Annotated in this window: 55 protein-coding genes (1 of these 55 running past the window's edge); 18 read left to right on the top strand and 37 right to left on the bottom strand. The window is 44.4% G+C overall.

Going from position 1 to position 57345, the window contains the following annotated elements; genetic code table 11:
- On the top strand, window positions 1-38 hold the end of the coding sequence (locus tag AAEO56_RS18045; RefSeq protein ID WP_341698475.1) for an ankyrin repeat domain-containing protein. Its footprint begins 490 nt before the window's first position; 38 of the gene's 528 nt are visible here — the last part of the coding sequence; the start codon falls outside the window, past its left edge; it ends in the stop codon at window positions 36-38.
- A gap of 3 nt (window positions 39-41) precedes the next feature.
- The gene (locus tag AAEO56_RS18050; RefSeq protein WP_341698476.1) at window positions 42-1967 is read left to right on the top strand and encodes an Ig-like domain-containing protein; all 1926 of its coding nucleotides are present in this window, start codon (window positions 42-44) and stop codon (window positions 1965-1967) included.
- A 68-nt stretch (window positions 1968-2035) separates the two neighbouring features.
- Here the strand turns inward: AAEO56_RS18050 and AAEO56_RS18055 are convergent, their stop codons facing one another.
- On the bottom strand, window positions 2036-2620 hold the full coding sequence (locus AAEO56_RS18055) for a tetratricopeptide repeat protein (RefSeq protein ID WP_341698477.1): 585 nt from the start codon (window positions 2618-2620) through the stop codon (window positions 2036-2038).
- 87 nt (window positions 2621-2707) lie between these two features.
- On the opposite strand from AAEO56_RS18055, the gene AAEO56_RS18060 reads away from it, so the two are divergent.
- Window positions 2708-3193 carry a hypothetical protein gene (locus AAEO56_RS18060; RefSeq protein ID WP_341698478.1) on the top strand — a complete coding sequence of 162 codons (486 nt, stop codon included), beginning with the start codon at window positions 2708-2710 and terminating at the stop codon, window positions 3191-3193.
- Between the two features lie 112 nt (window positions 3194-3305).
- Here the strand turns inward: AAEO56_RS18060 and AAEO56_RS18065 are convergent, their stop codons facing one another.
- On the bottom strand, window positions 3306-6722 hold the full coding sequence (locus AAEO56_RS18065; protein ID WP_341698479.1) for a hypothetical protein: 3417 nt from the start codon (window positions 6720-6722) through the stop codon (window positions 3306-3308).
- A gap of 298 nt (window positions 6723-7020) precedes the next feature.
- On the opposite strand from AAEO56_RS18065, the gene AAEO56_RS18070 reads away from it, so the two are divergent.
- Window positions 7021-7413, top strand: coding sequence for a hypothetical protein (locus AAEO56_RS18070; protein WP_341698480.1), 393 nt, complete (start codon window positions 7021-7023; stop codon window positions 7411-7413).
- A 108-nt stretch (window positions 7414-7521) separates the two neighbouring features.
- Here the strand turns inward: AAEO56_RS18070 and AAEO56_RS18075 are convergent, their stop codons facing one another.
- The 3 genes from AAEO56_RS18075 to AAEO56_RS18085 are packed head-to-tail and all read right to left on the bottom strand — an operon-like array spanning window position 7522 to window position 10188.
- Window positions 7522-9111, bottom strand: coding sequence for a S41 family peptidase (locus AAEO56_RS18075; protein ID WP_341698481.1), 1590 nt, complete (start codon window positions 9109-9111; stop codon window positions 7522-7524).
- Window positions 9108-9545, bottom strand: coding sequence for a deoxycytidylate deaminase (locus AAEO56_RS18080; protein WP_341698482.1), 438 nt, complete (start codon window positions 9543-9545; stop codon window positions 9108-9110). The genes AAEO56_RS18075 and AAEO56_RS18080 overlap by 4 nt, the downstream gene beginning before the upstream one ends.
- 49 nt (window positions 9546-9594) lie before the next feature.
- On the bottom strand, window positions 9595-10188 hold the full coding sequence (locus AAEO56_RS18085; RefSeq protein WP_341698483.1) for a HupE/UreJ family protein: 594 nt from the start codon (window positions 10186-10188) through the stop codon (window positions 9595-9597).
- A gap of 159 nt (window positions 10189-10347) precedes the next feature.
- On the opposite strand from AAEO56_RS18085, the gene AAEO56_RS18090 reads away from it, so the two are divergent.
- A complete protein-coding gene (locus AAEO56_RS18090; protein WP_341698484.1) occupies window positions 10348-10779 on the top strand; it encodes a tellurite resistance TerB family protein in 432 nt (143 codons plus the stop codon).
- 136 nt (window positions 10780-10915) lie between these two features.
- Here AAEO56_RS18090 and fbp read toward each other — a convergent pair whose 3' ends face one another.
- A complete protein-coding gene (gene fbp, locus AAEO56_RS18095) occupies window positions 10916-11923 on the bottom strand; it encodes a class 1 fructose-bisphosphatase (protein ID WP_341698485.1) in 1008 nt (335 codons plus the stop codon).
- Window positions 11924-12043: 120 nt separating this feature from the next.
- Here fbp and AAEO56_RS18100 point away from each other — a divergent pair, with 120 nt between their 5' ends.
- Both AAEO56_RS18100 and AAEO56_RS18105 read left to right on the top strand, forming a co-directional pair.
- Window positions 12044-12517 carry a GNAT family N-acetyltransferase gene (locus AAEO56_RS18100; protein ID WP_341698486.1) on the top strand — a complete coding sequence of 158 codons (474 nt, stop codon included), beginning with the start codon at window positions 12044-12046 and terminating at the stop codon, window positions 12515-12517.
- A gap of 19 nt (window positions 12518-12536) precedes the next feature.
- On the top strand, window positions 12537-13811 hold the full coding sequence (locus tag AAEO56_RS18105; RefSeq protein WP_341698487.1) for an aspartate kinase: 1275 nt from the start codon (window positions 12537-12539) through the stop codon (window positions 13809-13811).
- Between the two features lie 109 nt (window positions 13812-13920).
- Here the strand turns inward: AAEO56_RS18105 and AAEO56_RS18110 are convergent, their stop codons facing one another.
- From AAEO56_RS18110 to aspS, 21 genes are all read right to left on the bottom strand, one after another.
- A complete protein-coding gene (locus tag AAEO56_RS18110) occupies window positions 13921-14358 on the bottom strand; it encodes a LexA family protein (protein WP_341698488.1) in 438 nt (145 codons plus the stop codon).
- Window positions 14355-15629 (bottom strand): Y-family DNA polymerase, encoded by a 1275-nt coding sequence (locus tag AAEO56_RS18115; RefSeq protein WP_341698489.1) that lies wholly within the window; start codon window positions 15627-15629, stop codon window positions 14355-14357. Before AAEO56_RS18115 ends, AAEO56_RS18110 begins: the two co-directional genes overlap by 4 nt.
- A 138-nt stretch (window positions 15630-15767) precedes the next feature.
- Window positions 15768-17165, bottom strand: a complete 1398-nt coding sequence (locus tag AAEO56_RS18120) for an NADH-quinone oxidoreductase subunit N (RefSeq protein WP_341698490.1) — start codon at window positions 17163-17165, stop codon at window positions 15768-15770.
- A 12-nt stretch (window positions 17166-17177) separates the two neighbouring features.
- Window positions 17178-18620 (bottom strand): complex I subunit 4 family protein, encoded by a 1443-nt coding sequence (locus AAEO56_RS18125; protein WP_341698491.1) that lies wholly within the window; start codon window positions 18618-18620, stop codon window positions 17178-17180.
- Between the two features lie 9 nt (window positions 18621-18629).
- Window positions 18630-20513 (bottom strand): NADH-quinone oxidoreductase subunit L, encoded by a 1884-nt coding sequence (gene nuoL / locus AAEO56_RS18130; protein WP_341698492.1) that lies wholly within the window; start codon window positions 20511-20513, stop codon window positions 18630-18632.
- A 6-nt stretch (window positions 20514-20519) separates the two neighbouring features.
- Window positions 20520-20840, bottom strand: coding sequence for an NADH-quinone oxidoreductase subunit NuoK (nuoK, locus tag AAEO56_RS18135; protein ID WP_341698493.1), 321 nt, complete (start codon window positions 20838-20840; stop codon window positions 20520-20522).
- A gap of 1 nt (window position 20841) precedes the next feature.
- Window positions 20842-21345: an NADH-quinone oxidoreductase subunit J family protein gene (locus AAEO56_RS18140; protein WP_341698494.1), complete on the bottom strand. Its 504-nt coding sequence runs from the start codon at window positions 21343-21345 to the stop codon at window positions 20842-20844.
- The gene (gene nuoI, locus AAEO56_RS18145; RefSeq protein WP_341698495.1) at window positions 21346-21894 is read right to left on the bottom strand and encodes an NADH-quinone oxidoreductase subunit NuoI; all 549 of its coding nucleotides are present in this window, start codon (window positions 21892-21894) and stop codon (window positions 21346-21348) included.
- A gap of 24 nt (window positions 21895-21918) precedes the next feature.
- Entirely contained in the window at window positions 21919-22965 is a 1047-nt protein-coding gene (nuoH, locus tag AAEO56_RS18150) for an NADH-quinone oxidoreductase subunit NuoH (protein WP_341698496.1), read from the bottom strand.
- Window positions 22965-24008, bottom strand: a complete 1044-nt coding sequence (locus AAEO56_RS18155; protein WP_341698497.1) for a 2Fe-2S iron-sulfur cluster-binding protein — start codon at window positions 24006-24008, stop codon at window positions 22965-22967. The genes nuoH and AAEO56_RS18155 overlap by 1 nt, the downstream gene beginning before the upstream one ends.
- Window positions 24009-24050: 42 nt before the next feature.
- A complete protein-coding gene (locus AAEO56_RS18160; protein ID WP_341698498.1) occupies window positions 24051-24581 on the bottom strand; it encodes a hypothetical protein in 531 nt (176 codons plus the stop codon).
- 6 nt (window positions 24582-24587) lie between these two features.
- Complete coding sequence (locus AAEO56_RS18165; RefSeq protein WP_341698499.1) at window positions 24588-25598, bottom strand: ATP-dependent nuclease; 1011 nt, start codon at window positions 25596-25598, stop codon at window positions 24588-24590.
- Window positions 25599-25613: 15 nt separating this feature from the next.
- Window positions 25614-26981, bottom strand: a complete 1368-nt coding sequence (gene nuoF, locus AAEO56_RS18170) for an NADH-quinone oxidoreductase subunit NuoF (RefSeq protein WP_341698500.1) — start codon at window positions 26979-26981, stop codon at window positions 25614-25616.
- Window position 26982: 1 nt separating this feature from the next.
- Complete coding sequence (locus AAEO56_RS18175; protein WP_341698501.1) at window positions 26983-27525, bottom strand: NADH-quinone oxidoreductase subunit NuoE family protein; 543 nt, start codon at window positions 27523-27525, stop codon at window positions 26983-26985.
- Between the two features lie 92 nt (window positions 27526-27617).
- Window positions 27618-28853, bottom strand: a complete 1236-nt coding sequence (locus AAEO56_RS18180) for an NADH-quinone oxidoreductase subunit D (protein ID WP_341698502.1) — start codon at window positions 28851-28853, stop codon at window positions 27618-27620.
- Window positions 28854-28875: 22 nt separating this feature from the next.
- On the bottom strand, window positions 28876-29403 hold the full coding sequence (locus tag AAEO56_RS18185; protein ID WP_341698503.1) for an NADH-quinone oxidoreductase subunit C: 528 nt from the start codon (window positions 29401-29403) through the stop codon (window positions 28876-28878).
- A 7-nt stretch (window positions 29404-29410) separates the two neighbouring features.
- Window positions 29411-29962 carry an NADH-quinone oxidoreductase subunit B gene (locus tag AAEO56_RS18190; RefSeq protein WP_341698504.1) on the bottom strand — a complete coding sequence of 184 codons (552 nt, stop codon included), beginning with the start codon at window positions 29960-29962 and terminating at the stop codon, window positions 29411-29413.
- Window positions 29963-30016: 54 nt separating this feature from the next.
- Window positions 30017-30382, bottom strand: coding sequence for an NADH-quinone oxidoreductase subunit A (locus AAEO56_RS18195; protein WP_341698505.1), 366 nt, complete (start codon window positions 30380-30382; stop codon window positions 30017-30019).
- A gap of 286 nt (window positions 30383-30668) precedes the next feature.
- Window positions 30669-30869 carry a cold-shock protein gene (locus AAEO56_RS18200; protein ID WP_341698506.1) on the bottom strand — a complete coding sequence of 67 codons (201 nt, stop codon included), beginning with the start codon at window positions 30867-30869 and terminating at the stop codon, window positions 30669-30671.
- 143 nt (window positions 30870-31012) lie between these two features.
- A complete protein-coding gene (locus AAEO56_RS18205; protein ID WP_341698507.1) occupies window positions 31013-31687 on the bottom strand; it encodes a porin family protein in 675 nt (224 codons plus the stop codon).
- Between the two features lie 78 nt (window positions 31688-31765).
- Complete coding sequence (gene aspS, locus AAEO56_RS18210) at window positions 31766-33511, bottom strand: aspartate--tRNA ligase (protein WP_341698508.1); 1746 nt, start codon at window positions 33509-33511, stop codon at window positions 31766-31768.
- 300 nt (window positions 33512-33811) lie between these two features.
- Here aspS and AAEO56_RS18215 point away from each other — a divergent pair, with 300 nt between their 5' ends.
- Window positions 33812-34609, top strand: a complete 798-nt coding sequence (locus tag AAEO56_RS18215) for a hypothetical protein (protein WP_341698509.1) — start codon at window positions 33812-33814, stop codon at window positions 34607-34609.
- Window positions 34610-34687: 78 nt separating this feature from the next.
- Here AAEO56_RS18215 and AAEO56_RS18220 read toward each other — a convergent pair whose 3' ends face one another.
- Both AAEO56_RS18220 and AAEO56_RS18225 read right to left on the bottom strand, forming a co-directional pair.
- Window positions 34688-35230 (bottom strand): hypothetical protein, encoded by a 543-nt coding sequence (locus AAEO56_RS18220; RefSeq protein WP_341698510.1) that lies wholly within the window; start codon window positions 35228-35230, stop codon window positions 34688-34690.
- 83 nt (window positions 35231-35313) lie between these two features.
- Window positions 35314-35874, bottom strand: coding sequence for a hypothetical protein (locus AAEO56_RS18225; protein ID WP_341698511.1), 561 nt, complete (start codon window positions 35872-35874; stop codon window positions 35314-35316).
- A 166-nt stretch (window positions 35875-36040) separates the two neighbouring features.
- Here AAEO56_RS18225 and AAEO56_RS18230 point away from each other — a divergent pair, with 166 nt between their 5' ends.
- The 4 genes from AAEO56_RS18230 (at window position 36041) to AAEO56_RS18245 (ending at window position 39838) form a co-directional block, all read left to right on the top strand.
- On the top strand, window positions 36041-37051 hold the full coding sequence (locus AAEO56_RS18230; RefSeq protein ID WP_341698512.1) for a TlpA family protein disulfide reductase: 1011 nt from the start codon (window positions 36041-36043) through the stop codon (window positions 37049-37051).
- Between the two features lie 56 nt (window positions 37052-37107).
- The gene (locus AAEO56_RS18235) at window positions 37108-38091 is read left to right on the top strand and encodes a TlpA family protein disulfide reductase (protein ID WP_341698513.1); all 984 of its coding nucleotides are present in this window, start codon (window positions 37108-37110) and stop codon (window positions 38089-38091) included.
- Window positions 38092-38326: 235 nt separating this feature from the next.
- Window positions 38327-39325 carry a TlpA family protein disulfide reductase gene (locus tag AAEO56_RS18240; protein WP_341698514.1) on the top strand — a complete coding sequence of 333 codons (999 nt, stop codon included), beginning with the start codon at window positions 38327-38329 and terminating at the stop codon, window positions 39323-39325.
- A gap of 165 nt (window positions 39326-39490) precedes the next feature.
- Window positions 39491-39838 (top strand): toxin-antitoxin system YwqK family antitoxin, encoded by a 348-nt coding sequence (locus tag AAEO56_RS18245; protein WP_341698515.1) that lies wholly within the window; start codon window positions 39491-39493, stop codon window positions 39836-39838.
- A gap of 33 nt (window positions 39839-39871) precedes the next feature.
- Here AAEO56_RS18245 and AAEO56_RS18250 read toward each other — a convergent pair whose 3' ends face one another.
- Window positions 39872-40996, bottom strand: coding sequence for a PepSY-associated TM helix domain-containing protein (locus tag AAEO56_RS18250; protein ID WP_341698516.1), 1125 nt, complete (start codon window positions 40994-40996; stop codon window positions 39872-39874).
- Window positions 40996-43443, bottom strand: a complete 2448-nt coding sequence (locus AAEO56_RS18255) for a TonB-dependent receptor (protein ID WP_341698517.1) — start codon at window positions 43441-43443, stop codon at window positions 40996-40998. Before AAEO56_RS18255 ends, AAEO56_RS18250 begins: the two co-directional genes overlap by 1 nt.
- A 206-nt stretch (window positions 43444-43649) precedes the next feature.
- Between AAEO56_RS18255 and glgA the strand changes: the two genes are divergently transcribed.
- From glgA to AAEO56_RS18270, 3 genes are all read left to right on the top strand, one after another.
- The gene (gene glgA / locus AAEO56_RS18260; RefSeq protein ID WP_341698518.1) at window positions 43650-44876 is read left to right on the top strand and encodes a glycogen synthase; all 1227 of its coding nucleotides are present in this window, start codon (window positions 43650-43652) and stop codon (window positions 44874-44876) included.
- Window positions 44877-45080: 204 nt separating this feature from the next.
- The gene (locus AAEO56_RS18265; protein ID WP_341698519.1) at window positions 45081-46352 is read left to right on the top strand and encodes a glucose-1-phosphate adenylyltransferase; all 1272 of its coding nucleotides are present in this window, start codon (window positions 45081-45083) and stop codon (window positions 46350-46352) included.
- Between the two features lie 98 nt (window positions 46353-46450).
- Window positions 46451-47008 carry a YdcF family protein gene (locus tag AAEO56_RS18270; protein ID WP_341698520.1) on the top strand — a complete coding sequence of 186 codons (558 nt, stop codon included), beginning with the start codon at window positions 46451-46453 and terminating at the stop codon, window positions 47006-47008.
- A 158-nt stretch (window positions 47009-47166) separates the two neighbouring features.
- Here the strand turns inward: AAEO56_RS18270 and AAEO56_RS18275 are convergent, their stop codons facing one another.
- The 5 genes from AAEO56_RS18275 to AAEO56_RS18295 form a co-directional block, all read right to left on the bottom strand.
- Window positions 47167-50349: an efflux RND transporter permease subunit gene (locus AAEO56_RS18275; protein WP_341698521.1), complete on the bottom strand. Its 3183-nt coding sequence runs from the start codon at window positions 50347-50349 to the stop codon at window positions 47167-47169.
- 67 nt (window positions 50350-50416) lie between these two features.
- A complete protein-coding gene (locus AAEO56_RS18280; protein ID WP_341698522.1) occupies window positions 50417-51475 on the bottom strand; it encodes an efflux RND transporter periplasmic adaptor subunit in 1059 nt (352 codons plus the stop codon).
- A 5-nt stretch (window positions 51476-51480) separates the two neighbouring features.
- Window positions 51481-52854, bottom strand: coding sequence for a TolC family protein (locus AAEO56_RS18285; protein WP_407934969.1), 1374 nt, complete (start codon window positions 52852-52854; stop codon window positions 51481-51483).
- A gap of 36 nt (window positions 52855-52890) precedes the next feature.
- Complete coding sequence (locus tag AAEO56_RS18290; RefSeq protein WP_341698523.1) at window positions 52891-53487, bottom strand: TetR/AcrR family transcriptional regulator; 597 nt, start codon at window positions 53485-53487, stop codon at window positions 52891-52893.
- Window positions 53488-53573: 86 nt separating this feature from the next.
- Window positions 53574-54167, bottom strand: a complete 594-nt coding sequence (locus AAEO56_RS18295) for a TetR/AcrR family transcriptional regulator (RefSeq protein ID WP_341698524.1) — start codon at window positions 54165-54167, stop codon at window positions 53574-53576.
- Window positions 54168-54413: 246 nt separating this feature from the next.
- Between AAEO56_RS18295 and AAEO56_RS18300 the strand changes: the two genes are divergently transcribed.
- The 3 genes from AAEO56_RS18300 to AAEO56_RS18310 are packed head-to-tail and all read left to right on the top strand — an operon-like array spanning window position 54414 to window position 56486.
- Entirely contained in the window at window positions 54414-55388 is a 975-nt protein-coding gene (locus AAEO56_RS18300; RefSeq protein WP_341698525.1) for a polyprenyl synthetase family protein, read from the top strand.
- Window positions 55381-56130 (top strand): hypothetical protein, encoded by a 750-nt coding sequence (locus AAEO56_RS18305; protein WP_341698526.1) that lies wholly within the window; start codon window positions 55381-55383, stop codon window positions 56128-56130. Before AAEO56_RS18300 ends, AAEO56_RS18305 begins: the two co-directional genes overlap by 8 nt.
- 2 nt (window positions 56131-56132) lie before the next feature.
- Window positions 56133-56486, top strand: coding sequence for a hypothetical protein (locus tag AAEO56_RS18310; protein WP_341698527.1), 354 nt, complete (start codon window positions 56133-56135; stop codon window positions 56484-56486).
- A gap of 14 nt (window positions 56487-56500) precedes the next feature.
- Here the strand turns inward: AAEO56_RS18310 and AAEO56_RS18315 are convergent, their stop codons facing one another.
- Window positions 56501-57151, bottom strand: coding sequence for a hypothetical protein (locus tag AAEO56_RS18315; protein WP_341698528.1), 651 nt, complete (start codon window positions 57149-57151; stop codon window positions 56501-56503).
- Window positions 57152-57345: the final 194 nt, after the last annotated feature.

Below are 57345 nucleotides of genomic sequence, written 5' to 3' on the forward strand. Positions count from 1 at the left end.
CCAAAAACCAGGAAGTCATTAACCTATTAAAAAACTAAAACATGAAAAAACTATTACTTATTGCGCTGGTGGTGTTGTCGGCAGCCGGCCTGCATGCGCAGAGCAAGACCACGGGTGTGGTCAACCTGCTGGCGGGTATGACAGCCAAACTCGACCTGAACAACACGACATCAACAGCTACACTTACGTTCACCGGCCCGTCGGATAGGTGGTATGCGCTCCAGTTTGGCTCTTTCGTACAGGGAGACGGTATGGAGGCAGGCAAGGACGTTGTATATTACAACGGTACCACATTGGTCGATGCCGTGCATAACGGTGTGGGCGTAACGCCGTCTACAGATGCGGTAAACAACTGGACCGTTACATCCAATACGGTAGCGGCAGGAACAAGGACAATTGTTGCCACAAGGGCTTTCAATACAGGCGATACCAATGACTATACGTTTGTGTATAGCGATGCCAATATTGACTTTGCCTATGCACGTTCAGCATCGGTGTCCTTCAGCCTGGCCTATCACCAGAATAACAGGGGCTACGCGATTAACAAGACGTTCAGCTGTATCCCTCCGGATGCTGCTACTGCTTCGGCACAATCATTTTGTGGTGCAGCAACCGTATCAAACCTCATAGCGACAGGCGCAACCGGCGCTACATTCAACTGGTATGCTGCTGCCACAGGCGGAACGGCACTTGCGGGCACTACAGCACTTACAAGCGCAACCTACTATGTTTCCCAAACCGTTGATGCCTGCGAAAGCGCGAGGATCCCTGTAGGGGTAACCGTAACTACCGTGGCACAGCCTACCGCGGCGGCTACACAGCAATTTTGTTCAGAATCGACAGTTGCCAACCTCAGCGCAACCGGTACAGGAACTATCAACTGGTATGCAGCACCTACAGGAGGTTCCCCTCTTGCAGGCATTACGGTACTTACAGCAGGGAATTATTATGTATCCCAAACCGTTGGCACCTGCGAAAGCACAAGGGCAACGGTGGCGGTAAGCTATGTTCCATTGGCAACACCTACAACAGCTGACAACACACAGGAATTCTGCTCGGGTGCAACAGTTTCCGATCTTTCTGCTACGGCATTATCCGGCGCGCAGCTGCACTGGTATGTAGTGCCGACAGGAGGTGCCGACCTTCCCGCAGATATGGGGTTGGCAACAACTACTTATTATGTGAGCCAGACACTGGGCAACTGCGTGAGCGAAAGGCTTCCGATCGAAGTTACAGTTACTGCTGTCCCGGGCCCGTCAACAGCCAACGAAACACAGGCCTTTTGTGAGGGCGCTACACTGGCTGACCTGGATATAAACACCACCACAGGCACTACCCTCAAATGGCATCTTGCAACAGGAGGTGCTGAATTGCCTGCAACTACCGTAATGTTAAACGGCACGGCCTATAACGCCACACAACACATAGGCGAATGTGAAAGCCCTGCCCAAACAATAAATGTGATAATCAACCCAATACCTGCTGCACCGGGAGGAGTGGAAACACAGCAATTTACAGCAGGAGAGACTATTGCCGACTTCCAAATATCGGTGTTCATTGGCGCGGAAATTACATGGTACATGCTTAATGATGCAGGAGACCTTGTTGAAGTAGGAACCGATACGGTGTTGGCAGATGGAGAAATGTACCATGTAACACAAACCATAAACGGATGCGAGAGCGAAATGCTCATGATAACCGCAGATGAGGTTTTAAGCACTTCAGATTTCGAGTTGAAAAACCTTGTTGCTTTCCCTAACCCGGCGAATGATTTTGTAACCATTAGCAATAATACAGCGCTATCTGAAGCAGCCGTATTCAACATGTTGGGGCAGAAAGTCATTTCGCAGAAAGCGCAGGGAGAAAAAATAGAAATAAATGTATCGCAGCTTCCTGCAGGAAGTTATAGTATAAAAGTAATTACCGCTAAAGGAACGTCAGCCTCACTGAAAATAATGAAGCAGTAATTTATTTAAGATAACTAGTTGGTTTTTTTTGAAAGGGGTGTCTTCGTCGTGAAGCGCCCCTTTCTGTTTTATATACGTTCGCAATATTTTTTTATACCGTTCATACTGTTTTTAAGGCCAAGATCATAGGCTCTATGTAAATCCTCACAGCCTTCATTTATTAATCCCATTTCAAACCTGCTTGATGCACGATTATTATAGGCTTCTGCAAATTTCGGGTTAACCTGTATAGCCATGGTATAATCTTCTATTGCGGCCGGATAATTTTCCTGCATATATTTACAAATGCCCCTGTTATTATAAGCAAAATCGTTCATAGGGTCAATCTCGATAGCCTTTGTAAAATCAAGTATCGCTTCCTTAAGTAGTTCAAGATCCATTTTGGCAAGGCCGCGATTATAATATGCTTTAGCATTTTCCGGCTCCAATTTCAGGGTTTTATTATAATCGGTTATCGCTCCCTGTAGATCAAGGTAATCCTGCCTTATACCGCCACGCTTGTAGTAAAATTCCGCCTTCGAAGAATCGTTGGCATTATTGAATTTGTCTATAGCCTTTGCATATTTTTTTAAAAGCTTTTCATCACGTTGCGCCTGGCTTTGAGCATTGGAAGCAAACAACATTATAAGCAAAAATAAGAAGTGTTTTTTCATGAAATCATTCGGTTGATTTGCTAAATATAAAATATTATGTGCAGATTTCCGTTCGATATGTTTAATTTGCGCAATATTTGTTTGCCTATGAAATTATTGTCCATTTGCCTTTTACTGTTCTTTACAGGAAATTCCGAACTGGTATCGGTAAGGCAGAAGTATATTGATGCGGCAACCTCCGAAAGCAGCGCCAATGCTTTCCACGCCGACCTTGCGAACCTTGAGTCCAATGGCAGCAACCATACCCTTATGGCCTATAAAGCGGCCTCCATTGTGCTGTTGGCAAAATATGAAAGCGGGCTTATCTCCAAAACAAGGCTCTTTAACCGTGGCACCGATTTGCTGGATACTACTATAGAAAAAGCCCCTGACAATTATGAGGCCCGACTGATCCGCCTGAACATCCAGGATAATGTGCCCTGGATAACCGGCTACACTTCTGAACTGAAAGAAGATAAAGCTTTCCTGATAAAGAACTACGCAAAGCAGGAGGCATCCCTTAAAGACTTTACCAAAAAATACGCTATGCAGTCGGATGCTTTTTCAAAGAAGGAAAGAGCAATGTTTAATTGATGATAATAGTATTTAATACGGATGTCACTTCGAGCGCAGTCGAGAAGCTAGCAGAAGAAAATGCCGCATTTCGACTGCACTCAATATGACATTTTCTTCTGCTGGCTTCCAATTAAAAATAAGCCCGTAACTGTATATTCCCTGTATGTATTGCCTTGCTGGTCTCGCTTTTCCGACCCTGGTAGTTGATGTTGATATCGAGGAACTGCGTAAGGTTCTTTTGCAGCAGCAGGCGCCATGTGAGGTTCTGCCCAGGCAATAATCCTTCGAGCATACTGTAGGCGGCAGGGGAGAGCTGGTTGCCGGTAAAATCGTTTTTGTATAATGAAAACTCGCCGCTTGCGGTAAACTGTTTTTCCGAAGCATAATTAAATGACGTTCCAAGTCGTTGCTGGTACAGTGTCTCCATATCACCGATGCGGTTTTCTTTGTTACGGTATTCATAAAAAAGGTCCCAGCTGGCATTGCGCGAAAAGATATAGGACACTTTCGGGCCTAAAAGATATCCCTCGATTTTAAAGTTCTTGCTGCCGTAATTCTCGGATTTGGTTTCCGATTCGATGGTCTGACCCGAAAAATTGAACAGCCATATTTTTTGGACAAGGTGCGCATACTGCAGCTGGTGCGAACTGTTGCTGTTTTCCTGTGAGCCAACTGTCAGCAGCGTCTTTGCACGGTTATTGATGTAGGTGTACGTAACCGAATGGTCCTGCTTCCCGCGGTTGTAAAAAAGGCTGTTACGGAAACCGGAAGTGAGCCCAAGCAAGTCGGCTTCACTGCCGGAAAACGGGTTGAGGTCAAAATTATCGGTACTGCGCTCGATCTTACGGTCTATCAGGTACGATGCCTGGTCATAGAAATAGGAAAGGAACTTCTTAAATCCTTTCTCATTCTGCCATTGATTCGGGTTTAGGGTAACCGACTGCGAGAATTTATTCTGGTGCGTACGGACAAATACCTGGTTGGGCAGGAACACCCTTACAAATGTTGCCTGGTCCGGAAAAGGCGCTATCTCAAACTCCTGAAGTTCCTGTATTCCATTACCGTTATAATCGTTCCATGTATAAACCCCCTGCCCGGCCTCGACGGCGAGGTAGGTAAATTCCTGTTGCGCTATGGTGCCCGATGTGGTTTCGTAGGCCGTGGTTACCTGTACCAGTTGGTTCCAATACCGGTCGTTATACAAAAGCCTTGAGTTGAGCGATGGCTCATCCTTAAACGCCGGGTCTTCAAATTTCAGGCGGCGGTAATTGGCGAACAAGGTAAGGTCGCTCTTATCGGTTTGTAATAGCCTTGATTTTAAATAATAGGAGTTGGAGGTATTTACTTTTTTCAGCTGCCCGTTCACAAGGCTGTCGTTGGCGCGTTGCAGGTAGCCAAGCTCAACAAACACCTTAGTGCTGTCTCCTCGTCCCACAAAAGCGCCAAACTCGCTGAAACGCTGGCTAAGTGCGGTATATTGGCCGGTAGCCTTTATCTTTTCACGATTGTCTTCAAGCCTTACGGTACCGCCCACCCAGTTTTTCGAGAAATGGTATTTGGCCAACGCCTCATTGCGAAGAAATGTTGAAGTGGAATAATCACCGTCACTGTTGAGGAGGCTTCCGCGGTTTTGTATTAATAGTTTTTTGAAGTTAAACCTGCCGTCCACCACATGGCGCGTTCCCGTAAAAGCGCCTGAAAAATCCAGTTTTTCCAGCTGGTAATTTACCTGTCCTTTTTGCGGCAGGCGAAAGGTAGTCCCGGTTATCAGGTAGCTTTGGTTCGAATTGGTCGTCAATATATTCGTTAAGTTCCAGTCGCGGCCGAATTCGATGTTGAACAACCGCTCTATCGTCCTGAAATCTTTTTGTATGACCTGGTAATTGGCAAAAGCATCCAGTTCCCATGTACCTGTGTAAAGCCGTTGTTTCGCATCAAGCTTACCCGCAAGGCCTTTATTGTTTCCATCGTCGATGGGGGAGTAGAGGTTGAGGTCGTTGTTGCTCAGGCCGGCCTCAAAATCAATAAATGTTTTTTCACTCGGGTTGTATTTGCCTAGTACCGTGGCTATCTGTATTTTGCTCGGGGCTGTTAGGCGGATTATGGGTTCGTAATTTCCCTGCGGAACACCGTTCAGCGGAGCGACATATTCATAAATACGCCCGACGGCTGCGGCATTCGCCAAAATATAATTACCCAGGTTATTACCCAACAGGGTGAAGCGCACATTATAAAGCGTTTCCTCAGGGTCGTTGGAATATTCGAATACATCCACGCCGTTTACCGTGGTTTTGCGGTACAGTATCTTGTTTTCGGAATACGTGTCCACATACGCAGAAGGCGCTGTCATCAGGTTGGCATTATCACCGGCCTGTTGGAGTGTTGCCACCTGTTCTGCGCTGAGGTTTTGCTGCAACGGCTGGTTCTTTACATCATTTTCCGAATAGACATACCCGCCGATGCTCCAGTCGTCACGCTCGTGGCTAACGCCGCCATAGGTCACAAAACGCGTATAGCTGCGCTCGGAATACTGGTATTCCACATTGATACGCATCTCTGAAGTAATAGGGAAGAGCGAGGTAAAAATGATCTCCCCGGCATTATAGTCGATAATATAATCGTTATTCTCCCCGCGTTCCAAAAGAATACCGTTTACGAATACGCGCTCCGACCCGGATATCACCAAAATGTACAGTTCGTCATTTGGGCCGCGCAGCTTATACGGTCCCTGGTTGCCTTCCTGCCCGGTAAAAGTACTGCGTGAATATTGCCCGCGTACCAATGCCGCCGCTGTGAATATAGAGGTTTTAGAACCCTCTTTACCAAAAGTAAAAGCAGTCGAAAGCCCCTGTACTTTTTTACTGAAATTCAGGAAACGCGACTGACGGTTTTCGAGGAAGAGGTCGCCCGCCCGAATGTTCCAGGTATCGCTGAACATTTCGATAAAGATCTGGTCGAACTCATCCAGCTTTTGCGAATAGCCACCCTGCTGTAACGGGATATTGGTGTCCTGGATCGAGGCGCGCAGGCTGACTTTATCCGACAGCTTACCGGTAATTTGCAGGTCGAGGTTGGAGTTGACTACGGCGCTTTGGTTATTTCCTACAGTAATTCCGCGCGTAATACTTCCGGAGGTGGTAAGCCCGTCAAAAGGCTTAAAGGTATTAAGCGGGTCGCGCGTTACTTTGTACAGGTTTTCCTTGCCTGCATCATTGCTCACCACCCGGCTATCGTCGTAAATGCTGTATTTTTTCGTAAGGTAGTCCGGGTAGCTGAGGTAACGGAGTGTCAGGGTGTCCTGCGAAGTGAAGCCGTTACGGAATACCAGCGTGCTGTTGCGGAAATCAACTTTGTAATTAGTGGTGTCAATATCCTTTCCGGCAGCATCCTGCAATTTAAAAAAAGCGGTGTTGATGCTCACGCTGTCGATCTTTATCGTGTCGCGTTCGGCAGTAATTTTTCGGTTTTTATAGGGCGTAGTAATTTCCTGCCCGTAAAGCGCAGAAACACAACATAAAAGCACCAGTAATAACCTGTTTTTCAGCATCACAACACTATAAACTCCAAAATGGCAAAAGTAGTGTATTCCTTTTTAAAAGTTTTGGGTTTAGAGTTTTGGGTTTCGGGTTGCCTTCTGATCGTGTTATCCGTACAGTCTTTGCGAGGAGGAAAGACGAAGCAATCTTTCAGACAAGAAAATTATATGACTTTACTTTATGTGTCAAACAAGTATCACGTTCTCTCGGCACCTCCCGCCCCTCTCTACTTGGGAGAGGGGCCTTGGAAGAGGACTTAACATCAGGAGATGAAAAAGAATTTTGTACGTTTGTTTAAAATTGTTTAAGATGTTAAAGCGATTTGCACTATTCTTCACTTTGAGTTTATCCATTTCCTGCAGTAATGAGTCAGTAATAGATTATTACAAAAAAAATCTTTCTTTGGAAGTGAAAGGAAAAGTCATAAAAGTTGATTTTTACAAAGGCGGAAGCTCTACATTAAAAGTTAGAAATTCTGATGGAAATTTAATTGACGTATCGGGAGGTTCGAACTTTCAGCATTATATTCGGCCTGGCGACGACTTTACAAAAATCGGTAATAGCAACAAATGTATTGTTGAAAGAAATGACAGTATAATTTATCTTGATTGTTCCAATATTGAAAAGATATACAGAGACTCTCTAGGAGAAATAGCGGAGTGGCCGAAATCAATTAAAGGGAAATGGAAAATTAAAAACTAATTATGCACCACTTCACCTCCAAAACATACAAAACCGGCATCAACGCAGCCGAGGATGTACCAAACGATCTTACCGATGCCACAACATTTAAAAGTTTTATAATTCATCCTACTTTACAGAAGGCTGGGGTGAGGCTAAAACCGCCTTCACCATATTATCCTCCCGCAACAGCAGCGTATAATACTCTTTATCATTCAATAGTTGGCGAACGAACTCGGCTGCCAGGTAGCGTTTTACTCTGTCTTTGTGCTTTGCAAGATTGAATACAAGGCCGTTCTTTTTCAGATAAGTGTCGAATGCGGTAAAATACTTATCGGTCGAATTTACTTTTTCCGAAACAAGGCTGGAAGGTAATCCTTTGAACTGCGTCCTTTCCTTATCCAGTTGCTCGAATACAAAATAACTTACGACCCCGCTTTGCATGATCATGGCCAACTGCTCGTCGCCGTGCTTGCCTTCCTGCGGTACAAAAAGGTCGGGGATGATACCGCCGCCGCCATAAACGATACGGCCTTTTACTGTTTTGAATTTCAGGGTATCGGCAACTTTTATACTGTCGGCAGAATACAGTTCGCCGCTTTCATATCGTTTTTCAAAATCGCTAAAATATTTCTCCCCACCATCGGCATAGCTTCGTTGTATTGAACGTCCCGAAGGCGTATAATAACGCGCCACGGTAAGCCTTACGGCACTGCCATCGCCCAAAGGCATTTCGCGTTGTACAAGCCCCTTGCCAAATGAGCGTCTGCCTACAATAGTCCCACGATCATTATCCTGTATCGCACCTGCCAATATCTCACTTGCCGAAGCGCTGTTCTCGTTGATGAGCACATATAGCGGGCCCTCTTCAAAAATGCCGCCTTTAGTGGCTTTGGTTATATCTTCGCGGTTTTTTTTGTTCTTTGTTTTTACGATAATACGGTTGTCCGGCAACAGGTCATCGGCAATTTCGACAGCCATTTCAAGGTAGCCGCCGCCGTTATCACGCAGGTCGATAATGAGCGACTTTGCCCCCTGCTTTTTAAGGTTTACCAAAGCAGCGTGAAACTCGTCATACGTAGTCTCAGCAAAGCGGTTGATCTTGATATATCCGGTAGATTTGCCCACCAGTATCGAGGCATCAACGCTTTTTATCGGCACCACGTCACGTGTGAGGTTGATGTTGAATTTCTTATTCTCGCTTTTCCTGAAAACAGTAAGCGCTACCTGAGAGCCTTCTTTGCCTTTCAGTTTGGAGAACAACGAATCATTTGGCAGCTTACGCCCAAAGAGCTTGTCCTTTCCGGCAAAGAGTATGCGGTCGCCGGCTTTTATTCCAGCCTTTTCAGATGGGCCGCCCGGTATTGGCTTGATTACCGCAACCGAATCTTTGTACATATAAAAATTGACGCCTATGCCTACAAAGTCGCCCTTCATGCTCTGGGCCACCTGTTCCATTTCGTTTTTTGCGATGTATACCGAGTGCGGATCCAGCTTTTCGAGGATACTGTTTACGGTAAGGTCAACAATAGAATCGGTATTTACATCGTCAATGTATTCACTGTCGATGAAGTCGATAAGCTTATTGAGCTTACTTTTATTGGAACTCCCTATCATCCCGCGCTTTTCGGCAGGAAAATTAAGGAAACTGCCCAGTAGCAGCCCTATGGCAAGGGTAACGGACAGTAGTATTGGTAAATATAGCTTCTTTATATTCATTGTATCTGGTCAAGGTCAGGAAGGCACGCTACTTCTACACCCGCTTTTTCTAGGAATTCGATCCCCGAATTGTCTTTATAAGTTTCCTGGTATACCACCCGTTTTATACCCGACTGGTGAATCAGCTTGCTGCAGTCTTTGCAGGGCGACATGGTAATGTATAGCGTTGCGCCTTCGCAGGATTGTGTTGAACGGGCCACTTTCAGTATCGCATTGGCTTCGGCGTGGAGCACATACCACTTAGTAAGGCCTCCATCATCCTCACAGCAATTCTCAAACCCCGATGGCGTGCCGTTATAACCATCGGAAATGATCATCCTGTCTTTAACAATAATTGCGCCAACTTTTCTGCGTTGGCAGTAGGAGAGCTGACCCCATTCGCGGGCAATCCTCAGGTAGGCCCTGTCGTATTTATTTTGTTTCTTTTCTTTCATCTGTAACTTCCGTCGACTTCAGGTAACGGATCACTCTAACATTAAATTTTTACCAGATTTCACTATTGATTATCATTGGGACTGTCACGCCAGCCACAAATGCCGACAGCACCAGTATCCAGTCGCGCTTAGCAAACCGGAGGAACTCCTGCACGACGAATGACAGCAGTAATACCGACAGCACCACGATAACCTGCGCAGCCTCTATACCCAGTGCAAATTCAAGTAAGGGGAATAGTTTTTCGTCAGCTTCGGGGGAGAGTATCACCTTGATATAATTAGAAAAGCCCAGGCCATGGATAATGCCGAACAGCAATGTGGTTACGGCGATAAAGATAAGGCTGTCATTTTTTGAGGAGGATTTTTTGGCCCATTTAAAAATATTGTAAACGGCTGTTATAAATATGGTTACCGGAATCAGGAATTCGACAATCGCACTGTTTATGGTAACCATTCCGAACACGGATAATAGTAGCGATAAGGTATGCCCGATGGTAAAGAGCGTCACCAAAAGCAATATTTTCCTCCAGTCTTTAAAAGCGTAAGGAAGGGCAAGCGCAATGAGGAACAGTACGTGGTCGTAGCCCCGGATATCAAGTACATGTTTGAGGCCAATATTGAAGTATAGCCAAAAATCGGACATGGGTAGTATTTTTCGTTTAAAATGTAAACTTACATCATTTTTATGAACTATCTTTAAGCTAATCTTCCTATAACGGGGGATTGGGCAAAAATCTTATAAAAAAATTATATCAGGCTGAAATATAGAAGTATATTTGCACAAATTTTTAACAGATACAATATGTCAATTTCAGATCTATTTGATAGCGGCTTTAAGGACAGGAATAAAGGCCACTTTTCTGCTATCGTAAGGGTTGCAATGGAAAACGGCCACCTTAGTACTGAAGAAAGGCTTTTCCTTGATAAACTGGCTAAGCAGCTCGAAATTTCGCAGGAGGAATATGCTGAAATACTAGCAAACCCTATGAGGTACCCTATTAACCCGCCACACCTGCACGTGCAGCGACTGGAGCGTTTGTACGACCTTTCAAGGATGGTATATGCCGACCATATACTTGGGCCTAAGCAAAAAGAGATACTTACGCGCTTTGCGCTTGCACTTGGTTTCACGCCGGGTAACGTAAATTATATTGTTGATAAAGCATTATCACTGCTTGTAATGAATGTTGATGCTGATACATTCGTGTACGAGATGCAGCACATGAATAAATAACTAAGGTTCTTAGATGCTGAGTTACTTAGGTACTTAGCTTTTGAGGATTGTTTTGCGTAAAAAAAAATCCCCGACCCGATAACGAGTTGGGGATTTTTTATGTACTCTTGGTTCACCTTCTAAGCACTTCAGCCGCTTATTTATATTTCGCCATGAATTCCTCTGCTTTCTCTACCATATTATAGCTTCCGCAAAAGAACGGTACGCGCTGGTGGAGTTCTGTAGGCTGTATCTCCATGATAGGCCCAAAACCGTCCGAAGCCTTGCCGCCTGCCTGTTCGGCCAGGAAAGCCATTGGGTTGCATTCGTACAGTAGCCTTAATTTACCCTTAGGCGCTTTCGAACTTGTTGGATAGATATAGATGCCGCCTTTTATCATGTTACGGTGAATGTCGCTCACCAGGCTGCCAATGTAGCGCGAAGTGTACGGCCTGTCGGCTTCTTCAAGCTGGCAGTATTTAATATAGTCTTTCACACCCTGCGGGAAATGCACGTAGTTTCCTTCGTTTATCGAATAGATCGTACCGTCTTTTGGGAACGTCAGGTTCGGGTGTGAAAGGTAGAACGTACCAATCGCCGGGTTCAGCGTAAAGCCGTTCACGCCGTTGCCTGTAGTATATACAAGCATGGTTGACGTACCGTAGATCACATACCCCGCTGCTACCTGGTTCACGCCCGGCTGCAGGAAATCTTCAAGGGTTACAGGAGTCCCCACAGGAGTTACCCTTCTGTACACAGAGAAAATTGTGCCCACGGAAACATTCACGTCTATGTTTGATGAGCCGTCAAGCGGGTCTATCAATACTACATACTTGTTGTTGTGTGCCCCATCGTGGCCCTGGATGGTAATGAAATCGTCGTTCTCCTCAGAGGCGATACCGCACACGATCTCACGGTTGATGAGCGTCTGCATGAAAGTATCGTTGGCAAATACGTCCAGTTTCTGTTGATCCTCGCCCTGGATGTTCTGCTCCCCGAATTTGCCTACAATGTCTACCAGACCGGCCTTGTTCACCTTGTAGTTCACTACTTTAGCGGCAAGCCTTATGGAGTTGATGAGCCTTGACAATTCGCCCGAAGAATATTTAAAGTCTTCCTGCTTTTCGATGATAAATTCGCCTAATGTTTTATTTCTTTCTTCCATTACGAAAACGTTATAGTTGTGTTGAGGGCACAAATATCGAAATTTTTGTGATATGAAAAGGAAACTAATCATTAAACATTTTTAAACCGTATTTTTGAGCTTATTTTTACAGAAGATACTATGGTGATCCGCGAAGGAAAAAAGGAGGACATGCCTGCCGTACTGGGGCTTATTAAAGAACTTGCCGCTTTTGAAAAAGAACCCGATGCCGTTGTGGTAACGGTGGATGAATTGGTACGCGACGGTTTTGGCGACAGCCCGTTATTCCATACATTTGTGGCAGAGGCTGATGGGGAAGTGATAGCCATGGCGCTGTTTTATTACCGCTACTCTACATGGAAAGGCAGGACCATACACCTGGAAGACCTGATCGTGAAGGAAGACAAACGCGGTACGGGTGCCGGCAGCGCGCTGTATAAAGAGGTAATTAAGTTTGCCAAAGCAGATGGTGTCCGCCGGGTAGAATGGGTAGTGCTCAACTGGAATACACATGCGATTGAATTCTATGAGCGCTCGGGTGCGGCTATATTACAGGACTGGCTGACGGTGCAGATGAACGAGGAGGGCATTACAAAGTTTACATTAGATTTATAAGTCATATATTTATTTCACGATGAAAGTATTCAAATTCGGGGGTGCATCGGTAAAAGATGCCGACGGTATCAAAAATGTGTATGAGGTATTGCAAAAAGTAGGGTATGAGGATGTGCTGCTTGTCATTTCGGCCATGGGTAAAACAACCAATGCGCTGGAGGTGGTGATAAAGGACTATGTTGCCAAATCTCCCGAACTTCAGTCGTCCGTCCAGGAAGTGAAGAAATATCACAACCAAATACTCATGGACCTTTTCGACGATGAGAACAATCCTGTATTTGCAGCAGTGAACAGGATCTTTGCGGACCTCGAGAGCTTCCTTAAGAATAACAAGTCGCCCAACTATAATTTTGTGTACGACCAGATCGTGAGCCAGGGCGAAATCATTTCAACTACGATTGTAAGCCATTACTTTAATTATCGCGGACTGAAGAACCAATGGATCGATGTGCGCGAGTTTATCAAGACCGACAATACCTATCGTGATGCGATTGTAGATTGGGACCAGACGCAGAAACTTATTTCGAAGAATGTAAAGAAAAAGACACTTAATATCACGCAGGGTTTTCTAGGGTCTGACGAAAATAATTTTACGACAACCCTTGGCCGTGAAGGCTCCGATTATACAGCAGCGATCTTCGCCTACTGCCTTAATGCCGAAAGCGTCACCATTTGGAAAGATGTTCCCGGTGTACTGAATGCCGACCCGCGTTACTTTGAGAATGCGATATTGCTTAACCAGATATCCTATCGTGAAGCCATAGAGCTGGCGTTTTACGGTGCGACGGTTATCCACCCTAAGACATTGCAACCGTTGCAGAAAAAGGAGATACCGTTGTATGTAAAATCATTCGTCAACCCATTGCTACCGGGTACCAGTGTAAGTAAGGGTGCCGACCTTGAACCGCAGGCGCCGTGCTTTATCGTAAAGAAAGACCAGTTGCTGATATCGCTGTCATCCCTTGATTTTTCCTTCATTATGGAGGAAAACATCAGCGAAATATTCCTTCTGCTGCACAAATACAAGATGAAAGTTCACCTGATACAGAATTCAGCAATCAGTTTCTCGGTGTGCGTGGATGATAAGTTCGGGAATTTCCCGGAGCTAAAGAGTATTCTTTCCAAGAAATTTAAGGTGACGTATAACGATAATGTTTCGCTTTATACCATCAGGCATTTCAACGAAAAATCTGCCGATGCCGTGGCCAAAAACAAAGAAGTGGTATTACGCCAAATAAGCCGCGAAACCATGCAGATCGTGACGAAGGCCCCCCAACCCCCGAAGGGGGAGTAGCAGCCCGGTACATTTAAAAGCAATCCAAATCCAAAGGTTTTTAAAACCTATGGATTTGCCGGTACTCTCTTAACTTTTTAACTTTTAGACTTTTAAACTTTGCAACTCTCTACAAACTCTTAATCACATACGTCACAATCCCCCACACCGTAAAGTTGTTTTCCTCGCTCACTTTTACGGGTTGGTAGGCAGGATTTTCGGGCATAAGGTACAGGCACCCAATTCCCATCTTCAATCGCTTAACCGTAAATTCCCCATCGATGAGGCAAATAGCTATTTTCCCGTCAGAAGGCTCAAGGCTGCGGTCGGCTACCAAAAGGTCGCCATCTGCTATACCTGCATTCATCATTGAATTGCCCGATACCCGGATGTAGAATGTCGTAAGCCAGTTTTTGGCAAGTTCAGTGTTCAGGTCAATGCGATCCTGTAGAAAGTCCTGAGCAGGCGAGGCAAACCCTGCCGAGATGCCATGCGTAATAAAGGGCAGGGCGGTGTCCTGTTGTTTATCAGGACGAAAAAAGGTAAGTGCCTGTTCCCCGCTTTTCATTCTTCGCACTTTATGGTTAGCAGTTTCCCGAAATTAGTGGTATATCCGTTGGACAGCATATTTTGCTTCATGTCCCATGTCTTTTTGGCCTGAGTCCCGAGGCGGATCATGCGTTCACCCATTTTCCGGTTTACATGGTCCATCGCCTTCATCAGGGCCAGGTGTTTGGGATCTTCATCCAGGAACAGGTTAAATTGCTTGCTGTCTTCAGGAATAAGTTCAGTCACGATTACTCCGGCTTTTTTAAATAGAATGGTATCGGTACTGTCGATAAGGCTTTTGAGCAGCTGTATGGCCGCGTTGCTTATCGTGAGTGCCGAATTTGTAGGGAAGGGGAGTGTCATAGCCCGGCTGTAATGGTATTTAGCGTTGTCTATACTATGCTTGTCGGCTACCAGCATTACTATGACCGTGTGGCAGCACGAACCCTGCTTGCGAAGCTTTTCTGCCGTTACGGTAGCAAAAGTGGATACGCGTTCACGGATGAGGTCGTAGTCTGTAAGCTGTTTCGGAAAGCTGCGTGTTGTAGCAATACTTTTCTTATCCACATCAATGGGCTCCGGCCCTAAAACAGAGCGCCCTTCCAGCTCGCTTTTAAGGCGAAGGCCTACCACACCCATTTCTCTTTTGATCCATGGTTCCATCCACGGCTGGATAAAATCGTGCGCCGTCACTACATTCATTGTCTTCAGCTTCCGGGCTGTACGGTAACCAATCCCCCATACATCGCCAATCTTGAGCCATTTCAGTGCTTTGATGCGTTTATCTTCGGTATCTATCACATAGACACCTTCTGTCTTTTCCTGGAATTTCTTGGCAATGCGGTTGGCGGCTTTCGAAAGTACACGTGTAGGGGCGATCCCAACGCATATCGGCAGGCTGAGCCATTTCCAGGCGCGGCTGCGCATTTCGAGTCCGAGATTGTGGTAATTGTCCACCGCAACTCCTGTAAAGTCTAAAAAAGCCTCATCAATACTGTACACTTCTACATTCGGAGTAAACATCCTCATGGTTTCCATCATCCGTGCGCTGAGATCGCCATAAAGCGGATAGTTCGACGAGAATACACCTACATTGTGTTCCTTAAGTAAAGGTCTTATCTTGAATTCCGGTACCGCCATCCCTATGCCCAGCGCTTTAGCCTCTTCACTGCGCGATATAACGCATCCGTCATTATTAGACAATACAACAACAGGCTTACCCTGCCACTTCGGCTGGAAGACTCTCTCGCAGGATACATAGAAATTGTTACAGTCGATTAGCGCATACATAAAGCAAATTTACAAAACAATAAGAAAATATTCTTATAATGCTTGAAAATAATTACACTTTAATTATGTCTATATTTTTTAAAAATAAAAAAAGCGCATTACCCGAAAGCAATGCGCTGTATATTTTACAAAGAAATTTTATCGTATAAGGCCTGTGATCATTGAAGGCCAAAGTCCTATAGCGATGCTCACCAATAGCGAAACAACAGCTACAGCGCCATACATAAATGGCAGCGGCTCCCGTTTTTCGGTATCGTCTTTGGTGTACATTGCCAGTATCAGCTTGAAGTAGTAGCCCACGCTAATGATGGAGTTGATTACGGCAATTATAACAATAATCACGTGCCCTGTTGCAAGTACCTGGTTGAATAGGAACAGCTTGGCAAAGAAGCCTGAAAATATCGGGATCCCCGCCATTGATAATAGCGAGCAGGTTAAAATCCCTGCCATCACCGGGTGCGTTTTGCCCAACCCATTGAAGTTGTAAATATCTTCATTGCCTTTTGTCCTGCACACAAACAGCACTACTGCAAATGCAGCGATACCCGTAAGCGAATAGGCCGCAGTATAGTACAGCAGGGTTCCCTGTGTAGCTATCGGGTTATAAAGCGTCATCAGCATAAAGCCTGCGTGCGATATACCCGAAAATGCAAGCATCCTTTTTACGTTGTCCTGTTTCAATGCCATGAGGTTACCTACTGTCATCGACAATACGGCAACGATCCCGATCACGGTAACATACGATCCGGGAACTTCATTGTTCATTCCTACCAATAGCTTGAAGAATGCAGCGATAGCAGCAATCTTGGCCAGTGTGCTCATGGTAGCCGTGGTAAGAGCGGGAGAACCTTCATATACATCGGGTGCCCAAAAGTGGAACGGTACTATAGCCATTTTAAATAACAGCCCTATTGTCAGCATTACCATACCGATAAAGAACCATTTTGGCAGGGCAGGATCAAGGGTTGCATTATGTATAGTCGCAATGTCAAACGATCCGGTTGCGCCGTATATAAGCGTGATACCGAATAATATGATACCCGATGCAAATGCTCCCATAAGGAAGTATTTCATACCGGCTTCGTTGCTTTTAAGATTCTTAGGTTCGCTGGCCGCCAAAACATATAATGCTATCGACAGTACTTCGATACCAAGGAAGAACATCGAAAGGTTTCCGAAAGATACCATAGCTACAGCGCCCGTAAGCAGGAACAGTTTTATGGCAACAAAATCGGATATTTTAGCTTTGTGCTCTTTATGGAAATCAGGTGTTAATCCGATAAGGAAAATGGCAAGGATAATAAACAGCCCCGAAAAGCTCAATCCAAATTTATCGGGAACGATCATGTTGTTATAAAAACCGCCCATTACGTGTGCAGAAGCATTTGGGTCAAGCGCCATATAATCAGCCACGGTAAGCCCAAGCGCTCCAAGCAAACCAACGATGGTAACCGGTACAATGGCTTTCCTCAAATTGAAAATTTCAGCTATAAGGCATAAAATCCCTAATCCTGCAATAGCTATTAATGTATTCATTCTCTATCGGGCTTAATTAAATCTGTTTATGAATTCTAAAGTTCTCTCCAGTTCGGGTGTAACGAAGTCCACAATAGGCTGCGGGTACAGTCCGAAAAACAGCAGTACGCCTATTATTAGCACCATTACAAATCCTTCGCTAAAAGTGACATCGGCAAAAAACTTTGTATTCTTTTCGCCAAGCATTACCTGCTGGAACATGCGGAGCATATAGAACGCTCCAAGTATAATAGTAGTACCACCAATTACCGAAAACCATATATTGGTCTGGGCGAGGCTGTACAGCAATTCAAATTCACCCACGAAGTTAAACGTGGCAGGGAGCGCTACTGAAGCCAGTACCAGAATCATGAACATAGAGGTGAACCTCGGCGTTTGTATCCTGATCCCACCCATTTCGCTGATCTCATCGGTATTGAATCGGCGTGAAATGATCTCTGCTGCAAAGAACAATCCTACTACAACAAAGCCGTGCGCTATCATTTGAAGGAACGCACCGCGCAATCCGTCAATAGTTAATGTATATGCTCCGGCGGCGATAAGGCCAACGTGTGCCAGTGAAGAATATGCCAGTAATTTTTTAAGGCTTTTTTGCTTAAGCGCCAATATCGATCCGTAGATCACACCTGCAATGCATAGGCCTATGATGATGTATTGATATTCGAACGCCGGTCCCGGTGCAATTGGAAGTTGCCACCTGATGATACTAAATAGCGCCATTTTAAGCATGATACCCGAAAGGAGCATAGTACCTGCAGCCGGTGCTTTTTGGTACACATTTGCCTGCCAGGTATGAAAAGGTATGATTGGGATCTTGATTGCATACGCCAAAAAGAATCCTAAGAATATAAATAATTGCTCGTTTGATGTAAGCGTAGCGTTATACAGGTGCCTGAAATAGAATGATCCGGTTTTGTGGTACAGGTAAAGGAACGACACCAACATGAAAAGCGATCCCGCAAACGTATAAATGAAGAATTTCACTACGGCTTTTTTTCTTTCTTCGGCATTGCCGCTGCCCCAAACGAGGGCTATGAAATAAATCGGGATAAGCGAAAGTTCCCAAAAAATATAATAAACCAAACCATCACCACTAAGGAATGTACCTGTCATGGCAAACGCCATGAACATGATTAGGGCATAGAACCCCCTCGTTTTCGGGAACAGGTTCCCAAAGGAAGTGAACACGATTATAGGTGTCAGCGCCGTGGTAAGCAATACCATTGATAAGGATAGCCCGTCGCCAACGAAAGCCAGCGTAACGCGAGGCATTCTTATCCACGCATGGGCATAGTTTACGTTTCCGCCACCGGTAAAACGGTAGGTAACATAAATGGCTGCCGCAAAAGCTGCCGTGCTGAAGATAAGCGCTGCTTTAGAGGCCCATTTATCACCTACGAAGTAAGTGGCTATCGCCCCGAATAATAAGATAACAAGTATGAAAGATACGTCCATCAGTATGAATTATTTTACCAGAAAAATATAACCTATAATTGAGCATACGCCCGCAACAAATACAAAAAGGTAAAAACCTATGCTGCCGTTCTGTATTGTTTTGCCTTCGGAGCCCAGCATGTTTGCCGCCCTGCCCAACCCGAAAATGAATCCGGATATAGCCACTTCGGTAACATTCTTAAAGAAGCTCCCTATGGCATAAACAGGTTTTACGATTATTGCCATGTATAGCTCGTCAACATAGAATTTATTGTAAAGCACTTTAGTAAGGCCTGTAATTTTGCTGTCCGGTTCCGGTACCTCCGATTTTTTGATATACTTAGTATATGCTATCCCGATTCCGATAAGCGCGCCCACAACAGCTATGCCCATCAGCATGTAAGCCGTGTTGTCCAAATGGTGATGAGCGGCAGGTTTTGCCATTACCGGTGCAAGGTATTCGTTAAGCCAGCTGCTTCCCGGAAGGCTTATAGCGCCACCTACAAGGGCAAGGATAGCCAAAACGATAAGCGGGAATGTTATAAGCGCAGGCGATTCGTGCAGGTGGTGTTTCTGCTCTTCGGTACCCCTGAAGTCTTTGTAGAATGTCAGGTACAAAAGGCGGAACATATAGAATGCCGTCATTATAGAAGCGATCGACCCGATAACCCACAATACGGGGTTCTCATGGTAGGCAGCCATTAATATTTCATCTTTAGAGAAGAATCCTGAGAAGGGTGGCAAGCCTGAAATCGCCAATGTAGAGATAAGGAACGTAGCGAAGGTAATCTTCATCACTTTGCGAAGGCCACCCATGTTGCGCATGTCCTGCTCGCCGTGCAATGCGTGGATAACCGATCCCGAACCAAGGAACAAACATGCCTTGAAGAAAGCGTGCGTGATTACGTGGAATACAGCAATCTCATAAGCGCCAAGCCCAAGGGCAAGGAACATAAGGCCCAACTGCGAAACGGTAGAGTAGGCCAGTACTTTTTTAATATCATTCTGCACAAGGCCGATGGATGCGGCAACCAGTGCGGTTACAGCGCCTACTACAGCGATGATGCTTTGTACGTCCGGTGCCAGGTTGAAAAGGAAGTTCATCCTTGTGATCATAAAGATACCTGCCGTTACCATCGTTGCAGCGTGTATTAACGCCGAAACAGGTGTAGGGCCTGCCATCGCATCAGGAAGCCATGTGTATAATGGTATCTGTGCACTCTTACCACATGCGCCAATGAAAAGGCAAAGTGCGGCAATGCTCAGCCACTGTGCATCAATAGTGAATTTGCCTTCGGTAATTATGGTCTGGATAACCGTATAGTCCAGCGTGTGGAACAAATACCCGATGATGAATATCCCGATAAGGAAACCAAGGTCACCGATACGGTTCATGATGAAGGCTTTCTTGGCAGCATCATTATAATCCTGGTTTTTGTACCAGAACCCGATAAGCAGGTACGAGCAAAGCCCAACGCCTTCCCACCCAATGAACATGATAAGCAGGTTGCTCCCCATTACCAGCGTGATCATAAAGAAAACGAACAGGTTCAGATAGGCAAAGAATTTGTGTATGTTCTCATCATCATGCATGTAGCTGATGGAGTACATGTGGATAAGCGTACCAATCCCGGTAACGAACATCAGCCACAGCAATGACAGCTGGTCCAACTGGAAGCCGAAGTCAACCGAGAAGTTGGCAAGCTGCATCCATTTAAAGAGGTCCACCATCACAGGCACTTTGGTGCTGTTTACCTGAAGGAAGAAAAACAATGTTACGCCAAAGGACACGGCAACTGCCAGAGTCCCTAATATCCCTGCCGCATTCCTGCTTAGTTTTTTCCCGAAGAAAACGTTTAGCAGAAACCCTGCAAAAGGCGCGAATAATAATAGTAAAGCCAAATTTGTCTCCATCAGGCGTTATCCTTTTAAATTTTTCAAATTATCAATGTCAATGTTGTTCAGGTTCCTGTATACGGCTACCAATATGGCAAGGCCAACGGCAACCTCCGCAGCGGCAACCGCCATAGAGAAGAATACGAATACCTGCCCCTGCGCGTCCTGGTGGTAGGTAGAAAAAGCTACCAGCAGCAGGTTTACCGCGTTAAGCATGATTTCGATCGACATGAACATCACGATGGCATTCCTTCTGTACAATACCCCGAACACCCCGATGCAGAACAGCAGCGTGGAAAGGTAAATGTAGTTTTCGATGCCTATTTCCTGTAATATATTTTCCATACTAATTATTAATATGTTCTTTTTTAGATAACAATACCGCACCGATCATGGATACTAAAAGAAGTACCGATGCAAACTCGAACGGTACCATATACTCGTTTAGCAATACCTGCCCTAATATTCTGATCGACTGGAAATCCTTGCCCGATGTGGTATACTCAAGCTGTGGTTGTGCTTTAACAAACGTTGCCAGAAGTACGAAGGCTACAAGGCAAAAAGCGATTACTGCGGCAATCCGCGTGAGTACCGACTTGTTCTTTTCGTCCTCCTTATTGAGATTCATGAGCATTATCGTAAAGAGCATCAGGATCATGATTGCCCCTGAGTAAACAATAATGTGTACTATAGCCAGGAACTGTGCATTGAACATCAGGTAATGCCCTGCTATAGAGAAAAAGCAGAGTACAAGGTAAATAGCACTGTGTATAGGGTTTTTGCTGAATATCGTCAAAAACGCAGTAGCGAGTGTAATGGCCGATAAAATGTAGAATAATGTTGTTATCATCTATTTTGCCATTTGGGGTTTTTTAGTATTGTCTATTGCCATATCAAGCGGCATAACAAGTTTGTCTTTACCAAAGATAAAGTCTTCCCTGTCGCTGTTCGAGCGTACCATTGTCCTTGACTTGGTAAGGTAGATTGCCTGCTTAGGGCATGCTTCCTCGCAAAGCCCGCAGAAAATGCAGCGCAGCATATTGATCTCATAGATCGAAGCATATTTCTCTTCGCGGTACAGGTGCATTTCGTCCGGCTTGCGTTCTTCAGCTTTCATGGTGATCGCTTCGGCAGGGCAGGAGAGGGCACACAACCCGCAGGCAGTGCAGCGCTCACGGCCTTCCTCATCGCGCATCAGCAGGTGTTGTCCGCGGTACACGGGGCTCATTTCCCGGGTCTGCTCCGGGTATTTAATAGTTACTTTACGCTTAAATAAGTGCCTGATCGTAATGAACAGTCCTTTTACTATCGTCACAAGGTAAAGGCTTTCCAAAAAGGTCATCTTTTTATTGGAAACCTCCTTCTTACGTCCCGATAATGATATGGTTTCTATTGACATAGTATATTTCTTTTCGATCGATAATTAGAAATTGAAGTTACCGTCGTTTATTAATATTATTATACCTGTGATGATGATGTTGGCGATAGCCAATGGTATCAGCATTTTCCATCCAAGGCGCATCAGCTGGTCATAACGGAACCTCGGCACCGTCCAGCGCACCCACATATAGAAGAAGATGAAAAAGCACAGCTTTCCGAACAGTACCAGCATACCTATTACGTTGGCAGTGTTCACACCTACGTTCTCTTCCATCCAGTGCATGCCCGGGTAATTGTAGGCCCCAAAGTAAAGCACCGCCAGAATAGTTGACGATATGAACATGCTCGCATATTCTGCAAACAGGTAAAAGCCCATTTTCATGGATGAATATTCGGTATGGTAACCCCCGATAAGCTCGGCCTCACACTCGGCAAGGTCAAAAGGCGTACGGTTAGTCTCTGCGAATGAACACACAAGGAAGATGAGGAAGCCCACCGGTTGGTAGAATACGTTCCAGTTCATTCCTTCCTGCCCTGCAGCGATTTCTTTAAGGCTCAGTGTGCCCGTCATCATAATGAGTGCAATGATGGAAAGCCCCATTGCTACTTCATAGGATATCATTTGTGATGAGGCACGCATGGCGCTCATCAGTGAGAATTTGTTGTTGGAAGCCCATCCGCCGATCATGATACCGTAAACACCTACCGACAGTACGCCGAATACATATAGTATTGCTACGTCAATATCGGTGGCCTGCAGGATGATATCGCGCCCAAAAAGGTGCAGCTTATCACCCCATGGAATAACGGCGCTGGTCATAAGCGCGGTACTCATCGATATGAACGGGCCTACAATAAACAGGAACCTGTTTGGCGTGTTCGGGAAAAATTCTTCTTTAGAGAACAGTTTTAAACCGTCGGCCAGTGGCTGCATAAGACCGCCCGGGCCTGCACGGTTAGGCCCTATACGGTCCTGAAGCCATGCGGCGATTTTCCTTTCGGCTAATGTAGAGTACATCGCCATAAGCATCGTCAAAGCAAAAACTGCAATGATAACAACACTCTTTTCTATGATTATAGCCTGATCCATTATATTTGTCCTTCTTTAAATACCTGAACTTCGTCTTTTTTAAGCGGAATAGCCGGCATACTTATCTTCTTGCGGTCCTGGTCACGCCCGAGAAGGATATTTTTCTCGGTCTCAATAACCACCGTATCCAGTTTTCTTGTATAGTTATTCTGGTTGATAACCGAATCTTTCTCGAATTTCCTTGGGCCTTCAATTACCCAGTCTTTAGGGTCTTTGTGGTCGAAACGGCATTCATTACAGATGAATTCTTCCACTTCGTGATATTCGTCTTTACGCGCCGTAACCCTTTGTATTTCATCTCCAAACATCCAAAGTGTGGTCTTGCCGCAGCATTTGGTGCAATCCCTGTGTGCGTTGTACGGTTTGTTGAACCATACCCGTTGCTTGAAACGGAATGTCTTATCAGTAAGCGCTCCAACAGGGCACACGTCGATCATATTTCCGGAGAACTCATTGGTAACTGCTTTAGAGATGCAGGTAGATATCTGCGAATGGTCGCCGCGGTTCACAACGCCATGCACCCTGCTGTCAGTAAGCTGGTCGGCTACCATTACGCAGCGGTAGCAAAGGATACAGCGGTTCATGTGCAGCTGGATGTTCGGGCCGATGTTTTCCGGTTCGAAAGTCCTTTTATCCTCAATAAAGCGCGTCTTGGCTGAACCGTTCTTAAAGCTAAGGTTTTGCAGGTCGCACTCCCCGGCCTGATCGCAAATAGGGCAGTCCAGCGGGTGGTTGATCAATAGGAATTCCGTTACCGATTTGCGCGCATCCACAACCCTTTCAGAGGAGATGCTTTTCACTTCCATACCGTCCATGCAGCCGGTAACACACGATGCCATCAGTTTTGGCATAGGGCGTGGATCGGCCTCGCTTCCTTTGGAAACCTCTACCAGGCAGCAGCGGCATTTGCCCCCGCTTCCCTTCAGTTTGGAATAGTAGCACATGGCAGGCGGGACTGATTCGCCGCCTATCTTACGCGCAGCCTGCAGGATGGTCGTCCCCGGTTCTACGTCTATTTCCTGTCCGTCTATTGTTACTTTCATAAGCTCTTTAAGCTTTGCACTAATGTGCCGCAATTTACATTATTATATACTTAAAAACTCATCTTTATCGAACTTGTATTGCTTATCGATAAGATAGTCTAAATGCTTTTTCATCAGATGGATATGGTTGTCGTTCGCCTCATAATTTTCAAAGACAAAATCCATCACACTTTTAAACCTGTAGCTTTTCTCCGGTTTCAAAGACTTTGAATCCTCCATGAAATCATTAAAATCATCATATCCGAAATCCTCTGCCTTCTTGTCTGAATCAGTCAGGAACTTTTTTATCCAATGCTCAAACTGCCTTGGCCCAACTAACATTAAAAATTGGCAATTTACCTGATGTTTATAGATAGTTGTGTTATCACTGGTAAACACCTCTATGTATCCTGCCGGTATCTTTTTATTTTTATCGATATCTATGATGCCTATCGAAAAATTATCCCTCCCTCTTTCTGTTATTCCTCTTATTACTTCGGTATCATTTCTTTCCTTACGGATAAAATCCTTGTTCATTATAAGCCTTCCGAAAAAGTACTGGTCCGCGAAACATTCTACTCCTATAAATCTCATAGTGTCTTAGTTTGCATCCCACAGGCTTTCAAAATTGAAGAAGGGGTTCATTCCTAATTCATATACATCCTCATTATTTTCTTTCAGCAATTGTTTTACTTTCGTTTCCCCATCAATATTATTAACCAGGTAAATGCTTGTATTGTTCCTGCTTTCCTCATCCCTTAAAAATTCTTGAATGATGAAATCGCTATGTGTAACTATGAAGAACTGGTTATCGTTTTTGTCGTATTTTACACTATTTGTAAACTCCTGTACATATGGTTCAAAACAATGTGCTTCTGGCTCTTCAAATAATAAAACAGAATTTTCATTACTCATTATGGCGACCTTGTAAAATATTAATCGCTGTAAAGTATCAGCAATTAATTCATAGGATAATGTAAAGAAGGTTCCATCTTGATATTCTTTAAATAATTTTATTTCATTTGAATTTTTATCAATCAAAAGTTTTAGTCGGCTTAAATTAAATAGTCTGATAACTTCTTTCCTAATTATAGGATTGGTTGCTATTATTTCAACAAGATTTTCTCCTAAAGGAAAATTTAATGTTTTTAAACCAGACTTTACGTTCTTGGCAGCAATATTGCTAAAATGATATTTATATATTTTTGCTATGTAATTGTGAGCATCACTTTCTGATAATCCATTGCCATTATCGAATCCGTAACCAAAAGGAACTTCATTTCCTAAACTGAGTCCAGATTCACTATTTTGATTCCAGTTATATAAAGATTTATGTCGTGTGAAAATTAATTCTGATTTTTCAATTTTAATCTTTAAACTATCATTAACATTTTCCTCAAAAAATAACTCATTATAGTTCCCAAATCTGACAAAATCTTTTATAGTCCTATTATAAGCGTTAAATCCACCAAATAGACCTAACGCCTCAAGCAAATTACTCTTTCCAGCATTTGGCATACCAATAAATACATTGATCTTTTTAAACCCATCAACCTTTAAATGCTTGATAGACTTAAAATTATTAATCTCTATTTGGTTTATTTTTTCCAATGCTTTGTAACTGTTTTAAACCACTTCTTTACTAATTAGATGCTTCACCCTTTCAAAAGGCTCGGCGACAAAGTGGTCACGGTTTTTTATTTTCTCCGGGAAGCGAACGTGGTATTCAAACTCATCCCTGAAATGGCGTATTGCCGCTGCCACCGGCCATGCTGCTGCATCGCCAAGAGGGCATATGGTGTTGCCTTCTATTTTTCTCTGGATGTCCCAAAGCAATTCGATATCTTCTTCGCGTCCGTGGCCGTTCTCGATACGGTGCAGTACTTTTTCCATCCAGCCGGTACCTTCACGGCATGGTGAGCACTGCCCACAGCTTTCGTGATGGTAAAACCGCGAGAAGTTCCAGGTGTTACGAACGATACAGGTAGTGTCATTATAAACGATGAAACCGCCTGAGCCCAGCATCGAACCCGTTGCAAAACCACCTTCACTAAGCGATTCGTAGCTCATCAGCCTGTCGCCGCCTTCAGCATTCTTAAAGATCAGGTGCGCAGGCAGGATCGGCACCGAAGAACCTCCGGGAACCAATGCTTTCAGCGGCCTGTCATCCATCATTCCGCCCAGGTATTCGTCGGAATTCATGAACTCATCAACGCTCAATCCAAGGTCTATTTCATAAACACCAGGGTTTTTGCAATGTCCGGAAGCTGATATTAATTTTGTTCCTGTAGAGCGCCCGATGCCTATTTTAGCATATTCCGCGCCGGTATTGTTCACTATCCATGGCACAGCCGCGATAGATTCCACATTGTTCACCACGGTTGGGTTAGCCCAAAGCCCGCTTACCGCAGGGAATGGTGGCTTGATCCTCGGGTTGCCCCTTTTGCCCTCCAGCGATTCTATAAGTGCAGTTTCTTCGCCACAAATGTAAGCGCCGGCACCACAATGTACGTGCAGGTCAAGGTCGAAGCCTGAGCCTAGTATATTTTTGCCCAGCCATCCGGCGGCATAAGCTTCTTTAATTGCTGTTTCCAGTATGCGGTATACCCACATATATTCTCCCCGAATGTAGATATAGGAAAGGTTACATCCTAAGGCGTAGCTTGATGTGATCATCCCCTCTATCAAAAGGTGGGGAATGTACTCCATCAGGTAGCGGTCCTTGAAAGTACCCGGTTCTGATTCGTCAGCATTGCAAACCAAATGCCTTGGCTTGCCTGATTTCTTGTCGATAAAGCTCCATTTCATGCCTGTTGGGAAACCTGCGCCCCCGCGTCCACGCAATCCTGAAGTCTTCACTTCTTCAACCACTTCGTCCGGGGTCATGCTTTTTATGGCTTTTTCCACAGAGGCATACCCGCCAACTTTGCGGTATATCTCGTAGGTTTTTATCCCCGGTACCTGAGCGTGCTCTAATAATATTTTTTGTCCCATACTATTCCGTTATGGCCTGTTTATGTAAATCTACTTTTCCTGCTCTGCACTCTTCGATGATAGTATCAATCTTGTCTTTGGTCAGGTGTTCTTTATAATAATCACCCAGCTGCATCATTGGGGCATAGCCACAAGCGCCAAGGCACTCAACGCCAACCACCTGGAACATGCCGTCCGGTGTCACTTCTCCTTCTTTTACGCCCAGCTTGCTGCAGGTATATTCCATCAGGTCTTCGGTACCGCGCACTGCGCAGCATGATGTCCTGCAAAATTCGAACATGAATTTCCCTATCGGCTTTTGGTTGTACATCGTGTAGAACGATACTACCTCATATACTTCAATAGGCTTTATGCCAATGATCTCGGCAACCTTGTCCTGAAGCGGTATGCTGAGCCAGTTGTCGTGGGCATCCTGCACATCATGAAGGATAGGCAGCAGCGCCGATTTCCTTTTGTCAGCGGGGTAGTGGCTTAAAAGCTCATCCATCCTCGCCTGAAGTTCAGGTGTTATATTTATATTCTGATGTGCGTTACTAATCTCCATCTCTTTTTTCTTCTATTTTGAATTTTGAATGCTAAATTTTGATGCTTACTCAGACTCCAATTTAAAATTCAAAATTTATAATTTAAAATAACTTACGCATCCAGTTCGCCTGCAATAACATTGAGGCTTGATAATGTTGCAATGGCATCCGAGAGCATCTGGCCCCTCACCATATCGTTGAATGCCTGGTAATAAATAAAGCATGGCCTGCGGAAATGCAGCCTGTATGGCGTACGGCTTCCGTCGGTTATAAGGTAAAAGCCAAGTTCCCCGTTACCGCCTTCCACAGCGTGGTATACTTCGGTTTTCGGCACAGGTATCTCACCCATCACTATTTTAAAGTGGTAGATAAGGGCTTCCATATTGTTGTAAACATCTTCTTTCGGCGGAAGGTAATAATCCGGTACATTAGCATGGAAAGGGCCTTCCGGCATCTTGGCCAAAGCCTGTTTGATGATTTTTAAACTCTCCCAAACCTCGGCGTTGCGCACGCAGAAACGGTCATAGGTATCACCTGATTTTCCAACAGGTACATCAAAGTCAAAGTCTTCGTACGAGCTGTATGGGGTCATCACGCGAATGTCATAATCAACACCTGCTGCACGAAGGTTCGGGCCGGTAAAGCCGTAGTTCATCGCTTTGTCAGCAGAGATCGGGCCAACATCTATCGTGCGGTCCATGAATATCCTGTTACGCGTAAGCAGGTTTTCAAACTCTGTCCATATCGGTGGGAATTCTTCTAAGAATGTATTTATTTTTTTGAAGGCTTCAGGGCTCCAGTCCCTTTCAAAGCCACCAATGCGGCCCATATTCGTAGTAAGGCGGGCACCGCATATCTCTTCGTATATCTCGTATATTTTCTCCCTGTACTGGAAAACGTAAAGGAAGCCTGTCAGCGCTCCTGTATCCACACCCAGTACCGAGTTGCAGATAATATGGTCGGCAATACGCGCCAGCTCCATAATGATTACCCTCATGTACTGCACCCTTTTTGGTACCTCAATATCAAGGGCTTTCTCTAATGTCATCCACCATCCCATATTATTAATAGGAGAGGAGCAGTAATTCATCCTGTCGGTAAGCGGGGTTATCTGGTAAAATGGCCTGTTTTCGGCAATTTTTTCAAAAGCGCGGTGAATGTAGCCCACAGTGCCTTCGCCATCAAGTATCCTTTCGCCATCCATAAGCAGGATGTTCTGGAAGATGCCGTGTGTAGCAGGGTGTGTTGGCCCAAGGTTCAGTATGGAAAGTTCACTGCCGTCTTCATTCTGCCTCTGCTCGATCATCTTGGCATAGCGGTGTTCCGGTGGTAATAACAGGTCTGACATTTTATATAAAAATTATTCCTTGTTAGTTATGTGCATTATCGGTTATCCTTCCGAAGAAACGGTCGTCCTTGTCGGTACGACCTCCGTCTTCCAATGGGAATTCCTTCCGCATAGGGAACGAGGTCATTTCGTCCATATTTAATATCCTCTTCAGCTGCGGATGCCCTTTGAAGATGATGCCGTAAAAATCGTAGGTTTCGCGTTCCTGCCAGTTGGCTCCTAAAAACAGGCCGGTAGCCGAATCTATCTCAAGGTTGTCTGCGCTAAGGAAACATTTGAAGCGGATGCGCACGTTATCCATCCAGTTGTGCATGTGGTAGGCCACGGCAAACTGCCTTTCGGTTGCATTGTCGGGATAGTGGATGCCGCAGATGTCGGTAAGGAAATTGAAGCGCAATACAGGGTCGTTCTTAAGGAAGCCCATCACTTCAGCCATTGTGTTGGATTCTACCTCAAATGACAATATATCTTTTTGCTGGATAAAGCCGGTGACTTTTTCGCCGAACTTTTCGGTAAGCTTATCTTGTATAACCGTTGTTTCTAAAGCCATTTTTACTTTATGTAATGTTATAAGATTCCATCAGCGCCTGGTACTCCGGAGAGCTCCTTCTTCTTACGGATTCTGATTTTACAATATCCTGGAGCTTCATGATACCGTCAAGTATCTGTTCCGGCCTTGGCGGGCATCCCGGTACATAAACGTCAACAGGGATAACTTTGTCAATGCCCTGAAGTACCGAATACGTGTCGAATATACCGCCTGAAGAGGCACATGCACCTACGGCAATAACCCAGCGCGGCTCGCTCATCTGTTCGTACACCTGGCGGAGGATAGGTGCCATTTTTTTGGCGATAGTGCCCATAACCAACAGCATATCAGCCTGGCGCGGCGAGAAGCTCATACGCTCCGAACCGAAACGGGCCACATCATAATGCGAAGCCATGGTAGCCATGAATTCGATACCACAACACGATGTCGCGAAGGGAAGTGGCCAAAGCGAGTTGGCACGTGCAAGCCCTACAACGGTATCGAGTTTGGTAGCGAAAAATCCCTGTCCTTCTACTCCCGGGGGAGTATCAACCAATTTTATATCTTTTGAATCGCTCATTGTAATTTTAGTTTTTGATTATCAAGCATATAGTGCAAAATGCATGCCCAGAACCTATTCCCACTCAAGGCCTTTTTTCTTCATTACATAGAAGAAGCCCACGATAAGCAGTAACATGAAAATTCCCATCTTAACTAATCCTTCGAGCCCCATTTCACGGAAGTTGATTGCCCATGGGTACATGAAGATCACCTCCACGTCGAACAAAACGAACAATATCGCTACAAGGAAATATTTTACAGAAAAAGGGATACGTGCATTACCGATCGATTCGATACCGCACTCAAAATTCTTGTCCTTATTTACAGAGTTCCTTTTTGGCCCGAGAAGGTTCGATATGAAAATAGTAGTGCCAACGAATCCCGTTGCAAGCAAAAGCTGCATAAATATTGGGAAATAACTCATCTGGTTTGTATCCATAACTGGGTGGAATTTATAAACAATCCACAAATATACATTCCATACCTGAACTAACTAAACGTTTTTTATAGAGAGAAACGAATAAGGCTTAATTTTTACTGGTTCTAAATAAAAAGAAAATTCCCTTATTTTAAACGGGTATAAATATTTAGCAGGTTTATTTTTCAATGGCTGCATATTTGACAAAAAAACAGCTAAAAAAATAAGGTTAAGGATGTGTTTAAATAAAAAAACCGCCCATTAAGGGCGGTTAAACTGTAAGAGGTAATCCTGATAATCTGGTATATTAGTCTTCCAGCGCTGCTACCTGAGCAGCTACTTTACCTTTTTTGCCGTCTTCTTCTACGTAACTTACTTTGTCACCTTCACGGAGTCCTTCAACCCTAAGGCCTGTAGCATGTACGAAAATGTCTTTTCCTGTTTCGTCGTCTGTAATGAATCCAAAACCTTTAGATTCAATAAAAAATTTCACTTTGCCTGTTCGCATTCTGTAATAAAAAAATAATTAATAATGGTCAAAGGTAAAATTATTATTGAGACTACAAAGACAAATGTTAAAAAATATCAAAAATAATTGATTTATAATCAGATGGTTATTGTAGCTGAAAATATTACAGTTCAAAGGTCTCCCTATAATCCGAACTGCCAGCTCACGATAAGATTGACAGAATTCGTCTTTACGGTGCCGTTATCAATTACAGGTACATCGCTAATGTTTACCAGCCCGAGGTTATCGCGCAGTTCGATGTTCAGGTCGTTTTTCTCATCTATAGGAACGCGCATACCCAGCCCAAGGTTCAGTCCGAAATCAAATTCCTTAAAAATGCCGTTGCCGCTTTCATCTTCCGTTTTGTCGCCATCCACCCGAAGTGTGTTATCCAGAAAGAAACCTGCAAACACGCCCCCGTTGATATAGAACTTCCGGGATGGCCCAATGTAATATTTCAGGTTAAGCGGCACGGAAAGGTAATGCAGTGTAGCACGGACATCGAACTCCCCAGTTTGGACGATGGGATCAAAGGGGTCGTTTACCCCGTTAGAGGTAACTATTTTGTTGCTGAAGCTTTTACGTTCATAGTTCAGGTTGCCGATGAACGAAAGCCTTTCGTTGATGGGTACTTCAATCGACGCGCCAATAAGGTAGTCTACAGCATAGTCATTATCTTCAGCCCCCGGGTTGCCGCGTATTCCGGCATAGGTTGCCCCCGCCTGTAAGCCGAATTTAACAGGTTGCGAAACGGGTGCCTCCTGCGCAAATGCCATGGCAGGCAGCAGCGCAATAAGTAAAACGTGTAATCTTTTCATTGTGGTTAGTTGGTTATGAATTAAAAAATAGCCGACTTGTGAAAGATCGGCTATTGTGTAACGAAAATAAATTCCGGTTTATTTTAATTTGATGTGCAATTCATCCAGTTGGGTATTGTCTATAGCCGATGGCGCATCGATCATTACATCGCGGCCGGAGTTGTTCTTAGGGAACGCAATAAAGTCACGGATAGTTTCCTGCCCGCCTAATATTGCCACAAGCCTGTCGAAACCGAAAGCAAGCCCTCCGTGTGGCGGTGCACCAAACTGGAACGCATCCATCAGGAAGCCAAACTGTGCCTTCGCCTGCTCCTCGGTAAACCCAAGGTATTTGAACATTAACGACTGTGTTGCCTTATCATGTATCCTTATCGAACCTCCGCCTATCTCGTTGCCGTTAAGCACGAGGTCGTAGGCATTTGCCCTGACAGCTGCCGGATTGGTTTCCAATAATGGCATGTCTTCCGGTTTTGGCGATGTGAACGGGTGGTGCATGGCGTGGAAGCGTGAGGTATCCTCGTCCCATTCCAAGAGCGGAAAATCTACCACCCACAGCGGCGCGAATTCCTCAGGGTTCCTTAAGCCCAAACGCGTTGCCAGCTCCATACGCAGGGCGCTCATGCGGGTACGCGTTTTGTGTGCATCGCCTGAAAGCACCAATATAAGGTCGCCCGGTTTTGCACCTGTTATTTCTGCCCATTGCTGCAAATCGGCCTGGTCGTAGAATTTATCTACCGATGATTTAATGGAGCCGTCGGCTTCATATTTGGCATACACCATACCGCTGGCACCTACCTGCGGTCGTTTTACCCACTCTATAAGCTCATCGATCTGTTTTCTTGTGTAAGCGCCTGCTCCGGGAACGGCAATACCCACTACAAGCTCTGAAGTATTGAATACGGCAAAGTCCTTGTGCTGCGTCACTTCATTTAGCTCGCCAAACTCCATCCCGAAGCGGATATCCGGTTTGTCGTTGCCGTATTTTTTCATGGCTTCGTCATAGGTCATCCTTGGGAATGGACCTGTTTCGATGCCTTTAATCTCTTTTAATAAATGGCTTGCAAGGCCTTCAAATGTCAGGATGATGTCTTCCTGCTCTACGAATGCCATTTCGCAGTCGATCTGTGTGAATTCCGGCTGTCGGTCCGCACGAAGGTCTTCGTCCCTAAAACATTTCACGATCTGGAAGTATTTGTCCATGCCACCTACCATAAGCAACTGCTTAAACGTTTGTGGCGATTGCGGAAGTGCATAGAACTGGCCTTCATTCATACGCGAAGGCACTACGAAGTCGCGTGCGCCCTCAGGTGTCGATTTTATAAGTACGGGCGTTTCCACCTCGATGAATCCTTGTGCTGAGAGGTAATTGCGTACCTCGATACCTACCTTATGGCGGAATATAAGGCTATTCTTAACCGGGTTCCTCCTGATATCGAGGTAACGGTACTTCATACGAAGCTCTTCACCGCCATCGGTCTCATCTTCTATTGAGAAAGGAGGGAGGATAGAAGCGTTAAGTATGGTAAGCTCGCTTACGAGTATCTCAATGTCGCCGGTTGCCATGCCCGGGTTTTTAGACTCACGCTCAATAACGGTGCCCTTTACCTGAATAACGAATTCGCGGCCAAGCGAAGCTGTGCGGTCAAAAACTTCTTTTTGCGTACGGTCTGTGTCGAATATAAGCTGGGTAATGCCGTAACGGTCCCTGAGGTCGACCCAGATCATGAATCCTTTGTTGCGGGACTTCTGTACCCATCCGGCTAATGTTACTTCCTGGTTTATATGAGAGGCGTTGAGTTCGCCGCAATTATGGCTTCTGTACATTGCTTAAAAATTTTGTGCAAATTTAGTATATCAAAAAGATATTTTGCCACGAATTTAAAATTATATCACGGATATAATAAAGTTACATGTAATACGTATTTTTCTCTGGCAGGCTATTGTGGCAGGAGAGCAATCGGGTATGGTACCTTTAACTTAAAGCAAATGGTTAGACGACATTGCACGGTTATATTCCTTGTCTAAAAAATCCCCATTATTAGGGATTTTTTTGTGTTACAAGAGGTGATAAATTTATACCAATAACAATGTTATAAACTATAATTAACTAATAACTAAAATATTATGGAAACAGAACTACCAAATACAGAACCATTGGATATTGAGCAGGAAAAATTGGTCCTTGAAAAATACAAAACAAAAATAGAACTGTATAAATGGCTAATAGGGAGTGTCGGCCTGGTTTTGCTGACGACAATTATAGATTATGGTTTTAGGGACCGGGCTGCCGGATTACAGGAGATACAGCAATATGATAAGTATATTACCGACCTGATTGTCCTTAATAAGGAGCCGGGCCAAAAAAGAATGCTGGCACAATTCTTTTCAAATGTTACACCTTCGGAAAAACTCAAAAAAGGGTGGTGTAAATATTATATAGAAGTAGATAAGGAATACCAGAAATTTATTGCCCCCGTGTTAAAAAATGACTCGGTTATAAAGAAGGAATATAACAATCTCCTTACTCATTTTGACAGTACTAATACCGGACAAAAAGAGAAGCTTGAAGTTTTAAAAACACAAATTGAAGAAAACAAGAGATTAATTAATCCCGACATTATATTACCTTCCGGGACCATAGCTAAAGATTACAATTCTGCGATCCAATGGGAAAAAAGAGGATTTTCGTACCTTTTAAATAAAGATGTCGATAATGCAATCGTCGCTTTTCAAAATAGCGAAAACGCTTATACCAGTTTTCACCAGGTTTATGAAATTGCAAATTACCTGAAAAAAAACAGGGCAGTATTAAAAGACGGCAATTCTGAATCCTGGAAAAAAACTTTTGATGAAATCGGGAAAGATTATAATTGGAAAATGCCCGATGAAATAAGGAATAAGCTTTTGAATAACAAGCCGTAATCGAAAAAAGTCACCAACCTGAAAGGGATTAATCCGTGCAGGTTGTTGGTTTCGTACTACAGCCTGCATTACGAACTTTTACTTACCGGTTTCCTTAAACGAGTCTATTATTTTCTGCATTGTTGCTTCGTGCTCTTCTTTCCGGTCGGCACGGGTCCAGGTCATTATCTGGTAGTAGCGGTTTTTTCCTTCTATAAAAGCCATTTTGTAATAAACCTTTGACAGCTTTTGTACCCGGCCTTCAAATGCCATGGTTTTAGCATTAAGGCCACCTATTTTCACATCGTTTACAGGTGGGAAAGTGTCCAGGTCGGCTGTATAGTTTCCTATTGCTAATTTCATATAGCCACTTAGGTCGTTGGGGTACAATACATTTAACCCGCTTTCTTTTAATGCCCGATGCAATTCATGTTTACCTTCATCAAATATGACAACATACAGGTCTTTTTCAGCATTTTGATATTGAAGCGATGCAATATCGTTGAGGCCGGTAGTCTTCGTGAGGTCAGCAGGGAGTTCTATGAGGTACTTTCCATCAATTTTTATAGTTTCGGTCTTTTCTTTCCCGCAGGAAACAATGAGCAGCAAAGCAAGGGTAGCAATTGCGGTTTTAATTTTCATAAGCAAATATTAGGTCAGAAGGTTTAGAAATAAAGGATAATTGGCTCTGATGTATGTGTCAATAAAATTATTTAAGCAGTTGCTTAGTTTTTACTTTTATCCGTTTCTTTAAAGGAGTCAATCATCTTTTGCATTGTGGCTTCATGTTTTCCTTTTCGGTCGGCCAGCGTCCAGCTCATTACCTGGTAATACCGGTTTTTCCCTTCTACAAACGCCATTTTGTAATAAACCTTTGGAATACCTGCGACCTTGCCTTCAAAGGACATTACCTTCGCAGGAAGCCCATTAATTTTTATATCCTTTGCAACGGGAAGGGTGTCGAGGCTGAACCCTGTTTCAAAATTTTCTGTTACCAGCTTCATGTAACCGCCGAGGTTACTGGGATAAACATCATAAAGTTCATTTTCATCGATCATCTTTTGCAGTGCTGCTTTGTCCTCATCAATTACTACAACATACAATTCCCTTATTGCATTCTGGTACTCAAGGGATGCATCCTCGTTAAGGCCTTTTGCTTTTGTAAAATAAGACGGGATTTCCAAAAGATACTTACCATCTATTTTTACAGTTTGGGTCTTTTCTTCATCATCGCAGGAAACAAGCAGGAGGAGGGCTATAGCAGCAATGGCAGCTTTAATTTTCATAAGCAATTGTTCAGGGGTTGGTTTAAAAATTAAATATAGCAATTGACCGGGATTTACCTGTCAAAACATAGAATTATTTTCAACTAGCTTACTTAATAGCATAAATAGTTATGCTTATATTGGGTAAAATAAAAACATAAATTTATTTTTACAGGAATAGCAAGCCATGAAAAAACTCATACTACTACTCTTTTTTTCGCCTGCCTGCGCTTTTGCACAGGAAGCGAGGGTAAAATTTGCCGCCAGGATACAAAACCGACACAGTGATACTTTAACGCTGGAACAGGTGAGGACAGAAGGAGACCAACTTAAGATTTTCAGGGCGGGTATGGTATCTGATGAAGGAGGGAATTTTGAAGGTGCTTTTACAATGCTGCCCGGGCTGTACCAATTGCTCGATGGCGTTGAAAGTGCAACTGTTTACCTTGAGGATGGTTATGACCTCAATATGGAAATGGATGCAAAAATGTTTGACGAAACGATATTGTTTACAGGCAGGGGTTCCGGCGAGAACAACTACTTAGCCAAAAAATTTCTACTGATCGAGGAAGCGGAGGAAAAAATAGCGGAAAGTAATGACAAAACAAATCTTACGAGGATAACAAGCTATGTTATGAATAAACTCCGCACCGACCTCACAAATGAAGGATTTAGCAGAAATTTCAGAAAAGTAATGGATAGCCAGCTTATAATGGAAAAATCCCGGCTGGAAAAGATAATTAATCAAACAGTGGCTTTCAGAGATATAAAAGGCAAGCCATCGCCGGAATTTGATTGCGAGAACCACAAAGGCGGTACAACCAGCCTGGAAGACCTGAAAGGCAAATATGTATATATAGACGTATGGACTACCTGGTGCGGCCCATGCCTACAGGAAATCCCTAACCTGCAAAAGCTGGTACAGGCTTACCGCGGGAAAAATATAGAATTTGTAAGCCTTTCTATTGATGCCAAAAAAGACCATGACAAATGGAAAAAAATGGTAACTGACAGATCGCTTGGCGGGATCCAGTTGTTCTCGGGAAAAGGCTTTGAGTCTTCTTTTGTCAGGAGATATAGCATAGAGTCCATACCAAGGTTTATACTTATAGACCCCTCTGGCAATATAGTGGATGCTGAGGCCAAAAGGCCAGGTGATCCAGCCCTAAGGGAACAACTGGATAAGCTGCTTTATTGATATACTATAAATTCAGTATATTCGTTTCTTACAACATCAACCAATACTAAAATATTATGAAAAAAACATTTTTGCTATTCCTTTTCGCATCGGCCTCCGCCTTAGCCCAGGACCAGGTAAAGTTTGCTGCCAAAGTGCAAAACCGCAACAGCGACACACTTCACATCCAGTCGCGCACACTGAATAAAGTACTTGTTTCCGATGCAAATGGTAACTTTAAAGACGCATTTGCTGTGCAGCCAGGGTTTTATCAGATGTTCGACGGCTCTGAGGTCGCCACTATATATTTGAAGAACGGCTACGACCTGGCCATGACCATGAATGCAAAAATGTTTGACGAAACAATTTCGTTCAAAGGTACTGGCGAGAAGGAAAACAATTACATCGCTAAAAAATTCATGGATATTGAGGCAATGGAAGCAAAGCTAGCCACGGCGAAAGATAATGCTGCTACAACAAAAATTGTCGATGAGACATTTAAAAATCTCGAAAAAGGGCTGGCGGATACATCACTGGATGAAAATTTCAGGACAATTATGACAAAGCAGCTTACATCGGAAAAGGCAGAGATTATAGAAACAGCGGCCAAAATGCAGAAAATGCAGGCGATGAAAGGCAAGCCATCGCCTCAGTTCACTTATGAAAACCATAAAGGCGGCACGACCAAACTGGCAGACCTGAAAGGCAAATACGTGTATATAGATGTATGGGCAACATGGTGCGGCCCATGCAGGCAGCAAATCCCCTTCCTTCAAAAGATAGAAGAGGATTACCACGGCAAAAAGATAGAATTCGTAAGCCTTTCGATAGATACCAAAAAGGACTATGAAAAATGGAGGAAGATGGTAACTGACAAATCGCTTGGCGGTATCCAGCTGATCGCCGATAAAGACTGGAGCTCTGAATTTACAAAAGCGTATGGTATTGATTCCATACCAAGGTTTATACTGATAGACCCGAAAGGAAACGTTGTGGATGCCGATGCCGCAAGGCCATCAGACCCGGCACTCAGGGCACAGCTTGATAAATTGCTGAAATAGCAGTAAAATTTTAGCCACGAATTACACAAATTTCCACAAATACACATAGTACTTTAGTAGTATAATACCGAAAGGGTAACGGTAACAGGATTTTGTAAATTTTAAAAACGACTTCGTAATTACCCAAGGCAATTCGTGAAAATTTGTGTAACTCGTGGCTAAAAACCTTTTTATAATGAAGCCCCGCAGTGCGGGGTTTTATATTTTTATATCTTTAGCACTCAAAATAGCTATTATGAAAAAGACCCTATCTATTGTTTTTCTTTTTGTTTCAGCCTTTGCTTTTGCACAAACAGGCGAAATGAAATTTTCGGCAAAAGTGGAGAACCGCAGGAATGACTCCCTTATAATAAAGTCGCAGACAGGTATTGTAAAAGTCCTGAAATCGGATGCTAACGGTAATTTTAAAAGCGTATCGTTTGCTGTAAAGCCTGATTTTTACCAAATTACCGATGGTACAGGTGTAGCAGTGTTGTATCTCAGGGAAGGAATCGACCTCTCTATGACAATGGATGCGAAAGATGTCCTGGCAACGGTTGCCTTCAAAGGTACAGGGGAAAGAGAAAACAATACACTGGCGGCGTTCAACAGGGACAATAAAGAGATTGGGCAAAAGCTGGATGGGATTAAAGATCCTGTACTGCTAAACAAAACGATCGATGGGATGCTTGCCGGCATGGAAAAGCGGCTGGAAGACTCGGCGCTCAATAAGGATTTTTACACTATAATCAGCCAGCAGATAAAAACCCAGCGCCAGCAAATAGCAGGGATGATCGAACAGGCAGGTAAGGCCGAAAAAATGGTAGGCAACCCGTCGCCGTCATTTGCTTACGAAAATCATAAAGGAGGTATTACAAAACTCGAAGACCTTAAGGGGAAGTACGTGTATATAGATGTCTGGGCTACATGGTGCGGGCCTTGCAGGGCAGAGATCCCACACCTGCAAAAGATTGAGGAAGATTACCACGGAAAGAAAATAGCTTTCGTTAGCATCTCAATTGATGAGATGAAGAACCATGATAAATGGAAGAAAATGGTAGAGGAGAAGCAAATGGGCGGGATACAGCTTTTTGCCGATAACAACTGGAGTTCTGCATTTGTGCAGGCATTTGGGATAAACTCTATTCCGCGCTTTTTATTGATCGACCCTAACGGAAATGTACTCAATGCTGATGCGCCAAGGCCTTCTGACCCTGCATTAAGAGCAGAATTTGATAAATTGCTTAAAAAGTAAAATTGTTTGAAACTATAGTAAAATCGGTGCTTTGCGCCGATTTTTTTATTTCCCAATGTTAAGTTTTTGTCAATGTTACCAAATTGTTAAGCGAACGTATATTTTGTGTAAACTAATTCGTTATATTTGTGATACAATATGTATAATTAAACACAAAGAACTGATATGAAAAAGATTATGATCGCTGCGGTGCTGTTGTCAGCAGGTGTGTTATCCGCCCAAAACGTAAAGCCAAAACACGAGATACAGGACCAGATGGTAAAATCTACCTACTACTATGATAACGGGCAGGTGAAGCAGGAAGGCTTTTATAAAGACGGCAAACTGCACGGCAGCTGGACAGCATATAATGAAGACGGCACAAAGCAGTCTATAGGAGAATATAACAATGGCATGAAAACCGGTAAATGGCTTTTCTGGGCCGGATCGGTACTGAACGAGGTTGACTATGCAGACAGCAGGGTCGCCGAAGTTAAGAAATGGTCTAAAGATGCAATTGTTTCAACTAAATAAGCTCGTTTTATTTAGTTGCAAAAAAGGCTGTGATCAACTCACAGCCTTTTTTAATTTTGGGTTGCCCCCTTTTTTATTTCTGCGCCCCCACCAGATAATAAACCCGGTAACGGGCAGCGCTGCGGCGACAAGGCTTGCAATAAAAGCAATGATCTTTCCTGTCAGGCCAAAGTATTGCCCGGTATGCAGGCCGTAATTCATTTCCTTCAGCTTCATTCCGGGGCTTTTGTCACCATACATTTGCTGATTAACCAGTGTTCCCGTTGCCGGATGAAAGTAAAGGTTCGACTGGTGATGGTATTCCAGGGCGTTGGGATAGGAGCCGCTCAGCATTGTTGCTTTCGGGCCGCGGTCCCATATAAAATACATGCCTTTTGTGGGGGCAAGTTTCAGGGTTTGTGCAAAGGCCTTATCCATTATTGCATGAGGGTCTTTTTGTGCAAGCGTAGTATCAATAACCAGTTCGGCGCGCTCTTCCGGAAAATCACGGCCCAGGTTGCCGCCATAATACATCGCATCGCCCATCCATTCATAAGTAAAGGTAAGCCCCGTCGCGGCTATCACAAGCGCCACCAGCGCAATGTAAAAACCCGAAATATTATGCCAGTCGTAGTTTACCCGTCGCCATTTCGCACTCCATTTTACCTGCAGCCTGTCCTTCAGGTGCTTCCTCTTTTTAGGCCACCATTGTATGATGCCCGTTATGAGCAGGAATATGAAAATGATTGTTGCCACACCTACGATGTGCTTGCCAATTTCCGGCGGCAGCAGCAGGTACAGGTGTATATGCTCTACAATGTGGAAAAAGTCCTCCTCAAGGTTTTCGGCATGCATGAACTGGCCTGAATAGGGATTGAAATAAATAAAGTATCCGTCTTCACCCTTCACTCCATATACAAACGCCGGACGTGCCTCACCGCCATAGATGACCATAGACTGCACTACGTCAGGATACAGTTCCCGCGCCTTTTTTTGCAGTACCGATGGAGCGATGTAGGGTTTCGCCTCAACGGGAACGGTGCGCCATTCGCGGGTCATGTCCTTTATCTCATCATGAAAGCAATAGATACAGCCCGTAATGCTGACTATAAACACAATGAGCCCGGAGGTGAGCCCGAGCCATTTGTGTATAAAGCGTATTTTCTTTTTAAATCCCATTAAAACTTATAGGTTAGGCTGCCCATAAAGTTGCGCGGCGCCTGTACGTTGATGGTGGTATACCCGTTAAAATACAGCTCATCGGTAATGTTATTGGCCTTAAGCGCTATCCTGTATTTTGGCTTGTCGTAAAACAGCGATGCATTCAATACGGTATAGGAAGGGAGTACAAATTTTTCAGAACCGTTTACATTTCCGTCACCGTCAAAGGTATTACTGTTGTAAATAGCGCTTTCGCTTGCATAGTTCCCACCGAAGCCAATGCCCAGTCCTTCGATAACTGTTGCCGGGAGCTTGTAGCTTATCCAGAAGTTGGCGAGGTTCTGTGGGCCCGCTGTTGTTGGGCGAAGGCCGTTAATGCCTGCGTCAGATTTCGTGTACTTGCTGTCGTTGTAGGCATAGCCTACCAAAATGTTCAGCCCTTTTATTGGCGAAGCGGTAATTTCGGCTTCAAACCCGCTGCTCTCCTGAGAGCCGTCCTGTATGGAGGAATTAGGAATAGATGGGTCGGCCCTTACAATATCGTCTACCTTAATGTTATAATAGCTGATGTTGGCGCCAAGCTTATTGTTAAAAGCATCAAGCTTCACACCCGCTTCAAACTGGTTGGCGTGTTCCGGCTTAAAGGTATTTGTATTAATACCCGGTGCAGAACTGCCTGCATTGCTGTTTACTACATTTTTAAAGCTGTTCTGGTAGTTCCCAAATACAGCTACCTGATCCTGTACTACCTGGTAGACCAATCCGAACTTGGGTGACAATGCATTTTGGGAAAACGCACCGGAAGTCGTGTTGCTTGCAGCATCATAATTGCCCCTGTTTTCAAAGTTGTCGAAACGTAAACCTGCCGAAACAAGCAATTTTGGAGTGATGTTTAATACATCGCTTACATAAAGGCTGTGCGTACTTAGGTTGGTGGTGCTATGAAAAACACTGTTGGAGCTGTCCAGCTGGTTTTGTATGTTCCTTGGGTTAAAGGCATTGTATGTAGGTATTGCCCCTGAATAGTCTATCTCGTCAAATTCCCATCCGCCGCCGGGCAGGTAGGTAATGTCTGTATAGCCCTTCGTCTGGTAAAGGTCGCCGCCTATCACCATACGGTTCCTCAGACTCCCGATAGTAAAGTCGCCGGTAAAGTTTTGCTGGAACTCAATGGCATTCGATGAGCCGCCAAAACCCCAGGCATTGCGCGATACCTTATTATCCGGACGCAGGTAGAACCAAAATCCGGGGCCGTTAGCGGCATTGTTCGCCGATGAAATTACCGACTGCGATGTCCAGCTATCCGATATTTTGTAGGTAACGGTGCCAAAAATATTGCGGCTCCTGGTTTCTGTAATGAAGTTGCCACCAACAAGAGAACGCTTAAAATCAAGGTTTAAGTCGGCAGCGCTGTTGAAGCCAAGGCTGGAAGGCGTGTGCATGTAGTCCAGGTAGATAAGGTTAAGACCGGTAGCATCCTGGTTGAAAAATTCAGCCTCGATGGTTGCTGTAAGCCTGTCACTGAATTTGTAGGTGAACGATGGCGCTACAAAGGTGCTCTTGCTCATCCCGTAGTCCTGGAACGTTTCGGTTGCGGTTGTAGCAGCGTTGAGCCTGAACAATGCGGTTTTGTCCTCATTAAGGGGTGTGTTGACATCTACGGTACCACGGTTAAAGCCAAAGCTTCCCGTTTGGTAGGTTACCTCGCCGCCAAATGTTTCGTAAGGCTTCTTCGTTACGCGGTTTATAAGCCCGCCGTAAGAAGTAAGTACGCTCCCGAAAAGTGTTGCTGAGGGGCCTTTTATCGCTTCAATGGTTTCAATGTTTGCCGCATCATTGTTGGCAATAACGGTTCCGGCAATGCCGTTGCGTACCAGTGCCTGGGTTACAAAACCCCTGGAGGCAAAATACGATCCACCGTCTCCGGCACGCCCTGTAGCGCCCCAAAGCTGGTAGAGGCCCACTACATTTTTAAGTGCGTCGTCCTGGTTGGTAACCAGCTGGTCGGCCATAAGCTCTTTGGTAACCACATTGTATACCTGCGGATTTTCCAGTGATTTCAAAGGCATACGCGATACGGTTGCACTTTCTTTCCTTTTGTAGCGGTTATTCCGTCCATCGATCACTACTTCGTCAAGCTGCTCACGGCTTTCAGTTAGTGTAACGTTTTTGGTAATTGTTTCGCCTGCCGTTACAGTTACCTGCTCTTCTACAGCGGTAATGCCTATGGCAGAGATACGGAGTGTATACGTTCCGGGCTTTATATTTTTAAGCTCAAACTGGCCTTCTGCATTGGTATATGTACCGTGTGAAGTGCCCTTGAGCGCTATAGATATATTTTCTGCAGCAGAGTTGTCGCTAACAGATATTGTGCCGGTTATCCTGCCGCGTTCCTGAGACCATCCTGCGGCAGCTGTTAAAAGTAGGAAACAAAGCAAAAGCTTGTTGATAATGAATTTGTACATGGTGTTACTGTTTTTTGCAGGCACAAAAGTAATAGCCAAAATTATATTGGGCAAAATTATTTTTACTTATTCTAAATAAATTTTAATTTCATGTATTAGATAAATACATTATCTATAGGCTGAATATTAAGTTTATTAAATATAGTCAGGGCAATGGCTTAATTTCATATCTTTATAATTCACTATCATAAAGCTCCTTACATAGTATGAAAATTGCCCTTTTTACCAATGAGTTCCCCCCGAATATATATGGCGGGGCAGGTGTACATATCGATTTTTTAAGTCATGAACTCGCGAAGCTGGCGGATGTAGAGATCCGTTGTTTTGGGAATCAGGATGAACATACTGAATCGATGAACGTTATTGGTATTGAACCGTCATTGAATAAGATGGAAGATCCGGGCAATAACCACATAAAAATGTTCCAAAACCTGAGCCGGAATGTGGAAATGTCGCAGCATACTTTAGAAGCCGATATTATCCATTGCCATACATGGTACACGCACCTTGCAGGTATCTATTCGAGGGAACTGCTCCAGGCACCGCTGATCCTGACAACCCATAGTCTGGAGACGCACCGCCCGTGGAAAATAGAGCAATTGGGGAATGGTTATTTCCTGTCAAGATGGATCGAGCGCCAGGCGTACAATGCAGCTGATGGCGTAATTGCCGTTAGTGAGCAAATGAAGGAAGATGTTGTGGAAGCGTATGGTATCGATCCAAAAAAAGTAACGGTGATCCATAACGGGATCGATCCGGAGTTTTACCAGCCTACATTTGACAACGACCTGCTAAAAAAATACGGGATCGACCCCGAAGTGCCCTTTGTGCTTTTTGTGGGCAGGATAACACGCCAGAAAGGGATATCGCAATTGCTAGAGGCGGCGCATTATTTCAATACAAACTGCCAGATCGTGCTTTGCGCCGGTGCCCCCGACACACCTGAGATTGCTAAGGAAACTGAAGATCTTATCAACATTCTGAAATCACAGCGGGAAGGTGTCATACTCATATCCGAAATGCTCCCCAGGGACAAAGTACGGGTGCTGTACAGCCATGCGCGGGTGTTTGCCTGTCCGTCGCTGTACGAGCCATTTGGCATCATCAACCTCGAAGCGCTGTCATGCGAAACTCCGGTTGTGGGAAGCGCAGTAGGCGGTATCCCCGAAATCCTTACCGAAGGCGAAACAGGTTACCTTATCCCACTGGAGAGCGTATCGAGAACCGACTTTAACCCTATAGACCCGAAAGCATTCCAAAAAGCATTTGCCGGAAAGGTCAATCTGTTACTGGAAGATGAAAACAAGGCAATAGCAATGGGTAAGGCAGGGCGGAAGCGTGTTTTGGAGAAATTCAGTTGGGAGTCTATTGCAAAAACCACTTTTGACTATTATCAGGAAGTCATTTCGAAATTCGAAAAAGAAGAAGCATAAAACGGAGTAAAATAACCACATAGATACATAGATCTTCATAGCATTTTTGAGGATTACATAAGCTACACAATAGCATTGAAGCGATACTTCATGTGATGTCTGCCTATATTAAAAGCCGGTCTGTTTCTTTTGAGACCATTAAAGCTATGTTCCTCTGTAGTTAAATTAAATTTTAAACAGCGTTGAATTTAAAATCGGTAAAAGATGAGTAAAAGTACATTGGCCATCATTCTTGGTGGCGGGCAGGGTTCAAGGTTATTTCCATTGACGCACAGGCGTTCTAAACCGGCTGTCCCTATTGCCGGAAAATACCGGTTGGTAGACATCCCGATCTCCAATTGCATCAACTCGAATATCCACAGGATGTTCGTGCTTACACAGTTCAATTCGGCCTCGCTGAACCAGCACATCAAGAATACATTCCAGTTCGGGCATTTTAGTACTGCTTTTGTCGACATCCTTGCCGCCGAGCAAACACCGGATAACCCTACGTGGTTCCAGGGCACAGCCGATGCGGTACGCCAGTGCATGCAGCATTTCCTGAACCATGAGTTCGATTATGCCCTGATACTTTCCGGAGACCAGTTGTACCAAATGAATTTTAATGAAATGATCGAGGCCCACGAAAAAAGTGGTGCCGGCATCTCTATAGCGACATTACCCGTTACAGCAAAAGAAGCCCCGGAATTCGGGATATTAAAAACGGATGATGAGAGCCTGATTACCTCTTTTATCGAAAAGCCGCACGTTGACCTATTACCTGAATGGGCATCGGAAGTGAGCGACGAATCGAAAGCGGAGGGCAAGCATTATCTGGCCTCTATGGGTATTTATATCTTTAACAGGCAGCTGCTCATCGACCTGATGTCCGATCCAGAACCCAAAGATTTTGGGAAGGAGATCATTCCGCAGGCAATCGGGAAAGAAAAAGTACTGAGCTATCAATATGAGGGTTATTGGACCGATATCGGAAATATTGATTCTTTCTTTGAAGCCAATTTAGGATTGACCGATGATATCCCGAAATTCAATTTATTCGATAATTTATCCAAGATATATACACGTGCGAGGGTCTTGCCACCATCTAAAATAACCGGAGCATCGACCATAGACAAATCTATTATTGCCGAGGGTTGTATTATCGATGGTACGTCCATTGAGCATTCGGTTATCGGCATCCGGAACAGGATTGGAAGGGGCTCCAAAATTTCCAATTCGTATCTGATGGGGAATGACTTTTACCAGAACCTTGACGAAATGACTTACAATTACGAGAACAACATCGTGAACTACGGCATTGGCGAACGCTGTGTTATCAATAATGCGATCGTGGATAAGAACTGCCGCATCGGGAATGATGTTACGCTTAATGGCGGGGCTCATCTTGAGAATGCCAATACGGATGAATATACCATTAAAGACGGGATAATCATAATCAAAAAAGGCTCCATGCTGCCGAATGGCTTTAGTATTTGATACGACATTTCGAAAAGGGAACACGGATGACAATGATTAGCCTGATCTCCACAGATTTTTTTTCAAACTCTTAATTTATTATATCCATCAGCCAACCAATGAAGCTAAAACGCTTTACAAAAATATTTTTCTCCTTACTGTTAGCGTGGTTTTTGATGCATTCTATTTACATTGTAGCAGACGGGCTACAGGATTCGGAGGGGACTGCCGATGCCGCAGTAATACTTGGCACAACGGTTAATGAAGACGGCACGCTATCGGAAAGGCTGCGACAGCGTGTGGCCTGCGGGCTCGGGCTGTACAAGGCCGGGCGCGTAAACCGCATAATTGTAAGCGGAGGTTTTGGCAAGGAGGGCTTTTATGAAGGCGATAAAATGAAGGCGTACCTCGTACAGAACGGAGTACCGTCAAGCAGGATAGTTGTAGATAATCATGGCAACAATACCCGCGCCACTGCCGAAAATGTGCTGAAGCTAAATGATAGCCTCGGCCTTAAAAGCCTTATTGTGGTATCGCAATACTTTCATGTGTCGCGAACGAAAATGCTCCTGAGAAAACAGGGTTTTGAAAACGTGAGTAATGTAAGTCCGCGTTATTTTGAAATCCGCGACTTGTATTCCATATTAAGGGAATTCCCGGCGTATTACACGCAATAAGTGCTTGCCGGATATAGTATTATTTCTCCTGAATGTCTTTCCATATGAGTAAGCACGTCCTGGCTCCCTCTCCTTCGGAGAGGGTTGGGGAGAGGCCAAACAAAAACTCCCGATTGCATTACCAACCGGGAGTTTTTTATAAATGGAGTGTGGATATTTTATAACTGGTGCTTAACGGTAAAGCCGTCTTCGCTAAGTTCTTTGTGTTCATAATCGGCAACCATTTCTTTTTCATAGTCAGTTGGCTTGCCTTTAGAGAACCTCCTGATAAGGCTGTCGAATATCGAATACACCACAGGTACAATAACCAGGGTAAGGAATAGTGAGGAGATAAGCCCCCCGATGATTACCCATGCAAGGCCATTGTTCATCTGTGCTGCACCGCCTTTGGCCAAAGCGATCGGGATCATACCGATAACCATCGCGATCGTCGTCATAAGGATCGGCCTCAAACGGGCGTGGTTGGCCTGTATAAGCGCGTTCACTGTGGTCTCACCTTCTGCCTTCCTGTGGTTGGTAAAGTCGACAAGAAGTATCGCATTCTTACACACCAACCCGATAAGCATAATGATACCCAATATTGTAAATATGTTCAGTGTGTTACCTGTCAGCGCTAAGGCAACAAGCGCCCCGATGAACGACAGCGGTACGGAGAACAGTACCACGAACGGATACACGAAACTGTTATACAAAGCTACCATTACAAGGTAAACCAATAATATAGCTGCAAGGAGCGCGATACCCAGCGTACCGAAACCTTCGCCCTGCATTTCAACGTCGCCGCCCCATACATACTCAACACCGGCCGGGCGTTCCATTTTAGAGAAGATGGCTTCCCAATCGCCGGCAACGTCACCAGCAGGGCGTCCCACGGTTTGTGCCTGCACAGTTACGGATGCACTCTTGTCACGCCTTTCGAGTAATGACGGTCCCGAACCTTCGCTGATAGTAGCAAATTGCGAGAGCTTCACTTCCTCGCCCATAGTGTTTACAAAGGTAAGGTTACGCACATCGTTGATGTTCATACGGTCGAATTCGCCAAAACGGATGTTGATGTCGTACTCATACTGGCCTGCGCGGAATTTACCATCGGTATTACCGTTAAAGGCAGTCTGCATGGTAAGGCCCACGGTTTGCAGGTCAAGCCCAAGGGTTGCCATCTTGTCCCTGTCTACCTGTACGTTTACCTCAGGCGAACCGGATTCCGATGTCAGCTTGATCTCTGTAGATCCTTTTATCTTAGCAAGTTCCGCAGCAGCCTTTTGGGCAAAATCCATGGCGCTTTTCAGGTCGGTACCTGTTATGGTAAGGGCTATCGGCGCTTCGTCGGCACCACCCATTATACTCACCGGCACCGTTTTTATCTTGGCGCCAATAAGTTCTTTCTCCATCTCACGCTTCATTTTTGCGGCATAGACAAAGGAGTTGTCCGCACGTTCCTCCTGGTCTACAAGGGTCACGGTGATCTCTGATTTGTATGCTGTACTCTGTACACCGGCAAAACCTTCGCTGGTCTGGCCTATGGTACTGATGATGCTCTTCACTTCTTTTTTGTCCTGGAGGAATTTCTCTGCCTTTTGGGTCATGAAGTTCGTTTGCTCCAGCGAGGCATCTTTCGGCATTTCGAGCTGTACCATGAACTGGCCCCTGTCGAGTTTCGGGAAGAATTCACCCCCGATAAAGCCTGCGCCAAGCAACGCGATCGATCCCGCGAAAAGCGCTATTACGATCCCAAGGGTGGCAAGTTTGGTACCACGGCTGCGCAGCGACCATTTCAGGATGCCGGTTACCCAGTGCGTAAAGCGGTCAAGGCCTTTTTCGAATCCAAGGATAACCTTGCCGAAAATATTTTTCCCCTCAATATGCTCCAGCTTGCCGTATCGTGATGATAGCCAAGGGATAAGCGTGAAGGATGACAGTAATGATAGTAATGTTGCAATAACAACCACCATACAGAACTGGGTGATGATGTTACTCACAAGGCCCGTACTCATTGCGATAGGGAGGAACACCACCACGATAACAAGTGTGATCGCTGATACGGTAAACCCGATCTCTGCGGTACCTTCATAGGCGGCACGTACGCGGTTCTTGCCCATCTCCATGTGGCGGTAGATGTTCTCAAGTACCACGATGGCATCATCCACAAGGATACCTACCACGAGCGACAGACCCAAAAGGCTCATCAGGTTCAGGGTATAGCCCAGGAGGTATACACCAATGAACGTCGCGATAAGCGATGCCGGGATAGATACCATTACGATAAGGGCATTCCTTATACTGTGAAGGAAGAACAGCATCACGAATGCTACAAGGAATATGGCTATGAACAAGTCATGGATAACCGCATCTGCCGCAACCAGGGTAAATTCCGAGGTGTCGTTTGCCACTTCGAGCTTCAAGCCGTCTTTTGCGTAGTTCTTTTCGATAGTCGAAATAATAGCACGAACATCTTCGCTCACCTGTACGGCATTGGCTTCGGTCTGTTTCGTGATCTGTAGTGCAATGGCGCTCCTTTGGTCAAGGCGCGCGATTTTGTCGGCTTCTTTTTGGCTGTCCTGCACATCGGCTATCTGGCCAAGGCGTATTTGTATGCCGTTTTTAGACGATACTACAAGGTTACGCATTTCCTCTACTGTACGGTATTTACCCGCAAGGCGCACCAGCATGCTGCTTTCGCGCGTTTTCACGCTACCGGTAGGAAAGTCGAGGTTACTGCCCAGCACTGCCTGCTGCACCGCAGGGATAGAGAGGCCGTAGCCTTTCAGCTTTTCCTCGTCAAGGTTTACCTGTATTTCCCTTTCCTGGCCACCCACAAGGGTTACCTGTGCCACACCCGGAACACGGGCCAATAGCGGCTCGATCTTTTTGTCCAATAGGTCATAAAACGCTACTTCATCCATTTTGGAGGTTGCGCCTAATGTTATAACCGGAAGGTCGCTCAGGGAGAACTTTACCAGTGCAGGAGGATCGGCATCTTCAGGTAAGTCTTTTTCGATGGCGTTTATTTTACGTTGCGCATCGTTAAGGGAGTAGTCAGCATCGGCTTCAGGCTCCAGCGTTACCATTACCAGCGAAAGGCTTTCGTAGGATTTGGATTCTACCTTTTTTACAAGCTCCAGCGACGACACCGCGTCTTCTATCTTTTTGGTCACCGTATTCTCCACCTCGCCCGGCGAAGCGCCCGGATACACGGTAGAGATAGTTACCACGTTCATCTCGAATTTCGGGATAAGCTCATAGCTCAGGCTGCTGTAGCTAAAGATACCGCCGAGGGTAAGTATTATGAACAACACTATAATAAGCGTTGGCCGTTTTATGGATATTTCTGCTAATTTCATTTTCTTTAGTTTAAAGTTTAAGGTTTAAAAGTTTAAAGTTCTTTGAGAACCCAACATCTTAAACTTCTTATTTTACAGCCGTTACTTTAGTACCGTCCTGCAGGTTAATCTGGCCGCTGGTCACTACCACGTCGCCTTCTTTGAGGCCTTCAAGCACTTCCACCACTTCACCGTAAATACGGCCTGAAGTTACTTTTGTAAGCTTGGCAACGTCGCCATTCACTACAAATACCTGGTTGTTACCCACACCGCCAATAAATGCATTGCGCGGTATAGTAGTGATCGCCTGCTGCGATTTGCCTTCGCCAAATACAACCGAACCGTACATACCTGCCTTCAGCTCGTTTCCGGGATTGTTGGCAATTTCTATTTCTACAGGGAAGTTAAGCGATGCATCAGCCTTAGGCGCGATGAACGTTACTTTACCCTTAAATTCCTTATCAGGGAAAACACTTGCCTTAACAGTAACCAAGGTACCGGTTTTCAATGTAGAAACCTGCTGCTCGTTTACAGTCACTTTCAGCTTCAGCTTAGAAACATCTACCAGTTCGAACAATACCGTACCCGGTGTAACTACCGTTCCCGGCTCAACGCTGCGTTTGTTCACGATACCGTTAATGCTCGACTTGATGTTCGCATCGCCAAGGGTTATCCTCGCCTGGTCCATCCTTGCCTTAGCATTTACCAATGCCAGTTTTGCCTGGTCCAGCTGCTGCTTGGTTACACCACCTGTTTTGAAGGCATTCTCATAGCGCTGGCTGTCGGTTATGGCATTCTGGTAAGCTGCCTGTGCATTTTGCAGTTCGATGTTCAGCTGGTCGCCTTTTATTACGGCAAGCACCTGCCCTTTGCGCACCACGTCGCCCTCATCAACAAGTACGCGAACTACACGGCCATTGTTTTCAGCAGGGAATTCCAATTGCTGGAACGGCTCGAAAGTACCATTGGAAACGTAATCTGTATTCGGGACTTCTTTCTTTACTACGGCAGTCCTTACCATTACGGCAGTATTTTTTTCAGAAACCACAGCCGTCTCCGCTTCGGTCTTCTCTTTGTTTTTCATCAGTATGTATGCGCCAAGCCCTAATACTGCGATACCTATTACTATATATATTACCTTTTTCATTATAATTAGTTTGTTAATGTTCTTAATTCGCCTTTAGATTTGATGAGCTGTATTTCTGCAAGCTTGAAGTCGAGCAGGGCAGAGGTATAATTGTTTTGTGCTTCTATATAAGAGTTTTCAGCATCGAGCAGGTCGGTTAGTGTTGCAAGGCCATTCTGGTAATTGTTCTGGGTGTTGTCAAGTACTTCCTGTGCCAGCTTTGCATTTTCCCTTTGGTTGTCGATGGTAATGATGCTGTTGTTTATCTGCGTTTTTGCATTTTCAAATGCAAGGTCGAGCGACAGCTTCGTATCTTTCAGGTCTTCTTCAATATTTTTCAGGTCGATGGTTGCCTGCCTTACACGGGAACGGGTACCGAAACCATTAAAAATAGGCACTTTAAGATTAACCCCTATAGATGAATAATCAGACCAGTATACCCCATCAGAAGGCTTAGCAAACAACGGGAGCTGGGATCCCTGCCCAATATAGTTATAGCCCGCAGTTAATGACAGCGAAGGGTAATATTCGGCTATTATGGATTTTTTCTGGTAAAACAGCAGCTGTTCCTGTTTTTTAAGCACCTGGTATTCGCTGCGTATTGTTGTGTCCGGGCTGTCGTTCAATGCAATCGGTGTCACGGTAAATTCAGTTTCAGGAAGCGTTATAGGCGTTTCTATCGGCATGCCCATGTAGAATTTCAGGGCATTTTCCTGTAGCTGTACCGCGTTGATAAGCTGCTGGCGCTGCGTGTTGATGTTGGAGAGGTTCACATTCATCCTGTCCAGGTCGATCTTTCTTGCAAGGCCGTTGTCAAACTGCCCCTTTATGATATCCCTTACCTTGGTGGTGTTCCTGTAGGTACTGTCTATAATGGCAAGCTGCTGGCGCTGTACGTATACCTGGTAGTAGTTGTTAGCAACGCGCTCTATTACCTGCTCTTCGGTAAGCTGTGCGTTTACCTGATAGAATTCGCGTGTGCTGCGTGCTGCTTTAAGTCCCGTGAATACCGACATGTCAAAGATTGCCTGGTTAAGGTTAACGCCTGCACTTGATACCCATTTTTGCCCCAATGGCGCCAGTATTGTTGTGCCCGGTGCGCCAAAAAAGTCGCCCGGAAGCGCATTAAGCTGCAATATCGGATTGTAGGTAGTGTTTCCGCTTGCCGAGATAGTCGGTAGCGCCCTTGCACGAACTTCCTGTATCTGGTATTCGCTGTTTTCTACCGATAGTTTTGCCTTTTTGGCATCTGCCTTGTTCTCCAGGGCATAGTTTATGGCATCTTTCAGCGTAAGCTCCTGCGGCTTTACCTGAGCCTGCGTGGAGATAGTTGCCAGAAGAACCATTAGAAAAGCCCATCCTTTCTGTGGAAAACTTTTCAGTTCATTGATGATCTTCATTTATTGAATGTATTAATTGATTTGATGTATTAATGGTTATTTTATAAAAAGTGTTTTCATAATTACTTCCTTGCGCTCCTCAAGGATGATGTCAAATTCTTCCGGCGTAAAGCTCATTGTTTCCTGTAGCAGCGGCCTCATAGCAGCGGGGAAAGACATCAGCGAAATGAAATTGAGAGCAAACTGCTGTGGCCTCATTTTGTGTATTGTGCCTTTTTCCATTTCTTCTTCTATCTCCCTGTAAAAATCTTTCAGGAGGCCTTCCATATTGTCATGGTTTTTAATATTGCATCCCTGGTTTACCTGTGTAACCATATAAATTTCCAGATAAGGATATTTCTGCGACTGCTCAAAGGCTACATCCAGGTGGCGTTCTATTTTTTCCTTAAAGGGTATCCCTGAGTAAAATATCTGCTCCATTAGCTCATGCTCCTGCTTGTGGGCCTCTTCAAATACCTGCTCGAATAATTTGTCTCTCGACCTGAAATAGTAATTTATCAGTGTCCTGTTCACTCCTGCAGCATCGGCTATCTCCTGTGTGGTCGCATTAAAGCGCCCTTCGGCGAAGAAGACTCTCAGCGCAGTATCTTTTATCAATTTCTCTGTATCCTGATCGGTTACTTTTGCTGACATATTTGTTTAACTATTTTGTTTGACATTTTTGTCAATGCAAATTTAGCTTGTTTTTTATATTTACAAATGTTAAAATAATGTTAAAACTATTTAATAAATTTTTCCAGTATTTCCAGTCCCTTCGGAGTTACGATGGCACGTAAATGATATTCGAGGTACTGTTTTGTTACATCATCCACATCAAAAATATCAGATGGGAATATGTCAGCGTCTTTAATGCCTGTCAGTCCGGTAAAATAAATCCGCGATATAAAATTTATATTGATCTCCGGCCTGTAAATGCCATTGTCCAGACCTTTTTGAAGATTCTCTACCATACAGCCGTTCATTTTTTCAAATTGTTTTGTACGGAGGCAGGAAAATACCTTTGGAAAAAACTTTTGCAGCTGGTAAAACGGCGATGCGGTTTCATTGTTTAGGTGCTGCTTCATAAAGCTCCTTATAATGAATATCTCCTCAATCGAATTCTTATCCATTTCCCTTATAGTATCAATGCCCTGCGATATAGTCCCGAACAGGTGCATGGTGCTGGCTTCCACCAGGTCATTTTTATTGCTGTAATGCTGGTAAATCGTTTTTTTGGATATACCCAGCTCATTGGCAATGTCATCCATGGTAACGCTCTTGAAACCCAGCGTAAGGAACATATCAGTTGCTTTACTTAAAATCGTCTCTTTCATTCTGTCCTCTAAAATTTGGGTCAAAGGTAGAGTAGGAAACTTTTAAAACCTAAAAAGTTTCCAAAGTTTTTTATTTTATTTAACGATTGTTCTATTTCAAACGATTGAAAAACAGCTGCGAAGACAAATTGATGCCCGTAATGATATTATCATCGTAATATAGGATCAGTGAAAATTTGTGTAATTCGTAGCTAAAATTTTTATCAGGAATGTCGAAAGCAGTACCTTAGCAAAAAAAATAGTTACATGCATCCGATAGGGCATTACCAGCAAATCATTTCCGATTATTTCGCAACCACTTCCTTAGAGAAAGAACCCATAAACCTGTACCGTCCCATACAATATATAGTATCGTTGGGGGGCAAGCGCATGCGGCCTGTGCTCACGCTGATGGCTGCTGAGGTCTTTGATGCCGACTGCCGGGAAGCCCTTCCTGCTGCAATAGCGGTCGAGATATTCCACAACTTCTCGCTTGTGCACGATGATATTATGGATGATGCGCCACTGCGCCGCGGCCACCAGACGGTACACGAAAAGTGGGACCTCAACACAGGTATCCTTTCCGGTGACGCGATGCTGATATTAGCCTACCGCCATTTTGAAGAATATGAGCCACAGGTCTTCCGCTCACTGGCAAAATTGTTCAGCAAAACCGCGCTGGAAGTCTGTGAGGGACAGCAATGGGATGTTGATTTTGAGCAGCGTGATGATGTTACCCTGCCGGAGTACCTGAAAATGATAGAATATAAAACTGCCGTGCTCGTAGCCGCTGCCATGAAAATGGGGGCTATTGTAGCGCAAACTTCGCAGGAGAACTGTGACCTTATTTATGACTTCGGACTCAATCTCGGGATCGCGTTCCAGTTGCAGGACGATTACCTCGATGCTTTTGGCGATCCGGAAACGTTCGGCAAGCAGGTGGGCGGCGATATCATTGAGAACAAAAAAACCTACCTGTACCTGAAAGCGCTGGAACAGGCTAATGCTTATGAAAAGGAAAACCTGCTGCAATGGTTTGCCCTACATCCGGAAGACCATAGCGACAAGATTGTTGCGGTAAAAAACATTTTCAGGCATACAGGGGCCGATACTACGACCAAACAGGCTATTGAGGAATATACCCTCAAAGCTTTTGATACTTTGGAAAAAATGGATATCAGCATAGAAAAAAAACAGATGCTGCGGGCGTTTGGCAAAAACCTGATGGGTAGGAATGCTTAAAACGCTTACTGCGATAGCGCTTCCCGGGCCTGTTTACGAAAGCCCAAAACTGAAAACCATGCAGCTTTGGCTGGCGTTTTCATTCTTTCTATTTATCGTTGCCGGGCTGGGCATAGATTCGGTTCAGTTTATGGGGGCGTATTTTGATGGCCGGCAGGTTGCTAATGTACTGTTTATTGCGTATTTCTTACTCCTTTTTAATTCGGTAGGCAGGAAACTGCAAAGACTGATGTTCGTCATGGTGCCGCTGTCCTATCTTGGAGAGCTGTTGTGTTCCGACGCTTTAGGGATGTACAATTATAAAGGGGATGCCATACCCCTATATGTTCCTTTTGGGCATGCATTGGTATATGCGTCCGGATACATTTTGGCAAAGGCTGCGCTGACACAAAAGAACGCCACACATTTGAGCATTATATTTCCGGCTATTTTTATAATAATCTTCATTGGGGCATTAGCAATCGCGGGCGATGTGTTCTCTCTGATATTCGGGATTTTCTTTTTTTTAGTACTTAGGCGAAAAAAATGGGATCCCCTGTATTACTGGATTGCCCTTTACTGCGTTTTTATAGAATTTACAGGTACAGCCTTTGGCTGTTGGGTATGGAAGCCCATTATATTTGGTATCCTCCCGGCTGCCAACCCGCCTGTAGGGTCCTTATTTATTTATACTGGTGGAGACGTAATCCTTGCTAAAATTTTGTTTCTTTGGGATAAAAGGAAACGGGCTAATAAAACATAATAATGACATTTACCTCACCGCAAAACACCGACCTGCTCCTCAGCGAAGCGCAAAAGGAACAACTGTACATCAAGCTGGTCGAGCAGCTTAATAAGGACTTTGCCCTCGCCAATGAAACGATCGACCTGCCTATGGACACTTCGCCCATACAGCTTAAGCTAAGCATACATGAAAAAATATACAGCCTGATCCAGCACAAATTCGCCGAATACCTTAACCTCCTATACATCATTGATGTTCCTGAAAAAGACATAAAATCACTCGACGGCTCCGACCTTGTAGAACTATCCGAACAGGTTGCTTTTTTGGTATTGAAAAGGGAATGGCAGAAGGTATGGTTCAGGAATAGGTATTGATGGTAAAAAGATTTTTAGTCACCACCAATCCACACGTTCCCTCTTTTAAAGGAATAAAACTCGGTAATATCACCTATAGGTTCTTCATAAATAGTTGTACGGTGCGGTTTCTTCAGCATCTGCTTTAAAAACTGCCTTGATGCATTAAAGTCATCAAGGGAAGCGTAGTCTCCGGGTTCACCTACAAAATTAGTATGGTGTTCTTCTTCGATATTGTGCTCCCATTCCATGGCTTCGATTTTAAATCGTGCGCTTCCATACGGTTCAGTTTTTAAAACTGCGTTATTCTCAGCTTCTAAAAAAGTATTGTCATATTTATGAAGCTTATCTCTTATAGCGCATACAACTTCTGATTTACTGAAGTTTGGCTCGTAAAGCCATATTTTTAAGTAATAGGGTTCGCCCATTTTGTCAAGTTGCATCTTCCAGTTTTCATAAATATCAAAAAGTCCGTTAAGCATAGCCTCCCTTGTTTTTCCTCTTGGTTCAGGAACGTGGCTATTGCCTGTTGTAAATCCGTTCCACGGATATATCCTTATTTTAGCATAATGATCTTGCCATTTATATAATATCTCATTCAGGTTTGTTGAAAGATGGAACTGCTTCCAGTATTCTATTTGCTTGAGGCGCCTTTTATGCCCGCGTATCTTTTTCGTCTTCTGCATTCTTAAATTAAAATAAGCCTGTAAAGGCATGAGTACATTCTTAAACTATTATTTAAAACCTACAAGGTTCTAAAAACATAAGTGTTCGGAAGACTTTAAACCATATTAGATAGTGGTATTTTGCTTGGATCTCCATCGCAGATTACCACTATTTCTTTTATTATTTCCATATTTAATTCTTCCACGAACTCGTA

Origin of the sequence: Flavobacterium arundinis (genome assembly GCF_038289855.1) — a bacterium.
GTDB classification, from domain to species: domain Bacteria; phylum Bacteroidota; class Bacteroidia; order Flavobacteriales; family Flavobacteriaceae; genus Flavobacterium; species Flavobacterium arundinis.

Coding starts and splice junctions, on each gene's coding strand:
- nuoL (WP_341698492.1), bottom strand. CDS start 20,513: ATGGAGACAAATTTGGCTTTACTATTATTATTCGCGCCTTTTGCAGGG.
- AAEO56_RS18290 (WP_341698523.1), bottom strand. CDS start 53,487: ATGTCAGCAAAAGTAACCGATCAGGATACAGAGAAATTGATAAAAGAT.
- AAEO56_RS18115 (WP_341698489.1), bottom strand. CDS start 15,629: ATGTATGCGCTAATCGACTGTAACAATTTCTATGTATCCTGCGAGAGA.
- AAEO56_RS18215 (WP_341698509.1), top strand. CDS start 33,812: ATGGAAACAGAACTACCAAATACAGAACCATTGGATATTGAGCAGGAA.
- AAEO56_RS18315 (WP_341698528.1), bottom strand. CDS start 57,151: ATGCAGAAGACGAAAAAGATACGCGGGCATAAAAGGCGCCTCAAGCAA.
- AAEO56_RS18310 (WP_341698527.1), top strand. CDS start 56,133: ATGACATTTACCTCACCGCAAAACACCGACCTGCTCCTCAGCGAAGCG.
- aspS (WP_341698508.1), bottom strand. CDS start 33,511: ATGTACAGAAGCCATAATTGCGGCGAACTCAACGCCTCTCATATAAAC.
- AAEO56_RS18220 (WP_341698510.1), bottom strand. CDS start 35,230: ATGAAAATTAAAACCGCAATTGCTACCCTTGCTTTGCTGCTCATTGTT.
- nuoH (WP_341698496.1), bottom strand. CDS start 22,965: ATGGATCAGGCTATAATCATAGAAAAGAGTGTTGTTATCATTGCAGTT.
- AAEO56_RS18285 (WP_407934969.1), bottom strand. CDS start 52,854: ATGAAGATCATCAATGAACTGAAAAGTTTTCCACAGAAAGGATGGGCT.
- AAEO56_RS18110 (WP_341698488.1), bottom strand. CDS start 14,358: ATGAAAAGCGGGGAACAGGCACTTACCTTTTTTCGTCCTGATAAACAA.
- AAEO56_RS18070 (WP_341698480.1), top strand. CDS start 7,021: ATGTTAAAGCGATTTGCACTATTCTTCACTTTGAGTTTATCCATTTCC.
- AAEO56_RS18225 (WP_341698511.1), bottom strand. CDS start 35,874: ATGAAAATTAAAGCTGCCATTGCTGCTATAGCCCTCCTCCTGCTTGTT.
- AAEO56_RS18255 (WP_341698517.1), bottom strand. CDS start 43,443: ATGTACAAATTCATTATCAACAAGCTTTTGCTTTGTTTCCTACTTTTA.
- AAEO56_RS18125 (WP_341698491.1), bottom strand. CDS start 18,620: ATGGACGTATCTTTCATACTTGTTATCTTATTATTCGGGGCGATAGCC.
- AAEO56_RS18230 (WP_341698512.1), top strand. CDS start 36,041: ATGAAAAAACTCATACTACTACTCTTTTTTTCGCCTGCCTGCGCTTTT.
- AAEO56_RS18100 (WP_341698486.1), top strand. CDS start 12,044: ATGGTGATCCGCGAAGGAAAAAAGGAGGACATGCCTGCCGTACTGGGG.
- AAEO56_RS18270 (WP_341698520.1), top strand. CDS start 46,451: ATGAAGCTAAAACGCTTTACAAAAATATTTTTCTCCTTACTGTTAGCG.
- AAEO56_RS18280 (WP_341698522.1), bottom strand. CDS start 51,475: ATGAAAAAGGTAATATATATAGTAATAGGTATCGCAGTATTAGGGCTT.
- nuoK (WP_341698493.1), bottom strand. CDS start 20,840: ATGGAAAATATATTACAGGAAATAGGCATCGAAAACTACATTTACCTT.
- AAEO56_RS18250 (WP_341698516.1), bottom strand. CDS start 40,996: ATGGGATTTAAAAAGAAAATACGCTTTATACACAAATGGCTCGGGCTC.
- AAEO56_RS18205 (WP_341698507.1), bottom strand. CDS start 31,687: ATGAAAAGATTACACGTTTTACTTATTGCGCTGCTGCCTGCCATGGCA.
- AAEO56_RS18090 (WP_341698484.1), top strand. CDS start 10,348: ATGTCAATTTCAGATCTATTTGATAGCGGCTTTAAGGACAGGAATAAA.
- AAEO56_RS18120 (WP_341698490.1), bottom strand. CDS start 17,165: ATGAATACATTAATAGCTATTGCAGGATTAGGGATTTTATGCCTTATA.
- AAEO56_RS18180 (WP_341698502.1), bottom strand. CDS start 28,853: ATGTCAGACCTGTTATTACCACCGGAACACCGCTATGCCAAGATGATC.
- AAEO56_RS18235 (WP_341698513.1), top strand. CDS start 37,108: ATGAAAAAAACATTTTTGCTATTCCTTTTCGCATCGGCCTCCGCCTTA.
- glgA (WP_341698518.1), top strand. CDS start 43,650: ATGAAAATTGCCCTTTTTACCAATGAGTTCCCCCCGAATATATATGGC.
- AAEO56_RS18200 (WP_341698506.1), bottom strand. CDS start 30,869: ATGCGAACAGGCAAAGTGAAATTTTTTATTGAATCTAAAGGTTTTGGA.
- nuoI (WP_341698495.1), bottom strand. CDS start 21,894: ATGTCAATAGAAACCATATCATTATCGGGACGTAAGAAGGAGGTTTCC.
- AAEO56_RS18055 (WP_341698477.1), bottom strand. CDS start 2,620: ATGAAAAAACACTTCTTATTTTTGCTTATAATGTTGTTTGCTTCCAAT.
- AAEO56_RS18075 (WP_341698481.1), bottom strand. CDS start 9,111: ATGAATATAAAGAAGCTATATTTACCAATACTACTGTCCGTTACCCTT.
- AAEO56_RS18295 (WP_341698524.1), bottom strand. CDS start 54,167: ATGAAAGAGACGATTTTAAGTAAAGCAACTGATATGTTCCTTACGCTG.
- AAEO56_RS18175 (WP_341698501.1), bottom strand. CDS start 27,525: ATGGAGATTAGTAACGCACATCAGAATATAAATATAACACCTGAACTT.
- AAEO56_RS18060 (WP_341698478.1), top strand. CDS start 2,708: ATGAAATTATTGTCCATTTGCCTTTTACTGTTCTTTACAGGAAATTCC.
- nuoF (WP_341698500.1), bottom strand. CDS start 26,981: ATGGGACAAAAAATATTATTAGAGCACGCTCAGGTACCGGGGATAAAA.
- AAEO56_RS18085 (WP_341698483.1), bottom strand. CDS start 10,188: ATGTCCGATTTTTGGCTATACTTCAATATTGGCCTCAAACATGTACTT.
- AAEO56_RS18305 (WP_341698526.1), top strand. CDS start 55,381: ATGCTTAAAACGCTTACTGCGATAGCGCTTCCCGGGCCTGTTTACGAA.
- fbp (WP_341698485.1), bottom strand. CDS start 11,923: ATGGAAGAAAGAAATAAAACATTAGGCGAATTTATCATCGAAAAGCAG.
- AAEO56_RS18160 (WP_341698498.1), bottom strand. CDS start 24,581: ATGAGATTTATAGGAGTAGAATGTTTCGCGGACCAGTACTTTTTCGGA.
- AAEO56_RS18275 (WP_341698521.1), bottom strand. CDS start 50,349: ATGAAATTAGCAGAAATATCCATAAAACGGCCAACGCTTATTATAGTG.
- AAEO56_RS18050 (WP_341698476.1), top strand. CDS start 42: ATGAAAAAACTATTACTTATTGCGCTGGTGGTGTTGTCGGCAGCCGGC.
- AAEO56_RS18240 (WP_341698514.1), top strand. CDS start 38,327: ATGAAAAAGACCCTATCTATTGTTTTTCTTTTTGTTTCAGCCTTTGCT.
- AAEO56_RS18265 (WP_341698519.1), top strand. CDS start 45,081: ATGAGTAAAAGTACATTGGCCATCATTCTTGGTGGCGGGCAGGGTTCA.
- AAEO56_RS18105 (WP_341698487.1), top strand. CDS start 12,537: ATGAAAGTATTCAAATTCGGGGGTGCATCGGTAAAAGATGCCGACGGT.
- AAEO56_RS18155 (WP_341698497.1), bottom strand. CDS start 24,008: ATGAAAGTAACAATAGACGGACAGGAAATAGACGTAGAACCGGGGACG.
- AAEO56_RS18195 (WP_341698505.1), bottom strand. CDS start 30,382: ATGGATACAAACCAGATGAGTTATTTCCCAATATTTATGCAGCTTTTG.
- AAEO56_RS18190 (WP_341698504.1), bottom strand. CDS start 29,962: ATGAGCGATTCAAAAGATATAAAATTGGTTGATACTCCCCCGGGAGTA.
- AAEO56_RS18185 (WP_341698503.1), bottom strand. CDS start 29,403: ATGGCTTTAGAAACAACGGTTATACAAGATAAGCTTACCGAAAAGTTC.
- AAEO56_RS18300 (WP_341698525.1), top strand. CDS start 54,414: ATGCATCCGATAGGGCATTACCAGCAAATCATTTCCGATTATTTCGCA.
- AAEO56_RS18080 (WP_341698482.1), bottom strand. CDS start 9,545: ATGAAAGAAAAGAAACAAAATAAATACGACAGGGCCTACCTGAGGATT.
- AAEO56_RS18140 (WP_341698494.1), bottom strand. CDS start 21,345: ATGATAACAACATTATTCTACATTTTATCGGCCATTACACTCGCTACT.
- AAEO56_RS18245 (WP_341698515.1), top strand. CDS start 39,491: ATGAAAAAGATTATGATCGCTGCGGTGCTGTTGTCAGCAGGTGTGTTA.
- AAEO56_RS18065 (WP_341698479.1), bottom strand. CDS start 6,722: ATGCTGAAAAACAGGTTATTACTGGTGCTTTTATGTTGTGTTTCTGCG.